This is a genomic window from Streptomyces sp. NPDC004065 (assembly GCF_044903565.1).
Lineage (GTDB): Bacteria > Actinomycetota > Actinomycetes > Streptomycetales > Streptomycetaceae > Streptomyces.
In genome coordinates this window covers 76624-134095 of record NZ_JBJDQT010000004.1, presented here as the reverse complement: position 1 = coordinate 134095, position 57472 = coordinate 76624, and the positions used below count along the sequence as shown (strand labels likewise).

Sequence of the window (57472 nt, the reverse complement as noted above, 5' to 3'; positions counted from 1 at the left end):
TCGTGTACTGGTCCTCCGTGACGCCGAGCGCCGCGTGCTTGTGCGCGATGCGGGACAGCAGCGCGTCCGGGCGGGCGTCGGGATCGGCGAGCAGCGCCTGGGCGAAGGCGGCGATGGAACCGGCCAGTGCCCTGCGCTGTTCGCCGCTGGCCTGGTTGCCGCGGTTGAACAACCCGTCGAGCAACTGCGGCTGTTCGGAGAACATCGTGGCGTAGAAGCGAGTCGTGATCTCGTCGAGGGCGCCGCCCACGGCGGGCAGGGTGGCGCGGACGACGGCGGCGGACTCGGGCGAAAGCATGGGTCTCCTCGGGAGTGCGGGTGGTGGGGGGTCCGCGGTTCGCGCGGCGCTGTGCCACTCGTCTATCAGCCCCGCGGGTCCCGGATGGGCCGAAAGGGCATTTCGGGGACGAACGGCCGCGCGGCCCGGGCCGGTCGGTCCCGCGGGCCCCGCGCGAACGGGGACCGTACGGCCCTACCGTCCCGCTCCCGGGGACGGGAGGGTCAGGCGTCCGGCACCCGCCCGGTGATGTCCAGGACCTCGTGGACGGGGCGGCGGGGCGTGGCCGGGCCGCTCGGTCCGTAGCCGAGGCGCAGCACCATCTGCACATGTCCGTGGCCCCCGACCGGGTCGCGGGTCAGCAGCCGCAGGTCCGGGCTCTCCAGCGAGTGGGAGCTCAGGGAGGTGGCCAGACCCGCGGAGGTGGCCTCCAGCAGGACGCGCTCGAGCGCCTGCCCGGCGACCAGCCAGTCCGCCCGGGTGTCGCCGCGGGTGCTCAGCAGGGCCAGATGGGGCCGCTGTTCGAAGTCGGCGGTGCCGCGGTCGGCCACCGGGCGGCGCCCGGCGAAGTCGCGCAGCGGGGCCCTGCCGCCGCGCGGGCGCGGCCCGAACGCGTACTCGGGTACGCCGTCGACGGCGGCGTCCGCCTCGGCGCCCAGCCGGGTCCAGCGCGTCAGGTCCTCGCTGGCGGCCGGGTCCAGGGCGTCACGGCTCTCCGCGTCGCGCACCAGCTCCAGCACCGCCTCGGAGTGCCAGACGCCCGGGAACTGCAGCTCGGCGCCCTCCCGGGCCGCGGCGGCGCGCAGGGTTTCGCGGACGCCCTCGGGGATGTCCCGCTCGTCGAAGGGGTAGCGGCTGGTGTGCCGCCGGGCGATCGCCGGGTGCAGCCGGCCCAGGCCGGGGTCCTCGTCCCCGCCGGGTGCGCCGGCGGCGGGCCCGGTGAGACGTACCGCGGCGAGCAGCAGCGGGTCGGCGGGGTCGGGCAGCAGCCGCACCTCGGCGCCGAGACCCTCGTGCGCGGCGGCGACCCGCAGATTGAACAGGGCGGCGCCGCAGCCGATGTGCAGGGCCCGGTCGCCGGGGTCGGACCGGCGCATGGACCGCCGTGGATCGGCGCTCAGGAACACGGTGGTGGTGTCGCCGTCGTAGCGGAACCTCCAGGGCTGCGCGTTGTGCATCGACGGGGCGGCCGTGGCCGCCCCGGCCAGCGCGGTCACCGTCCTGACGTCGGGCTGTCGTACGAGCATCGCGACCTCCTCGGAGCCGGCCCCTCCCGGTGCCGGCACTCCGCCTCTTCCGCGTTCCCAGTCAACTCCCGGGCGGCCCGTCCGCGCAGGAGCCGACCGGCCCCCGTCAAGGTCCCGATGGGCCCGGATCCCGCCCGGCCCTTCTCGGCCGCTCCTCTCAGCCGACCCCCTCAGCCGACCCCCTCAGGCGGCCCCGTCCGGCGGCGCTCTCAGCCGGCCCGCTCAGCGGTTCCGGTCCGTCACCGGTGCGTGCCACACGAGGCGGGTTCCCCCGCCCTCGGGCGTGCTCCACTCCAGGTCACCGCCGAGCTTGCGGGCCCGCTCGGCCATGTTCGCCAGCCCGCTGCGCCGCCCCTCGGCCGGGATCCCCACACCGTTGTCCGTCACCGTCAGCCGCACCTGCCGCCCGTCCGTCTCCAGCGCCACCTCGACATGGTCCGCGTGGGCGTGCCGTGCGACGTTGGTCAGCGCTTCGGAGAGCACGGCCACGATGTGCTCGGCGGTCTCCTTGGACACATGCGTGTCCAGCAGCCCCTCCATCCGCACACTCGGCGCGAACCCCAGCACCTGCGTCGCCTCACCCGCCACCCGCACCGCGCGCGCCCGCAGCCCCGGCGCCTCACCGTCGTCCCGCGCACGCAGACCGAAGATCGTCGAACGGATGATCTTGATGGTCTCGTCCAGGTCGTCCACCGCCCGCAGCACCCGCTCCTTGGCCCCCGGATGCTCGATCAGACGACCCGCGCTCTGCAACGTCATCCCCGTCGCGAACAACCGCTGGATCGCCAGGTCGTGCAGGTCCCGCGCGATCCGGTCCCGGTCCTCCAGCAGCACGATCTGCTCCGCGTCCTGCCGCCGCTCCGCCAGCTCCATCGCCACCGCCGCCTGGGCCGCGAAACCCCGCAGCGGACCGGTCTCCTCCTCGGCGAACGGAGCCCGGCCCGCCGCCCGCACCAGCAGGACCACGCCGCGCACACCGCCGCCGGTACCGATCGGCACGGCGACCGCGGGGCCGAGGCCGGCGAACCGCGGCGGGCCGGCCGAGACCCGCTCGTCGCGGGAGATGTCCGTGCTCGTGACGGGCGCGGCGGTGGAGAAGGCATGGCCCACCAGGCTGTCGTCCACGGGCAGGACCAGCCCGCGGTGCGCCGCCGCCTCGCGGCCGATGGCCAGCTCCACCGTGAGCCTGTCGGTGCCGGCCACCGGGACCGCGAGCACGGCGAGGGCCGCGCCGCTGATCTCCTGGGCGCGTTCGGTGATCAGGTGCAGCACCTCGCCCCGCTCACTGCCGGACATCAGGCTGTGGGTGATCTCCGCACTGGCCCGCAGCCAGCGCTCACGCAGCCGGGACCGTTCGTAGAGGCGGGCGTTGTCGATGGCCACGCCCGCCGCGACCGCGAGCGTCGACAGGACGGACTCGTCCTCCTCGTCGAACTGCGCCCCGCCCCGCTTCTCCGTGAGGTAGAGGTTGCCGAACACCTGGTCGCGGACCCGGATCGGCACGCCGAGGAAGGACGTCATCGGCGGGTGGTGGGGCGGAAAGCCGTACGAGGCCGGGTGCTCGGACAGGTTGGTCAGCCGCAGCGGCTCCGGGTGCCGGATCAGCTCCCCGAGGATGCCCTTGCCCTCCGGGTAGGGGCCGATGCGGGCGATCTCCTCCTCGCTGAGCCCGACGGTGAGGAAGTCCGACAGCAGCCTGCCGTCCGGGCCGATCACGCCCAGGGCCGCGTACCGCGCGTCCACCAGGGCCGCGGCGGCCTCGACGATCCGCCGCAGCGCCTGTTCCAGGTCCAGCTCGCGGCCGACGGTGAGCACCGCCTCCAGCAGGCTCTGGACCCGGTCCCGGGTGCCCCGCGCGGCGTCCAGGCGGGCCTGGAGCTCTCCCAGCAGTTCGTCCAGGCGCAGCTGCGGCAGGCGTACCCGGGCGTCCTCCTCCTCGGGGTTTCCCACGGCGGACCCTCCAGCTCTTCGACGCACCTACGGCCAACGCTTCCGCCATTCGCCACGGTAACGGTCCCGGAGCGGACGTCTCACGGCGGGCCGAGGGGTGGTGGGGCGGCGGTGCGGCGGCGGCCCCCGCCGGTCACCGGGGTCGCGCGCCCCGGCGGTCCAGGAGTGCAGGAGTGCCTCCCGTCATCCGGGACCCACGGGCCCGCGGGCGGGGCCGGGTGGCCCTGGGAGCGGGGTGGGGGCGGCGGCAGTCTGAGGGTCCGGCGACGATCCGAGGAGCGGAGCTCATGACTGCAGGAACTGCCAGAACTGCCGGAACTGCCGGGACTGCCGGGACTGCCGGGACCACCGGGACCACCGGGACCACCGGGGACCGCGGCACTCGTGACGTCACCACCCTTCATGTGCGGGCCGAGGGCGGGGTGGACGAGGAAGCGCTCGCCTACCTCCGCGAGAAGGTCGGCGCGGTGCTCGACCGCCCCGGGCTCCCGCCCGTCAGCGGCGAGGTCCGCGTCACGCGGTCGGCGGCCCACCACGTGGAACGCCCCTGGTCGGCGGGCGCCGAGATCCGGGTGGGCGCCGATCTGGTCGTCGTGCGCGCCCGGGAGGCCACCGCCCACGAACTCGCCGACCGGCTGCAGGACCGGCTCCGGGCCCGGACCGAACGGGTCGCGCACCGCTGGGACGCCGCCCGCAGGACGGCCGCGCCGCCGCCGTGGCGCGGCGGGCCGGAGCGTTAGGGGCACGGCACATGGCATCGCACACCGTCGGTGAGGTGATGACGCGGGAGGTCGTCCTGGCCCACCGGACGACCTCGTTCAAGGAGCTGGTCCGGCTGCTGGACCACCACCGGATCAGCGGGCTGCCCGTCGTCGACCACGACGACAAGGTGGTCGGCGTGCTCTCCGGAACCGATCTCGTGCGGGAGCAGGCGGCCCGGGCCCGCGGGGGGCCGGCCCGGGCCGTCACGGCCCAGGACCTGATGTCGTCCCCCGCGGTCACCGTGCACCCGGAGCAGCCCGTCCCGGACGCGGCGCGCCTGATGGAGCGGCACGGCATCGAGCGGCTGCCGGTGGTGGACGAGGAGGACCGCCTCATCGGCATCGCCACGCGCCGTGATCTGCTGCGGGTCTTCCTGCGTACGGACGAGGACATCCGCCGCGAGGTGACCGGCACGGTGGTGACCGGCGAACTGGGTCTGCCGCCCGGGACGGTCACCGTGTCGGTCCAGGACGGCGTGGTGACGCTGCGCGGCCGTGTCGAGCTGCGCAGCGACGTCGCCGTGGCCCTGCACCTCACCTGGCGGGTGGAGGGCGTGATCGGGGTGGTCAACCTGCTGGCCCACCGCACGGACGACTGCCTGCCCCCGGTCACGCCCCTGCCCACCCTGCGCCGCGCCCGGCCGTGAGACCGGCGGCGCGGCGCACGCCACGCCTGGTACACGGCCGGCGCACACCCGGCGGCGTACGCCCCCGCCGCGCACACCCGGCGGCGTACGCCCCCGCCGCGTACGCCCCCTGCCGCGCCCGTCCTCAGGCCGTACGCCCGCTCAGGCGAGGGACAGGAACAGCTTCTCCATGCGGGCCCGCATCCGAACGGCGTCCTCGCCGTCGGTCCGCCCCGACTCGATGTCGGCCACGCACTTCTGCAGTCCGGTGGCGATGATGGCGAAACCGGCCCGGTCCAGGGCGCGGGAGGCGGCGGCGAGCTGGGTGACGACGTCCTCGCAGTCCCGTCCCTCCTCGATCATCCGGATCACTCCGGAGATCTGGCCCTGCGCGCGGCGCAGCCGGTTCAGCACGGCCTTGAGGCCGTCGCCCTCGAGTTCCAGTTCCACGATCACTCCTCGCCCCATACCCCAGGGGGTACTGTACGTCCCGGTCCGGGACGACGTCGACCGCCCCACTCCCCCCAAGGACGAACCGGCCCCGCCCATTCCCCCGCGTGCTCCCGCTCACCGACCGACCGGTCGGCTCCGTCGCCGTGGACCACTCGGCCCTCCTGCCGCGGGTCCCCCCGTCAGCAGAGTGGAGGCATCCACCGAAGGAGGGCATGGAAATGTCGCTCACCCCCGTCCGTCCCGTCGTCGCCGGCCTGGACGGCCGCCGTACGAGCGTCGAGGCCGCCGACTGGGCCGCCCGTGAGGCCGTGCGGCGTGGAGTGCCGCTGCGGCTGGTGCACGCCTGGGAGCAGCCGATCGTCCCGTACGCCTCCCTCGCGCGCATGGCGGCTCCGCCGGACCCGGAGCGGTCGGCCGAGCTGCCGGCCCGGGCGCGTGACTTCCTGGCCGGCCGCCACCCCGGCCTCGACATCACCGTCGAGCGGCCGGGCGGTGATCCGGCGGCCGCGCTCCTGGCCGCGGCGGCGGACGCCGAGATGCTGGTGCTGGGCACCCGCGGGCTCGGCCGGACCGCCGGGTTCCTGCTCGGCTCCGTGGCCCGCAGCGTGGTGGCGCGGGCCGAACGGCCGGTGGTGCTGGTCCGGTTCCACGAGCCGGACGCCGACGGGGCCGACACCGTGCGGCCGGGTCCCGCCGAGGCCGCCGCGACGGAGGCTGCGCCGGCGGCGGAGGGCGCCGGCCGGGACGGCGAGGTGGTCGTCGGCGTGGACCTCGACGGTCCCGACGACGCGGTGCTCGCCTTCGCCTTCGACGCCGCCGTGCGGCGCGGCACCGGCCTCCGGGTCGTCCACGGCCGGTGCCCGGCCGACGAGCCGGCCGTCGCGGCGGGCCTCGCGGAGACCGACGCGCTGCCCGGCCCGCTGGCCGAGGCGCTGCGGCCCTGGCGGGAGAAGTTCCCCGGGGTGGCGGTGACCGCGGAGGCGGCGATCGGCCGGCCCGGCTCCCACCTGGTGGAGGCCTCGGCGAACGCCGCCCTGGTGGTCGTGGGGCGGGCGGCCCGCCACGCCTCCCTCGGCACCCACATCGGCCCGGTGACGGACGCGGTGCTGCGGCAGGCGGCGTCGCCGGTGGCGGTGGTGCCCCACGAGTGAGACGGCCTCCGGCCCGACGGCCGTACGGCGCACGGCGTCCGCGTACGGCATACGGCATACGGCATACGGCATACGGCATACGGCATACGGCGGGGACGGCCCCCGGGGCCGGGCGGACTCCACGGAGTCCGCCCGGCCCCGGTCCTGTCACCGCCGTACGGCCCGCGCCGCGCCGGAGCCGAGCCGCGCGGAGGCCGGGCGCGCGCCATCCGGGCATGACGCGCGCGTCCCGTCACGTCCGCCCTCCCGGCACGCCCGCCGTCCCGGCTTGCGCGCCGTCCGGCCTGGCGCGGGAAGTCAACAGCCCTCGCGGGGAGTTCGCGGCCGCGCAAGACGCCCGCGGCCCTCGCGGGGAGGCGCGGCCCGCGCGGGGAACTCGCGAGCCGCGCGGGGAATTCGCCAGCCGCACGGGGGATTCGCGAGCCGCCGCACGGCGTGCCCGCGCAGCCGGGCGGGCCCGCGGCGGCCCGCCGCCGCACGGCGGCGGAGTGCCGGTGCACGAGCCGTGGTGTCGTCGTCGCAACGACAGCGACGGCCGCGGTAGGCCGCCCCCGCGAACGACACGACGACCCCGCCCTCCGGGGCCCCGCCTGGTCGCGCCGGGTCCCGTAAGTCCGTTCCCCACCGGATCCGTTCCGGACCGACCGCGTGCGGCACCGTTCAGCCGGGGGTCCGGCCCAGCCCCGGGCCGTGCGGTCCAGCCGAGTCCGACCCGGCTCACCGGGTCCGCTCCCGGCCGTCCGCGTGCCGCGCGGAACCGGGTCAGGTCCGGTCCGCTCAGCCGGGCCGTGCGGTCCAGCCGGGTCCGGCCCGGTTCAACGAGTGCGCCCCGGACCGCCCGTGTGCCGCGCGTAACGGGGCGCGGTCCGGTCAGCCGCGTGCCGTGCCGCGGCTCAGCCCGCGCCCCTTGCGGGCCACCGCATGCCGTGCGATCAACCGCCGTCGTGCGGTTCGCGCAGGACCGCTCCTGGACAGCCATGTCCGGGAGCGGTCCAGGCGGGTCCGGTTCGGGCCCGTTCGCCGGCCGCTCCCGGTCGTAGGGACCGCACGGGCCCCGACGGGTGCCGTCCGGCCCTGGTACCGGCGGGCCGGACGCCGGACGCTGGAGGGACGAGCGCCGAGACGGGAGGAGTGACATGCGTCGCGTCACCCGGGCACGCGGAACACCCCGAGCGCACCGGCCGGCCCCCGCGCCGGTGGACGATACGACGGCCGCCGTGATGGCCACGACTGCCGAGGCCCCCGAAGCCGCCGAGGCCCCCGAAGCCGCCGAAGCCGCCGAGGCCCCCGAGGCCGAAACGGGCGCGGCGGCGGGAACCCGCCTCACCCGGCTCGAGCCGGCCCTGCTGGCCGTCACCGCCGCCGCCCTCGTGGCCGGGGGCGTGGCGTGGCTGCTCGGCCACGGCGACGTGGCCGACCTGTGCTGGGCGCTGGGCACCGTCGCCGCCGTCGGGCCCTCCCTGGGCTGGGTGCTCGGCGCGCTGCGGCACGGCCGCGCGGGCGTCGACCTGATCGCGGTCCTCGCGCTCGGCGGCACCCTGGCGGTCGGCGAGTACCTCGCCGGCGCCCTGATCGCCCTCATGCTGGCCACCGGCCGCACCCTGGAGGCGGCGGCCCAGCGGCGGGCCTCACACGACCTGCGCGCCCTGCTGGAGCACGCGCCCCGCACCGCCCGCAAACGCACCGGCGCCGGCACCGGCGGCGCCGTGCGTACGGTGCCGCTCGCCGAGGTGCGCCCCGGCGACCTGCTCGTCGTGGGTCCCGGCGAGGTGGTCCCGGTCGACGGGACGGTGGTGGGCGCCGCGGCCGTGCTGGACGAGTCGGTGCTCACCGGCGAGTCGGCGCCGGTCGAGCGGGCGCCCGGGCAGTCCGTGCGCAGCGGTGTCGTCAACGCGGGCGGCGCCTTCGACCTGCGGGCCACCGCGACCGAACGGGACAGCACCTACGCCGGGATCGTCCGGCTGGCCCGGCAGGCGGGCGCGGAGTCGGCCCCCGTGGTCCGGCTGGCCGACCGCTACGCGGCCTGGTTCCTGCCCCTGTCGCTGGCGGTCGCGGGGGCGGCCTGGCTGGCCGGCGGCTCGGCGGTGCGGGCGGTGGCGGTGCTGGTGGTCGCCACGCCGTGCCCGCTGCTGCTCGCCGCGCCGGTCGCGATCGTCTCGGGACTGTCCCGCGCCTCCCGGCTCGGTGTGGTCGTCCGGGACGGCGGCGGCCTGGAGAACCTCGGCCGGGCCAGGACCCTGCTGCTCGACAAGACCGGCACCCTCACCGGCGGGCGCCCGCGCGTGGAGGACGTGACGGCGGCGCCCGGGCGGCAGCCCGCCGAGGTGCTGCGGCTGGCGGCCGGTGTCGACCAGTACTCGCCGCACGTGCTGGCACACGCCATCGTCGAGGCCGCCCGCGAGCGCGGCCTGGAACCGGTGGCGGCCACGGAGGTCTCCGAGCAGGCCGGCCGGGGCGCCCGCGCCGTCGTCGACGGCCGGGTCACGGCCGTCGGCCGGCTGGAGCCGGGCACCCCGGTCCCGGACTGGGCGCGGGCCGCGGAGAACCGGGCGCTGCTGGACGGCGCGGCCGTCGCCTGGGTGACCGTGGAGGGCGTGCCCGTCGGCGCGGTCCTGCTGCGCGACCCGCTGCGCCCCGACGCGCCCCGCACCCTGCGCCGGCTGCGCGCGGCCGGCATCGAGCGCATCGTGATGCTCACCGGCGACCGGCCCGAGCCGGCCCGCGAGATCGCCGCCGTGCTCGGCCTCGACGAGGTACGGGCCGAGCTCTCGCCCGCCGGCAAGGTGGCCGCCGTCCACGCCGAGCGCGAGCGGGCGGTCACCGTCATGGTCGGCGACGGCGTCAACGACGCCCCCGCGCTGGCCGCCGCCGACGTGGGCGTGGCGATGGGGGCGCGCGGTTCCACCGCCTCCTCGGAGGCCGCGGACGTGGTCCTCACCACCGACCGGGTGGACCGGCTGGCCGACGCCGTCGCGATCGCCGTACGGGCGCGCCGTATCGCCGTGCAGAGCGCGCTGGGCGGGATGCTGCTGTCGCTCGCGGCCATGGGCGTGGCCGCCGTGGGACTGCTGCCCCCGGCCCTGGGCGCGCTGCTGCAGGAGGGGATCGACGTCGCGGTGATCCTCAACGCGCTGCGCGCCCTGCGCGTCGACCGGGCGGCCCGGCCGGCCCTGGAGCCGGCCACCGAGGCCCTGATCCACCGCTTCGCCGCCGAGCACGACGACCTCCAGGACGTGCTGCAGGCCGTGCGGGACGCGGCCGCCCGGCTGACCGAGGACGGCGGCGAGCAGGCCCTGGACTCGGTGCGCGAGGTGCACCGGCTGCTCACCGAGCGGCTGCTGCCGCACGAGTACGCGGAGGAGCACCAGCTGTATCCGGCGCTCGGCCGCACGCTGGGCGGCCCGGAGGCGACCGCCACCATGAGCCGGGCGCACGCCGAGATCGACCGGCTCGCCCGCCGCGTCGCCACCCACCTGGCACTGGCCGAGGACGGCGGAGGCGCCCTGGCGCCGGAGCAGCTGGAGGACCTGCGGGCGTGCCTGTACGGCCTGCACACCGTGCTGCGGCTGCACTTCACCCAGGAGGAGGAGAACTACTTCTCGCTCGCGCCGTGACGTGCCGGGGCAGGCGGCCCCGCCGTGCACGGCCCCCTATGAGTGGGCGGGGCCGGGACGCCGCACCCGGCGCCCCGGCCCCGCCCGTCCCGTCGGCGTCTCATCCCGAGCCGCTGAGCGGACGGTCCCGGGTCTCCTGGTGGTCCCGGGTCTCCTGACGCAGTACGGCCAGCCGGCGCCGGTACTCCTCCTCGTCGACCTCCCCGCGGGCGAACCGCTCGGCGAGCAGCTGCTCGGGAGTGGGGCGCCGGACGGGGTCGTACGGCTGCCCGGCGGCGGGGCCGGAGCCGCGGTTCAGGGCGCGGAAGAGGAGCACGCCGGCGGTGATCAGCACGGCCCAGAACAGGACCGTGCCCAGGGACATGGCGAACCAGCCCCAGCCGTTCATGCCGTGCGGGTACCAGTACATCATCGGGTCAACTCCTCCGGTGGGTCGTCCGGCCCGCCGTCGCCGGGCCCTTCCCCGGCCGGGGCGGGCGGTGCCGGTCGCGGGCCTCCCCGTCCCCAGGGTCGCGCCGTCCGGCGCGCCCGGGCAGGGGCTCCCGGCCCCCTTCGCGGGCCGACCGGCCCGCCCGCCCACCGGGTGCGGACCGCCGCCCGGGCGCGGACCGCCGCCCGGGCGCGGACCGCCGCCCGGGCGCGGACCGCCGCCCGGACGCGGACCGCTGTCCGGGCGTCGGCCCACGCCTGCGGTCGGCACCAGCGTCGGCACCCGCCCCGCCGCCCGCGGTCACTCCAGCAGCACGAGCCGGCAGGTCTCCCCCGGGCGGACGGAGACGGACCGGTCGGGCAGGCGGACGTCGATCGGGGAGCGGTCGGAGGGCGGCACGGCGATCTCCACACGGCCGTGCTCCAGCCGCAGCCGGACGCCCCAGTGGCCGCGGTAGCGCAGGATGAAGCCGTACGAGGACAGCTCCGGCAGCGGCACGGGGTCCAGCCACAGCGCGTCCTCGCGGGTCTCCAGGCCGGTCAGCCCGCGCTGGACCAGGTCGAGGGTGCCGGCCATGGCGCCGAGGTGGATGCCCTCGCCGGTGGTGCCGCCCTGGAGGTCGGCGATGTCGCCGCGCAGCGCCTCCTGGACGAAGGCCCAGGCGCCGGCCCGGCGGGCACGGGCCAGCACCCAGCCGTGCACCAGGCCGCTGAGCGTGGAGCCGTGGCTGGTGCGGGCGAGGTAGTAGTCGACGGTGCGCAGCCAGGTCTCGTCGTCCAGGCGGTAGCCGAGCCGCGCGAAGAGCGCGGCGAGCTCGGAGGGCGCGAAGAGGTAGCCGAGCATGAGCGCGTCGGCCTGTTTGGACGCCTTGTAGCGGTTGACGGTGTCGCCCTCGGCCTCCAGGATCCGGTCCAGGCGGCGGATGTCGCCGTAGCGCTCGCGGTAGCCGGCCCAGTCCAGTTCGGCCAGCTCCGCGTAGCCCTCGAACTGACTGATCACGCCGTCGTGGAAGGGGACGTACAGGGTGCGGGAGACGTCCTGCCACTGTTCGAGCTCGCCGCCGTCCAGGCCGGTGCGCTCGACGAGTTCGCGGCGGCGGGGCTCGGGCAGGGTGTCCAGGAGCTCCAGGGCGCGCAGGAGCACCCAGGCCGCCGTGACGTTGGTGTAGGCGTTGTCGTCCAGGCCCGGCCGGGTGGTGTCCGGGTAGGCGTCGTGGTACTCGTCGGGGCCCATCACGCCGCGGATGCGGTGGCGGCGCAGGTCCTCGTCCCAGGTGGCGGAGTCCGCCCAGAAGCGGGCGATCTCCACCAGCATCTCGGCGCCCCTGGTGTGCAGGAACTCCGCGTCGCCGCTCGCCTGGCAGTACTGCCACACGTTGTAGGCGATGGCCGAGCCGACGTGCCGCTGGAGGTGCGAGTGGTCGGGCAGCCAGCGCCCGGAGCGCGGGTTGAGGTGCAGCCGCTGGGTCTCCTCCCGGCCGTCGCTGCCGCTCTGCCACGGGTACATGGCGCCGCGCCGGCCGGCCGCGCGCGCCGCCGCGCGGGCCCGTTCCAGGCGCCGGTACCGGTAGCACAGCAGGGCGCGGGAGACCTCGGGGAAGTGCAGGTTCAGACCGGGCAGCACGAACAGTTCGTCCCAGAAGACGTGCCCCCGGTACGCCTCGCCGTGCAGGCCGCGCGCGGGCACCCCGACGTCCAGGTCGGCGGTGTGCGGGGAGAGGGTCTGCAGCACATGGAAGAGGTGCAGGCGCAGGATGCGGCCCGGCTCGCCGGGTACGTCGATGTCGGCGCGGCGCCACAGCTGGTCCCAGGCCGTCAGATGGGACTCCAGCAGTTCCTCGAAGCCGGGCGCCCCGGCGACCCGGTCGACGGCGGCGCACAGCGGGTCGCTGATGGCCGGGTCGCGGGAGGTGTGCACGGCGGCCGTCTTGTCGACGGTGACCGTGCGGCCGGGTTCCAGCACCGCCCGCAGCTCCTGCGCGGCGCGCGGGTGCTCGTGCCGGATCTCCACCGGACCGGTCCACTCGTCGCAGGTCAGGCGGGTGGCCATGGCGATCCGTAGGTCGGAGGTGCGGGTACGGCAGCGCAGCCACACGGTGTCCGGGGCGGCGGTGCCGGAGTGCACATGGGCGAGGTGCCGGCCGTCCAGGTCCCGGTAGCGCGCCACCCCGGAGTTGGTGACGCCGCCGTCGATCGCCGCCTCGATGTCCAGCCGGCCGGTGAAGCCCTCGGCGGTGAACTCGGTGCGCAGGGCGGCCAGGTGCGCGTCGGCCATGTGCACGATGCGCTGCTGACGCACGGTCAGTGCCCGCCCCTCGCCGAGGCCGTACCGGGTGCGGCGCTCCAGCAGCCCGGAGTCCAGGTGCAGGACCTGGCGGTGGGCGAGCACCGTCGCGGTGTCCGGGGTCAGCCAGGGGCCGTCCGGGAGGCGGAAGCGCAGCGGCAGCCAGTTGGGGACGTTGACCATCTCCTCGTTCTCGACCTGCCGGCCGGCCACACGCGAGACCAGCCGGTTGTAGCAGCCGGCCACATAGGTGCCGGGGTAGTGCACCTCGTCCGCGGCGCACTCCGGCAGCGCCCCGCGGGTGGCGAAGCAGCCGTTGCCGAGCGTGCACAGCGACTCCCTCAGCCGCTCCCGCGCGGGGTCGTAGCCGTCGTACTCCCAGGTCCCCGCCTTCTCCGCCCCCACCGCGCGCTCACACCCGCTGCGGTACGAGGGCCACCGGGCACTGGGCGTGGTGGAGCAGGGTGTGGGCCGTGCGGCCGAGCTGGAGGCCGAAGCGGCCGGTCCTGCGGTGGGCTCCGATGATCACGAGGTCGGCGGCGGCCGAGCGGTCCACCAGCACCTTGTGCGCCGGGCCCTCCACCGTCGCCCGGCGCACCCGTACCGCCGGATGCCGGGCCGTCTCCTCGCGCAGCAGCTCCTCCAGCAGGTCGGCGGCGCCCTGTTCGTGGGCGCGGGCCGGCTCGCCCTCGAGCGCCGGGTCGCCCTCGGTCTCGTGGGCGGGGCTGCGCCAGGCCCGTACGACATCCAGGACGCAGCCGCGCGCCTCGGCCTCACGGAAGGCGAACCGCACGGCCTCGGCACCGGTGTCGGACCGGCCGGCGCCGAGCAGGATGCGCTCGTGGGTGCCGGCCAGGCCCGCCTTGTCGCCGCGGACCACGACCACCGGGCAGCGCGCGCGGGCGGCCACGGCCAGGCCGGTGGAGCCGAGCAGCAGCCCCTTCAGCCCGCCGCGTCCGCGGCAGCCGGTGACCAGGAGGGAGGCGTCGTCCCCCTCGCGCAGCAGGGCGGACACCGCTTCCTCGGGGACGACGTCGGTGGTGACCTTCAGGTCCGGGTTGCGCCGCCGGACCCGTTCGGCCGCGGAGGCGACCACGTGTTCGGCCATCACCTGCTCGGAGGGGCGCTCCACCCTCCCCGACGGGACCGCGCCCTCGTAGCGCTCCCAGAGGGAGGCGTACACCAGCCGCAGCGGCAGTCCGTGCCGGGCGGCCTCGTCCGCCGCCCAGTCGACCGCCGTGAGGCTCGCGTCGGATCCGTCGACGCCCACGACCAGGGGCAGTTCCATCGCTCCACCGCCTTTCGCCGGGCCGCCACGTTGTGCGGCAACCGCGTTCCCACTGTCACCGTCGCACCGTTCACGGCGGCGCGCGAGGGCGGATCGGCCCCGTCCGGGGACGTTCGGCCCCCGCCGGTGCCCGCTCAGCCCCTGGGGCGGCGGGCGGGGCGGCGCGAGGGTGGTGGGCATGGCTCCGGAGGGAGAGCGCGCGATGTCCGACACCCAGCAGCAGCCGGTGCACGCCCTGCTGACCGACGGGACGACGGTACGCGTCCGGGCGGCGGGGCCCGGCGACCACGACGCCGTACTGCGGCTTTACGAACAGATGTCCGACGACAATCTGAGGCTGCGGTTCTTCTCCGTCAGCCGCACCTCCGCCCGGCAGGGCGCCGACCGGGTGGCCGGTCCGCCGCGGCCGGGTTACCGTGCCCTCGTGGCCGAGCACGCCGGCCGCCTGGTGGGCCTCGCCGAGTACGAGGCGGAGCCGAACGGCAGCACCGCGGACGTCGCCCTGGCGGTCGCCGACGACTGGCACCACCGCGGGGTGGCCACGCTGCTGCTGGAGCATCTCGCGGACGCCGCCCGCGGGGCCGGCGTCACCGCCTTCACCGCCGACGCCCTGGCCGAGAACCACGAGGTGCTGAAGGTCTTCCACGACCTCGGCCTGCGCGTGACCCGCCACTACGACGGGCCCGAGGTGCACTGCGTGGTCGAACTCGCCGAGGACGAGGACTACTTGCGCGCGGTGGACGCCCGCGCCCGGCTCGCCGGCACGGTCAGTCTGCGTCCGCTGCTGCGGCCCCGGGCGGTCGCCGTGATCGGCGCGGGCCGCCGGCCCGGCTCGGTCGGGCGGGCGATCCTGCGCAACATCCGCACCGGGTCCTTCACCGGCCGGGTGTTCGCCGTGCACCCGGAGGCGGCCTCGGTCTGCGGGGTGCGGGCGTTTCCGTCCGTGGCCGCGCTGCCGCGGGTGCCCGACCTCGCGGTCGTCGCCGTCCCGGCGGCCGCCGTGCCGGGTGTCGCCGAGGAGTGCGGGAAGGCCGGCGTGGGCGCTCTGCTGGTCGTCTCGGCGGGTCTGGACCCCCAGCAGGCGGCCGCCCTCATCGGCGCCTGCCGCCGCCACGGGATGCGCCTGGTGGGCCCCAACTGCCTGGGGCTGGCCAACACCGAGGACGCCGTACGGCTGGACGCCACCTTCGCCGCCCGGCACCCGGGGGCCGGCACCGCCGGGGTCGCCGTGCAGTCGGGCGGGGTCGGCATCGCGCTGCTGGACGGGCTGGCCCGCCTCGGCATCGGTGTGTCCACGTTCGTCTCGCTCGGCGACAAGTACGACGTCAGCGGCAACGACATGCTCCAGTGGTGGGAGGGCGACGGCCGCACCGGCCTGGCGCTGCTGCACCTGGAGTCCTTCGGCAACCCGCGCGCCTTCTCCCGCACCGCCCGCCGGGTGGCCCGGACGATGCCGGTGCTCACCGTGGACGCGGGCCGCTCGGAGGCCGGGCGCCGGGCCGCGGCCTCGCACACGGCGGCGGCCGCCACCCGCACCATGACCCGGCAGGCGCTGTTCACCCAGGCCGGTGTCACCGCCACCCGCACCATCGCGGAACTCCTGGACGCCGCCGCCCTGCTGCACACCCAGCCGCTGCCCGCCGGCACCCGGGTCGCGGTGGTCACCAACGCGGGCGGCGCGGGCGTACTGGCCGCCGACGCGTGCGCGGACGCGGAGCTGACCGTGCCGCCACTGCCGGCCGCCCTGGCCGACGAACTCCTCGCGCTGCTGCCCGAGGGCGCCACCGCCGCCAACCCGGTGGACGCCACCGCGGCCGTCGGCGAGGAGCAACTGCGCGCCTGCGTACGGCGGCTGGCCGCGCACGGGGCCGTCGACGCCGTCCTGGTCGTCCTCGTCCCCACGGCGGTCGCCCGGGCCACCGGCGAGGACCTGGTGCGGGCGCTCACCGACACCCCGGTCCCCCAGCCCCGGCCCGTCGTCGCGGTGCTGCCGGCACAGGCCGCCCGGGTGGAGCTGCTCGAGGCGCGCGAGTCGGGCAGGGTGCCCGCCTACTCCGACGCCGAGGACGCCGCGCGCGCCCTCGCCCACGCCGCCGCCCGCGCCCACTGGCTGGGGCAGCCCCCCGGCAGCGTGGCGCAATTGCCGGACGTCGACGCGGAACACGCCAAGGCGCTCGTCACCGCCTTCCTGGAAGAGCACCCGCGGGGCGCCTGGCTGGACCCGCGGACCACCGGCGAACTCCTCGCCTGCTACGGCATTCCGCAGATCGAGTGGGCCTGGGCGCGGGACGAGGACGAGGCCGTCGCGGCGGCCGAGCGGCTGGCCGGCCCGGACGGCCGCGTGGTGATGAAGGCGTACTGGCCGGGGCTGGTGCACAAGAGCGAGCAGCACGCCCTCCACCTCGACCTGCAGAACGCCTCCCAGGTCAGGGCCGCCCACCGGGACCTGGTCACCCGGTTCGGGGACCGGATGACCGGTGTGGTGCTCCAGCCGCTCGCCGAGCGCGGCACCGAGCTGTTCGCCGGGGTGGTGCAGGACGAGGTGTTCGGGCCGCTGGTGGTCTTCGGGCTCGGCGGCACGGCGACCGAGCTGCTCGCCGACCACGCGGGGCGGCTCGCGCCGCTGACCGACCGGGACGTGCGCGAGCTGATCACCTCGCCGCGCAGCTCGCCGCTCCTCTTCGGCTACGGCGGCACCCCGGCCGTCGACCTGGACGGCCTGGAGCAGTTGCTGCACCGGCTGTCGCGGATGGCGTGCGACCTGCCGCAGCTCGCCGAGGCCGACCTCAACCCGGTGCTGGCCGGCGCGCACGGCGTGCGGGCACTGGACGTACGGATCCGGCTCGAGCCCCGGCACCCCCACGACCCGTACCTGCGCCGACTGCGCTGACGGGCGAAGGGCGGTCCGCGAAGGGTCCTTCGATCAGGGGCCCTTCGGTGAAGGGTCCTTCGATCAGGGGCCCTTCGGTGAAGGGTCCTTCGATGAGGGGTCTTCCGGCGACCGGTCCTCGCGTGGCCGGTCCTCGCGTGGGCGGTCCTCGCGTGACCGGTCCTCGCGTGGGCGGCCCTCGCGCGGCCGGTCACCCGCGACGGGGGCCTCCGGTCACGATGACCGGGGCCCCGGTCCGCTGCCGGCGGGGAGCGCTGCCCGACCGGTCCTCCGGTCGCCGGGCCTACGGCGGCCGGTCCTACGGTCGCCGGGCCTACGGCGACGGGTCCTCTGTCTCCGGTGACGGGCGCCGGTCCTTCGCCGACGGGCCGACCGGCCCTTGCCCGGCTGGTGCTTCCGGGCCGGTCCGCTGCCGGTCCGCGGCCGCGCGGTCCTCCCGGCCCTCCGCCGCCGGACGGCCCCCGTCCGGCCTGCGCCGCGCGTCCCGATCCACGCCGCGGCAAGCGGCACCCCGGCCACGCCGGCCGGGGCCGTGCCGGAGCGCGGTGCCGCACCGGCCGGCACGGGTCCGTCCCGGGCCGTCGGGGCGCCCACCGGCCGTACGGCCCCGCGGAGACCCGCATCAGGTCGGCCGGGCCGGTCGGGCCGGCAGGTTCCCCGCCAACCCGCCGCGGGGCGCGGGGCGTTGCGGTCCGTGCGGCCCCGCTTCCGGGGCCGTTCGGGCTGCGGGCGGGACCTTCGGCGCCTGTCCGGGGCCCGGCGCGCACACGAGAGTGGAAGTCAGGGAGCGGCATCCCATCCCCCGTGGTGCCGCTCCCGCCCTCGCGCCGCCGTACGCGCACGGCGGCCCCGACCGTGGAGGCCCACCCCATGACCCGCAAGGCAGCCGGCACGAAGAACGCGGCCACCGCCGCATCGGCTCAGGCCGCACCCACCGAGTCCCCCGCGGTCGCCCGGCCCGCGAGCACCGGGTCCACCGCACCCACCACCGCCGGGCGCACCGTTCCTCCGCGGCCCGCCGCCGCCGGCGAGCCCGCGGCCACCGCTCCCGCGCACCCCGCCACCACCGCCGAGCCCGCCACCACCGCCGAGCCCGCCACCACCGCGGCCGGGGCGGCCGCGCAGGGCCGGGCGGTGGCGCCCACGGTGACCGCGATCGCCGTGGACCTGCTGGTCCGGGCGGGTCTCAAGGCGCTCGCCGACTACGAGGCCCTGACCCAGGAGCAGGTCGACCACATCGTCAAGAAGGCCTCGGTCGCCGCCCTGGACCAGCACACCGCGCTGGCCCGGCTGGCGGTGGAGGAGACCGGCCGCGGCGTGTTCGAGGACAAGGCCGCCAAGAACCTCTTCGCCTGCGAGCACGTCACGCACAGCATGGGCCCGATGAAGACCGTCGGGGTCATCGCCCGCGACGACATCGAGGACATGGTGGAGGTCGCCGAGCCGGTGGGCGTGATCTGCGCGGTGACGCCGGTGACCAACCCGACCTCGACCACCGTCTTCAAGGCGCTGATGGCGCTGAAGACCCGCAACCCGGTCGTGTTCGCCTTCCACCCCTCCGCTCAGCGCTGCAGCGCCGAGGCGGCCCGGATCGTGCGCGACGCCGCCGTGGCCGCGGGGGCGCCGGAGAACTGCGTGCAGTGGATCGAGTCCCCCTCGGTCGAGGCCACGCACACCCTGATGGAGCACCCCGGCGTCTCGCTGATCCTGGCCACCGGCGGCAACGCCATGGTCAAGGCCGCCTACTCGGCGGGCAAGCCCGCGCTGGGCGTGGGCGCCGGCAACGTGCCGGCCTACGTCCACCGCAGCGCGAAGCTGCGCCGGGCGGTCAACGACCTGGTGCTGTCGAAGTCGTTCGACAACGGCATGATCTGCGCCTCCGAACAGGCCGTCATCCTCGACGCGGAGATCTACGACGCGGCGCTGGAGGAGTTCCGCGCCCTGCACGCGTATGTGGCCACCGCCGAGGAGAAGGCGCTGCTGGAGTCCTTCCTCTTCCCCGCCACCGGCGGTTCGGGCGGGGGCTGCGAGCCCCGCGTCAACTCCGCGGCCGTCGGGCAGAGCCCGGCGTGGATCGCCGAGCGGGCCGGGTTCAGCGTGCCGGAGGAGACCTCGGTCATCCTGGTGGAGGCCGGGCGGGTCGGCCCGGACGAGCCGCTGACCCGGGAGAAGCTGTGCCCGGTGCTGGCCGTGCTGCGCGCCGGGGACGAGCGGCAGGGCTTCGACCTGGCCGCCGACATGGTGGCCTTCCACGGGCAGGGCCACAGCGCGGTCATCCACACCGGCGACCCGGAGCTGGCCGAGGCGTACGGGCGCCGGATGAAGACCGTCCGGATCATCGTCAACGCGCCCTCCTCGCAGGGCGCCATCGGCGGCATCTACAACAGCCTGCTCCCCTCGCTGACCCTGGGCTGCGGCTCGTGGGGCAGCACCTCGGTGTCCAACAACGTCTCCGCCGCCCAGCTGCTGAACGTCAAGCGGGTGGGTGTGCGGCGCAACAACCTCCAGTGGTTCAAGGTGCCGCCCAAGATCTACTTCGAGCCCCAGTCGATCCGCTACCTGCGGTCCATGCCGGACGTCCACCGGGTCACGCTGGTCACCGACGCGACCATGACCCGGCTCGGCTTCGTCGACCGGATCACCCGGGTGCTGCAGCGCCGGGCGGAGCCGGTGACGGTCCAGGTCATCGACAACGTCGAGCCGGAGCCCAGCATCGACTCGGTGCGGCGCGGGGCGCGGCTGATGGGCGACTTCCGCCCGGACACGATCATCGCGCTGGGCGGCGGCTCGCCCATGGACGCGGCGAAGGTGATGTGGCTGCTGTACGAGCAGCAGGTCGCGGGCCGGGACGTCGACTTCGCCGACATGCGGCAGAAGTTCTCCGACATCCGCAAGCGGGCCTTCCGCTTCCCGACGCTCGGGAAGGTCGCGCGCCTGGTGTGCGTCCCGACCACCTCGGGCACCGGCGCGGAGGTCACCCCGTTCGCGGTCATCTCGGACCCGGCCTCCGGCAAGAAGTACCCGCTGGCGGACTACGCGCTCACCCCGAGCGTGGCCATCGTCGACCCGCTGCTGACCGCGGCGCTGCCGCCCGCGCTGGCCGCCGACAGCGGCTTCGACGCGCTCACCCACGCCATCGAGGCGTACGTGTCCGTGTACGCCAACGACTTCACCGACGGCCTGGCCCTGCACGCGATCCGGCTGATCTTCCAGAACATCGAGGCGGCGGTGACCGACCGCGCCGGCCAGGAGGAGGCCCGGGAGAAGATGCACAACGCGGGCACCATCGCGGGCATGGCCTTCGGCAACGCGTTCCTCGGCATCGTGCACGCCATGTCGCACACGCTGGGGGCCACGTTCCACGTGGCGCACGGCCGCACCAACGCGATCCTGCTGCCGCACGTGATCCGCTACAACGGCACCGTGCCGGCGAAGCTCACCGGGTGGCCCAAGTACGAGCACTACCGTGCCCCCGAGCGCTTCCAGGACATCGCCCGCACGCTCGGACTGCCCGCGGACACCCCGCGGGAGGGCGTGGAGTCCCTCGCCCGGGCCGTGGAGCGGCTGCGCGACGCGGTGGGCATCGAGCCGTCGTTCCAGGCCGTGGGCGTCGACGAGCGGGCCTTCCTGGACGCGCTGCCCCAGCAGGCGCTCAACGCCTACGAGGACCAGTGCGCGCCGGCGAACCCGCGGATGCCGATGCTCGCCGACATGGAGGGCCTGATGCGGGCGGCGTACTACGGCTGAGGGACTGATGCGGGCGGCGTATTACGGCTGATGGCGTACCACGGCTGATCCACGGCTGATCGGCACCGCCCGTCGGCACCCCCGGCCGGGGGACGTCCACCGGCACCGCCCGGCCGGGGCCGAACGGCCCTGGCGCCCCGGCAGCGCGTGTGGTGTCCTTGAGGTGACGGGAAGGACTCCCGGAAAGACGCGGGGAAGCGGTTCCCCCGGCCGCGCACCGCGCAATCAGGATCCGCGAGAAGCGGATGGTCCTTCCCGTCCATTCGTGCTGTCCATTCATGCCCTGCCGCCCCCGGTCATGCCCTGCCGCCCCCGGTCATGCCCTGCCGCCCCCGGTCATGCCCTGCCGCCCCCGGCCGTGCCCGGTGGCTCCGCCCCGCCGACTCGCCGCGGCGGCCTCGCCGACCCTGCCCCGCGGGCCGCGCCCGGCCGCGCCCGACCGGCCCGCCCGCCCGGCGGACCCGCCCTGCCCCTCCTCGCCCCGCCGGCGCCGTACCGCCGGCGGGGCTCGCCGCGTCCGCGCGGGCCCGTCGCCCGGGTGCACCGCCTGAAGCGGGCCCGAGGCGGGCCCGTCGGGGCGGGCGGACGGTGCCGGGGCCGAAAGGCCCGCGCGTGGGACCGGGCGGCCCGTGGTGGCGAAGCCGGACGCGGAGGAGGCTGGAAGCAGAAGGGCACACGCCCGGACGCGCTCGCCGGCGGTTGCGGCGACAGGCACGAGAGGAGACCGTGCGATGACCTCCACCACCACCCTGGCCGCGGCCCTGCCCGCCGAACACCGCGAGCGGCTGATGGGGCTCGCCCGAGAGGTCTCCTTCGACATCGGCACCCGGCTGTTCGAGGAGGGCCGGCACGCCGACCGGTTCTGGATCATCCGGACCGGCACCGTCGCCCTCGACCTGCGCGTCCCCGGCCGCCGCTCCCCCGTCATCGAGACCCTCGGCCACGGCGAACTGGTCGGCTGGTCCTGGCACTTCCCGCCGTACGTCTGGCAGCTGGGCGCCGAGGCCATGAGCCCGGTGCGGGCCTGGGAGTTCGACGCGGACACCGTGCGCACGCTGTGCGACCAGGACCCCGAGTTCGGGCGGGCGGTCGCCGTCTGGGTCGGCCGGGTCGTCGCCCACCGGCTGCACTCGGCCCGCGTCCGGCTCCTCGACCTGTACGCCCCGTACGGCAGCGGGACCAGGTGACGGGCCCGCCCCGGCGGCGCACCGCACCATCCGGACACCGAGGAGGACCACCATGCACGGCAGTCCGCACATCGTCAGCGACGTCATGACGCACACCGTCGTGGCGGTGGGGCGGGACGCCCCGTTCAAGGACATCGTCACCCTCATGGGGCAGTGGAAGGTCAGCGCGCTGCCCGTGCTGGAGGGCGAGGGCCGGGTGGTCGGTGTCGTCTCCGAGGCCGACCTGCTGCCCAAGGAGGAGTTCCGCGACAGCGACCCCGACCGCTTCACCCAGCTGCGCCGGCTGCCCGACCTCGCCAAGGCCGGCGCGCTGATCGCCGGGGAGCTGATGAGCAGCCCGGCCGTGACCGTCCACCCCGACGCCACGCTCGCCGAGGCGGCCCGCATCATGGCGCTGCGCAAGGTCAAGCGACTGCCCGTCGTCGACGACGAGGGCATGCTCCAGGGGCTGGTCAGCCGCGGCGACCTGCTGAAGGTGTTCCTTCGGCCGGACGACGACATCGCCGAGGAGGTCCGGCGGGAGGTCGTCGCCCACCTCTTCCCCTCCCCGGTCTCGCCGATCCACGTCCAGGTCAAGGACGGGGTCGTCACGCTGACCGGCCGCATCCGGGACACCTCGCTGGTGCCCGTGGCCGCCCGCATGGTGCGGGCCGTGGAGGGCGTCGTCGACGTCGACTGCCGGCTCACGAGCGCGACGGCCCCGGCGGAGCCCCGTTAGCCGCCGGCCGGCGGCCGGCGTACACGAGTGCGGTCGGCGCACATGAATGCCGGTGCGTCGAACGCACCGGCCGCGCCTGTGCGGCGCCCTCGCCGCCCTCGTGCTCAGGCGTACCGCACCGGGACGGTCCGGGCGTCCGTCCACTCCTCCGGGACCGGGACCGTTCGCGGAACGGCTCCTCATCGGGACGACGCGGGACAACCCCTTGCCCGCGGGCCCGCGGCCCGGGCCGTCGTGCCTCATGACCCGGGTTCCGCCGCCTGTGCCGTCCCCGTTCCCGGCGTCGCCCGGGTACCCGCCCCGGCGGTTCCCTCCGGCGACGGCGGTGCCTCTTCGGTCAGGTCTTCGGTCAGATCGGGCTCCTGCAGCGGGCGGCGGCGCGGTCCGCTGAGCGCGCAGCGCACGTCCACCACGCCCTCGACGGAGCGCGCCAGGCGTACGGCCAGCGGCACCAGGGTGGTGTCCGGGACCTGGCCGGTGAGCGTGACCACCCCTTCCCGCACCGTCACCCGCATTGAGTCCAGCGGGACCGGGAACCGGCCGGCCACGACCTCCCGCCGGATCTCCTCGGCGATGTCCTCGTCGTCGCGCAGGAACACCTTCAGCAGGTCCGAGCGGCTGACGATGCCCGTGAGCACGCCGTCGTCGTCCACCACGGGCAGCCGTTTGACGCCGTGCCGGGCCATCAGGCGGGCGGCCCGGGCCAGCGTGGCGTCGGCGCGGACGGTGACCGCGGGGGTGTTCATGAGCTCCTCGGCGGTCACCGCGAGCGCCTTGGCCGAGCCGGCCGGGCCCGGGTGGTCCGGCCCGCGGCCCGGCGGGCCGGCGTCGGTACCGGTGCCGGCGTCGCTGTCGGTGTCGCGGAACTCCTCCTTGCGCAGCAGGTCGGCCTCGGAGACCACCCCGGTGACCCGGCCCCCCGGGTCCAGCACGGGCATCGCGCTGACGCCCCACTCCTCCATGGTGCGCACGATCTCCTTGAACATCGCCCCACCGGCCAGGGCGACGACCGTACGGGTCATCACGTCGCCGACGGTGAACCGGGAATCCTGCATGGCGTCCTCCTCCAGCGGGCCGGATCGGATGACGGGGCGGACCGGATGACGGGACGGACCCTCACGAGCCGGACCCTCACGAGCGGTACGGCCACGAGCCGGAAGCCCATGGGCCGGAAGCCGGCGGACCGGAGGGGCACGGGCCGGACGGCCCGAAGAAGGCCTCCAGGCCGTACACGCTGCGCCCGCCGACGAGTTCGCGGCCGGTGACCAGTTCGGGTTCGATGCGGACGAAGACCTCCCGCGGCGAGGGCACCCAGGAGCGCGGGCCGCCGGCCGCCAGCCGCCGGTGTTCCTCCGGATCGCTCACCACCGCGGCGGAACCGGTGACGACGACGCTCCAGCCGGAGTGGGCCACCGGATCCACCTCGTCGGCCTCGAAGGCGACGACGGTGCCGTCGATCGCCCGCACCAGTTCGGACCGGGCCGAGGTGCGCAACAGCACGGCGCCGTCGCCGTCCAGGCAGAAGTTGACCGGCAGCACCGCCGGCAGGGCCTGCCGCGTGTGCACGATCCGGCCCACGGCCGCCTTCTGAAGCAGCCGGAGGCACTCCTGCCGTCCGAGCTCGCGGAATCCGTCGTTGTCATACATCAACCGGTCCGTCTTTCCACCTCGTGAAGCGCGTACGGCCGTTCTCCGCGGCCTTCCTTCCCCGCCCGTCCATGGTCGGGCGCGCCCGGGGCCGGACGGCAGGGCCGTCCGTCCCGGCCCGGGCGGAGAACGGCCCCGCCCCTCAGGCCTCGGGCACGGGCACGGGCACGGGCACGACCTCGCGGCGCGGGCCGCCGAGCACGACCTTGAGCGCCCCGGTCTCGGCGGCGTGACCGAAGACCTCGTACGCCTCCTGCATGCGCTCCAGCGGGAAGGTGTGGGTGACCAGCTGCGAGGTGGGCAGCCGCCCGGCGGCGGCCATCCGCAGCAGGGTGGGCGTGGAGTGGGTGTCGACCAGGCCGGTGGTGATGGTCACGTTCTTGATCCACAGCTCTTCCAGGTGCAGCGTGGCCGGCCTGCCGTGCACGCCGACGTTGGCGACGCGCCCGCCGGGGCGGACCATGCGCGTGCACAGCTCGAAGGTCTCCGGCTCGCCCACGGCCTCGACGACCACGTCCGCGCCCAGACCCCCGGTGAGGTCGGCGACCAGTTGCTCGGGGGCCTCGCGGGCGTCGGCGACGGCCTCGGCGCCGAGCTTGCGGGCGGCCTCGAGCCGGGTGGGGGCCAGGTCGACGGCGACGATCCGCTCGGGGGCGAACAGCCGGGCGGTGGCGATGGCCGCGAGGCCGATGGGGCCGGCCCCGACCACGGCCACGGTGTCTCCGGGGCGCACCCGGCCGTTGAGCACGCCCACCTCGTAGGCGGTGGGGAAGATGTCGGCCAGGAGCACGGCGTCCTCGTTGGTCACCCCGGCGGGCAGCGGATGGACGGAGAGGTCGGCGTAGGGCACGCGGACGTACTCCGCCTGGGTGCCGTCGACGAGGTGGCCGAGGATCCAGCCCCCGCCGCCGAGGCACTGGCCGTACATGGCCTCGCGGCAGTAGCGGCAGCGGCCGCAGGCGGTGATGCAGGAGATCAGGACGCGGTCCCCGGGCCGTACGGTGCGTACGTCGGTGCCGACCTCGACGACCTCGCCGACCGCCTCGTGGCCCAGCACGGTGCCCGGCCGGACCTCGGGCACGTCTCCCTTGAGGATGTGCAGGTCGGTGCCGCAGATGGTGACGGTGTCGACGCGGACGACGGCGTCGGTGGGTTCCTTGACGTCCGGGTCGGGGACTTCCTCCCAGGTGGACTGCCCGGGCCCGTGGAAGACGTAACCCTTCATGGGGATCCTCACCCTCCTGTTCTCGGGCGGGCGTCCGGGACCCGGCGGTCCGTGGTGGGCGGAGGCGGCCCGGACTCCGGCGCGATGCCGGGATTGCCCCGCAGTTCCAGCTTGTCCCGGGACCGCACGTCGCGCACGGGGCCGGACGGCCCCAAGGGGGCACCGAGAGGACCGTCCGGGAGCACGGCGGCGCACGGCTCCCGGACGTCGCGGGAACCGGACCGGCACCCGGACCCCGCGAGCCGCCGCGAGCCGCCGTGACGAGCAACGGTCCCAGCGGCCCCCGCGGGGGCCGACCGCCCGTGCCCGGCCCACGCGGACCCCGACCGCCCGTGCCCGGCCCACGCGGACCCCGACCGCCCGTGCCCGGCCCACGCGGACCCCGACCGCCCGTGGGCGTTCCCGTCCCGCCCGGGCGGGACGGTCCCAGCCACCAGGGCGGACCGTCCCCACCACCCGGGTGGACGGTCCCAATCACCCGGGCGGGGCTCTTCGGGCCCGCCGGGCGGGGGCCCAACGGCCCTTCCGCGCGCGGTGGCACACGGGCTTTGCTCGCTGTATGCCCGTAAGCCACTCCCGGCCCGGAGGCGATGACGCCGGGCGCACCGGTCACGAGGAACACGACGCCGCCGGTACGGTCGTGTTCGCCCTGTACGGCGAGGTGGACCTCGCCACGACGCTGTCCCTCGGGACGCGGCTGGACGCGCTCACCGCCGGGCCCAGGCCCGACGTCGTGATCGACCTGCGCCGGGTGACCTTCATGGACTGCGCCGGGCTGGGCCTGCTGTGCCGGGCGCGCAACCGGGCCGCGGCCCGCGGCGGCAGGCTGCGCCTGGCCGGCGCCGACGCGTCCCTTCTGCGGCTGTTCGGCCGTACCGGACTGGCCGGCCGCTTCGAGTGGGCGCCGTCGGCCGGACGGGTGGCCGTGGTCCCCTCCCCGGTGGTCCCCGCGGGGCAGGGCTGACCGGCCCGTATTCGCGGACGAGGAGGGTCCGGTCGGCCCCCGGACGCCGCCTGGAAGGCCCATGTCCCGGCGCGCCCGCTCCTGCCACCTTCGAAGACATGGGAACGAGGAGGTGTGGCGAGCGATGAGCACCAACGGCGCAAACGGCAGGAACACGCGGGGCGGGGACAGTGCCCGGAAGGCCACGCGGCACGCGCGCAGGCGGCTGTGGCGGTGGCGCCACAACCCGCTGCGGCGGCGCGAGGACGTCGTCGAGGCATGGATCGTGCTCGTGACGTGGCTGGTCGTCGTGGTCGGCGGCGCGATCGCCGGAACGCTCACCGCGCTGGCCGCCGACCGGGAGTTCGCCTGGCAGCGCGCCGACCGGCAGCCCGTCCGGGCGGTCCTGGCCGACGACTCCCCGCGCAGCTCCTCCAACGACGGCAACGGATACCGCGAGCCGGTGAAGGTCCGCTGGACCGCACCCGACGGAACCACCCGCACCGGACGCACCCTGGTGGCCACCGGCCTGGACGCCGGCGCCTCGGTCACCGTCTGGCAGAACGGCCGCGGCGCCCTGACCACCGAGCCTCCCGGCCCGACCGAGGCACGCGTCGAGGCCGCGCTCTTCGGCGTGTCGGCCGCGCTGGCGCTGGCCGGCCTCGCCTGCGGCACCTCGGCGCTCGCCCGTTGGCGGCTCGACCGGCGGCGCTACGACCAGTGGGGCGCCGAGTGGGACCTCATCGGCCCGCGCTGGGACCAGAAGACCGGCTGACGGCGACCGCCGGGTCCCCCGTCCGGCATCCGGTCCGCATCGGGCCGGCATCCAGTCGGCGTCCGGCCCGCACCTCCGCTCCCCCCGGCTCCGGGAAAGGCCGAACGGCCCCTTTCCCGGGGTCGGTCGTCTCTGCCTCCGCCGCGCCCGGCGCGTTCCCATGGAAGTGAGGCCCGGAAGCAGGACGGTCCGGGCGACAAGCGGCGGCCCCGCCGCCGGCGCGCGGCCGCGGAGCGTACGAGGAGGTGGCGGCGCATGCGTTACGAGAACCGAGCGGACGCGGGACGGCGCCTGGTCCCACGCCTGGAGCGGCTGCGCGACACGGACGCCGTGGTGCTGGGCGTGCCCCGGGGCGGCGTCCCGGTGGCCTTCGAAGTGGCCCGGCACCTCGGTGCGCCCCTCGACCTGGCCATGGTGCGCCGGCTGCGCGTGCCGTGGCAGCCGGAGCTGGGCTTCGGCGCCGTCGGCGAGCACGGGGTGCGCGTGAGCGACCCGGACGTCGTACGGGAGAGCGGGCTGACCGCCGCCGAGCGGCAGACCGTGGAGCGCGCCGAGCTGGCCGAGCTGGAGCGGCAGGGACAGCGCTGGCGGGCCGGCCGCGCGCCGGTTCCGCTGAGCGGGCGCACCGCCGTGGTCCTGGACGACGGCATGGCGACCGGCGCGGTCGCGGAGGCCGCCTGCCGGGTGGCCCGGGCCCGCGGGGCCGCCCGCGTGGTCCTCGCGGTCCCGGTCGCGCCGGCGGCCGCGCTGCCGCGGCTGCGCACAGTGGCGGACGAGGTGGTCTGCCTCCAGCCGCTGCGGCACGTCGGCTCCGTCGGCGCCTGGTACGAGGACTTCACGCGGACCACCGACGCACAGGTGGCCGCGCTGCTGGCCGAGGCCGACCGGTCCACGGCCGCCTGCGGCCCCGGCGGCCGGCTCGCGCCGCCGGCGTCCTCGCCCGGGGCGGCCGCCCCGGACTTCCCCGTCACGGACCGGGAGGTGGAGGTGCCGACGGGTGCGGTGCCGCTGGCCGCCCGGCTCGCCCTGCCGGCCACGGCCCGGGCGGTGGTGGCGTACGCCCACGGCAGCGGCACGTGCCGGCACGTCCCCTGCCACCAGTACGTCGCCGCCGTCCTCCACCGCGCGGGCCTCGGCACCCTGCTGCTGGATCTGCTCACCGAGGAGGAGGAGCACGATCCGCACAACGTCTTCGACATCGTGCTGCTGGCCCGGCGGCTGCGGGCCGCGGCCGGCTGGCTGCGGCGGGAGACGGGCCTGCCCGTGAGCCACTGCGGGGCGGGCACGGCGGCCGCGGCGGCGGTGGAGGCCGCCGCGGAGGACGAGGACGTGCACGCCCTGGTCTGCCTCGCCGGCCGTCCCGACCTGGCCGGCCCGGCCGCGCTGGCCCGGGAGCACGCTCCGGCCCTGTTCGTCGTCGGCGCCCTGGACACACGGCTGCTCGGTCTCAACCGGCTCGCGGCGGACTGGATGCGCTGCGAGCACCGGGTCGCCGTGGTGCCCGGCGCCACCGGCCTGTTCACCGACCCGGGCACGCTGGAGACGGTGGCGGGGCTGGCCCGGGACTGGTTCGTCACCCACCCGGCCGCAACGGCCCCACGCCTGACACCGGCCTGAGCGACGGCCGCCGGGACCCCGGCGGGCCCCCGCGGCTCTCCCGGCGGGCCCGGCGGGCCGGGTCCTCGCGCCCCGCTGGGGGAGCCGCCTGTCCCCCAACTGGTGACGCGAAGCCGTCTGTCCCCCCACCGGGTGACGCGCCGGGCCGCGCGGGCCGTGATCCGCCTGCCGGTACGGACCCCGTGAACCGCCCGCCGGGAGAGACCGACCGGCTCGCGGCGGCCCGGACGCCGGACCGCCTACGGCGCCACCGGCCACGGCGGGTGGGGGGCGGCACTACCAGCCACGGCGGGCCGGCCGGCCCGCGGTGGACGGCGTCGCGGCGAGGACGTGGTGATGTCCCGGTGCCGGCAGTCCCGGCACCGGGACATCACCTTCCCCCCTCCCCCCGGTCCCCGGTCCCCCGGCGCGATCAGCCCTTCGTCGATCCGGCCCGTGCGGCCCTCACGACCCGGCCGGACCGGCCCACCCGGCCGAACCACCGAACCGGCCGAACCGGCCGATCAGGCCCACCCGACCGGTCAGCCCGGCCCCTTCGGTCAGCCCGGCCCGTTCGGTCAGCCCGGCCCGCTCGGTCCAGCGGTGGTTCCGGCCGGTCCCGGCCGCCCCTCGCCGTGGCCCAGTTCGCGGGCGATGTGGTCCGCCCAGGCCTCGATCGCCGGGAAGTCGCGGAAGTCGCCGCCCTTCCCGGAGCGGACGATCATGCGGGCGACGCGGCCCTTGGCGCCCTCCTCCAGGCGGCCGCCGAAGGTGGCGTGCTCGTTGACGTCGAGCCGTGTCATCGCGCGCCGCACCCCCGACACGGGCGGGATGTCCCGTTCGGACGCGGAGGCGTCCAGCGGACCGCTGCTGAAGAACCACAGCGGGCGTCCGGCCAGCGCCCTGCGGTGGCGCCGCACGAAGCGGCGGGCGTCCTTGTGCCAGCGCCCGCCGTACAGCCCGCCGCCGACCACCACGGCGTCGTAGGAGGACACCGCGGGCACGGACGCCGCGGGCAGCGCCTCGGCCTCGAACCCGTCCCCGCGCAGCACCTCGGCCACCCGCTCCGCCATCTGCGCGGTCGACCCGTTGGTCGTCCCGTAGGCGACCAGCACCCTGTCCGGCATGGTGGTCCGCCTCCTCTCACAGTCCGCGCAGCCAGTCCTCGGCCACGCCGTGCAGGGCCTGCTCCTCGGGCTGGAGGCGGGAGTCGTCCAGCCGGTAGGTGAGCTTGTCGACCACGTCGACCACCCCGTCGACCTGCCGGGTCATGGACACCGCGATCTCGGTGTCGCTGCGCCGTTCCAACCGGCCCTCCAGCGTGACGACGCCCTCGGTCACCGAGACGGAGACGGTGCGCGGGGCCTGCCACAGGGTCCGCAGCAGCACCTCGCGGACGACCTCGTCGCGGATCTCCGCGTCCGGCCGCAGGAAGACGCTGAGCAGGTCACGCCGGGTGACGATGCCGACCAGCCGGTCCTCCTCGTCCACCACCGGCAGCCGTTCCACGTGCCGCCGGGCCATCGTGCGGGCGGCCTCCACGATGCTGTCGTCGGCGTGCACGGTGACGGCCGGCGCGGTCATCAGCTGGCCCGCGGTGCGCGCCTTCTGCTTCGCCGCCCTGCGCCGGGCCGCCGCCGTCAGCCCGGTGAACCGCGGGCGCCGGGCGGGCTCGTAGGGGCCGGGCGTCCCGGCCTGGCGCATCATCAGGTCGGTCTCCGAGATGACGCCGATGACCTGGTCGTCCTCGTCGACCACCGGCAGTCCGCTGATCCGGTGGCCGGCGAGCAGCCGCGCGACCTCCTTGAACGGAGTGCCGTACCCGGCCCGGACGACCTCGGCGGTCATCACGGAGCCGATCTTGTTGTGCTTCATGTCCGTTCCCTCCTCGGCGGTGCCGGCCGGGCGACGGCCCTCCGGTGCCCGGCGCGCCCGCGGCGCGGCGGCGCGTGATGTCCCGACACTTCGAGCATGGGCCGCGGGCGGCCCGCGGCCCATGGGCTGTTGGGGGGCGAACACGGGGCCGGTAGGCCCCAAGCGGCCCGGTACCCTGTGCGCATGGCCGGCAAGAAGGCGGCGGGGCCGTCGCGCAGCAGCTACGAGAAGGAACTGCTGCGCCTGCAGATGGAGTTGGTCAAGCTCCAGGAGTGGGTGCGGGCGACCGGCGCCCGGCTGGTCGTCGTCTTCGAGGGCCGGGACGCGGCCGGCAAGGGCGGCACCATCAAGCGGGTGACCGAGCACCTCAATCCGCGGATCGCGCGGATCGCGGCGCTGCCGAAGCCGACGGAGCGCGAGCGCACCCAGTGGTACTTCCAGCGGTACGTCGAGCAGCTGCCGGCCGCCGGGGAGATCGTGCTGTTCGACCGGTCCTGGTACAACCGGGCCGGGGTGGAGCACGTGATGGGCTTCTGCACCAAGGACGAGTACCAGCGGTTCCTGCGCCAGTGCCCGATCTTCGAGCGGATGCTCGTCGAGGACGGCATCCTGCTGCGCAAGTACTGGTTCTCGGTGAGCGACGCGGTGCAGCAGGAGCGGTTCCGGCGCCGTCTGGAGGACCCGCTGCGGCGCTGGAAGCTGTCGCCGATGGACCTGGAGTCCATCACCCGCTGGGAGGCGTACTCCCGGGCCAAGGACGAGATGATGGTGCACACCGACATCTCCGAGTCGCCGTGGTACGTCGTGGAGAGCGACGACAAGCGGCGCGCCCGGCTGAACATGATCGCCCACCTGCTGGACAGCGTGCCGTACCACGAGGTGTCGCCGCCGGTGCTGGAACTGCCCGAGCGCCCGCCGTCGACGGGCTACGAGCGTCCGCCGCGCGATCTGCAGACCTACGTGCCCGATCACGCGGCGGATCTGTGACCCCGGCGGCCGGGGCCGCCCGCACCTGAGGCCGGCCCCGGCCCGCCTTCGCACGGCGGACATCGCTCGGGACCGCGGAGGACATCGCCCGGGACCGCGTGGGACTCGCGGGACCGCGCGGGATCTCCCGTGGGCCGGGCCTCACCCCGGTCCGGGCACGACGGCGACCGGGCAGGCCGCGTGGTGCAGGACGGTGTGGGCGGTGCGGCCGAGCTGGAGTCCGATGTAGCCCGGACGGCGCCGGGCGCCGACGACCAGCAGGTCGGCCTCGTGCGCGGCGGCCAGCAGCACCCTGCGGGCCGGTCCCTCCACGGTCCGGCGCTGCACCTTCACCTCCTGCGGTACGTCCCTGAGCGCCGCGTCCAGGGCCTCGCAGGCCCGCTCCTCGTGAAAACGCTCGGGCTCCCCGGCGATCAGCGGGTGGTCCACGCTCTCGTGCGGGGGGCACCGCCAGGCCCGTACGGCCTCCAGCAGGACCCCGCGCCGGGCGGCCTCCCGGGCCGCGAACCGCACCGCCGCGGCCGGCTCGTCCCCGACGCCGACGACGATCCGGCCGTGCACCGGTGTGCGGACCTGGTTGTCGTTGTTGCCGCGGACGACGACGACCGGGCAGTCGGCGTGCGCGGCCACGAACAGGCTGACCGAGCCGAGCAGCAGGTTCGCCACCCCGCTGCGGCCGCGGGTGCCCACGACCAGGGCCGAGGCGTTGCGGCCCTCGCGCACCAGGGCGTACTCGGGCTCCTCCGGCAGCGCGGCCTTGCTGATCGGCAGCCCGGGCTGCCGGGCGCGGGCGCGCCGGGCGGCGGCCTCGACGACGTCCTCCGCCCGCACCCGCTCGTCCGGCTTGCCGAGGTCCCGGGCGAGCGCGCCGCCCTCGTAGCGCTCCCAGAGGGAGGCGTACACGATCCGCAGCGGCACCTGCCGCAGGGCTGCCTCGTCCGCCGCCCAGTCGGCCGCCCGCAGGCTGGGCTCCGAGCCGTCGACCCCGGCCACCAGCGGCAGTTCCATGGCGGTCACCCGCCCTGGCCGAGGTCGAACACGATGCGCGCCTTGACCGCGCCGCGCAGCACCTCGTCGATGGCCTCGTTGACGGCCTCCAGCGGGCGGGTCTCGTGGATGACCCGGGTCCGGCCGGCCGCGTGCAGTTCGAAGACCTCCGCGAGGTCCTGCCGGGTGCCGACGATGGAGCCGATCACCGAGGTGCCGTTGAGCACGGTGTCGAAGATCGGGAGGCGGACCGTGCCGTGCGCGGGCAGGGCGACCATGACGAGCTTCCCGCCGCGCCGCAGCCCGGAGTTGACCGCCTCGAAGGCGGCGTCGTTCACCGCGAGGGCGATCGCGGCGTGGGCGCCGCCGTGCCGTTGGAGCTCCTCGCCGACGTCCTGGGTGCGGGCGTCGACGACGATGTCCGCGCCGAGTTCGGTGGCGAGGCGGAGCTTGTCGTCGGTGACGTCGATGGCCGCGACCCGGGCGCCGGCGATCTTCGCGTACTGCACCGCCAGGTGCCCGAGTCCGCCCACCCCGGAGACCGCGACGAGCTGGGCCGGCCGGACGCCGGCGACCTTGAGCGCCTTGTACGTGGTGACGCCCGCGCAGGTCAGCGGGGCGGCGTCGAAGGGGGTGACGCCGTCGGGCACCGGCTGGGCGAAGTCGGCCCAGGCCAGCATCTTCTCGGCGTAGCCGCCGTCGCAGCCGTACCCGGTGTTGACCTGCTGCTCGCACAGCGTCTCCCAGCCGGACAGGCAGTGCTCGCACCGCCCGCAGGCCCGGCCCAGCCACGGCACCGCCACCCGCTGCCCGACCGCCAGGTGGGTGACGCCCTCGCCGAGCTTCTCGACCAGGCCGACGCCCTCGTGGCCGGGTACGAACGGCGGGTTCGGCCTGACGGGCCAGTCGCCGTGGGCGGCGTGGATGTCGGTGTGGCACAGCCCGGAGGCCTCGACGCGGATCCGGACCTGGCCGGGGCCGGGCTCCGGGTCGGGGCGTTCCTCGACGACGAGGGGCTCGCCGAAGCTCCGTACGACCGCTGCCTTCATGATGTCTGCTCCTAGGACGGGTGTGGGGGGCTGCGGGAGGGTCAGCCGTGGGCGACGACGGCGACGGGGACGGCGCCGTGGTGCAGGACGGCGTGGGTGACGTGACCGATGTGGGCGCCGAACGGGTTGCGGCGCACCCGGCGGCCCACGACGACCAGGGACGCCTCGCGCGAGGCGCGGACCAGCAGGTCGGCGGGGCTGCCGCAGCGGGACTCCTCGACGACCTCCACGTCCGGGTACTTCTGCCGCCACGGGCGCAGCGCGTCGGTCAGGGCGGCGGCCTCGGTGGTCGCCGGCGACACGTGGAGTTCCGCGTCGGCGGGCATCGCGTAGCCGTAGTAGGGCGGCGGGTACCAGGCGTGCAGGACGCGCAGCGAGGTGCCGCGGCGCTCGGCCGCCTCGAAGGCGAACTCGGTCAGGTCGTCGTCGGGGGCGGCGGTGTCCAGGCCGAGCAGGACGGGACGGTAGGGGGCCGCGGTCGACGGGATACCCGAGAGGTCCATCTCGTGTTCGTCCGCGGCCTGTTCGCCGGCGTGGACGAGGACGACGGGACGCTCGGCGTGCGCGACGACGTGCATGGCGACGGAGCCGACCATGAAGCCGCCCAGCCCGCTCAGCGGGCGCGAGCCCAGCACCAGCAGTTCCGCCTCGGCGGCGACCTTGCGGAGCACCTCGGCGGCGTGGCCGGGCAGTTGCTCGGTGACGACCTCGACGCCCGGGTGGCGCAGCCGCAGCCCCTCGGCGGCCTCCCGCGGCACCCGCTCCACCCAGTGCTGGTGCGTCTCCCCGCCGATCAGCGGCGCCTGCGCGACGGGCTCCGGCACCGGCTCCCACACATGGACGAGCTTGACCGGCAGGCCCATCAGCTTGGCCTCCCGCGCGGCCCACTCCGCGGCGGCCCGGCTTTCGGGCGATCCGTCGAGACCCACGGTGACGGTGCGGGACATGGTCTCCTCCTCCTGCGACGGGTGCTTCCATTACGAGCATCCCGGCGCAGGGCCGCCACGGGCATGGGCCGCAGGTCCCCTCCGGGGCCCGACCGACCCCATGGACACCGGGCCGGCGCCGGGGCAGCGCGTCAGGGGCGCGAGCCGGGCGGGCCGTTGGCGGCCGGCGGACTCGCCGCGGGGGCGGCGGAGGGGCGGATCCGGTCCGCGAACCGGGGTGCGCCGTACGGGGGACGGGGGCGGGCCCGGGGCGGGAGCCCCGCCGGGCTCGCGGGACAGCGCGCCGGGCCGTGCGGTGCCGCTCGCCCAGCCCACCGCCCGCCCGGCGGGGCGGTGTCGGCGCGGGGGCGGCCCGGACCCAGCGGAAGGGCGGCCGGGACCGGCGGGGCCGGGCGGGGCGGGTGAGCCCATCAGGGGGCCGTACGGGGGCCGGTCGGGGCCGTCCGGCCCCTGGGGTGGGCTGTGGGGGCGGGTCAGACTGGGGTGGTCGCCCGCTGGTCGTGCGGGTCGTCGGACCGCGGTGGGAGGGTTCCCATGAGCACCGTCATGAGCCTGGACGTGTCGACGCTGGAGAGGCTGGTCGCCTCCGCCGCGGCCGCGCCCTCCATCCACAACACCCAGCCCTGGCGCTTCCGACCGCGACCGGAGAGCGAGACGCTGGAGATCCACGCCGCCGCCGAGCGCGGCCTGCGCCACGCCGACCCGACCGGCCGCGCGCTGCACGTCTCCGTGGGCTGTGCGCTGCTCAATCTGCGCGTGGCCGCCGCCCGCTTCGGCCGGGAGCCGGTCACCCGGCTGCTCCCGCGCCCCGACCGGCCCACCCTGCTCGCCACCGTGCGGCTGGCCGGCCCGGTCCACGGCGACCCCGCGCCCGGCCTCTACGACGCCCTGTGGCGCCGGCACAGCAGCCGGTCCCCGTTCTCGTCCCGGCCGCTGCCCGCGCAGCTGCTCACCGAACTCACCGAGTCCGCCCGGACCGAGGGCGCCGTCCTGACGCTGCCCGCACCGGAGGAGGCCGCCCGGGTACTGCGGGTGACCCGGGAGGCGGAGCGGCGCAACACCGCCGACGCCGACCGAGCCGCCGAGAGCCGCCACTGGCTGCGCGGCCCGGGGGCGGGACCGGTGCCGCCGGGCCTCGGCGTGCCGGCGGCGGCCGTGGGCCCGCAGGACTTCCGCGACCGGATCCCGATGCGGGACTTCGGCGCCCACCGGCACCCCGCCGTACTGCCCGCCCGCCCCTACGAGCCGCGCCCGGTGATCGCGGTGCTGTCCACCGCGCACGACCGCCGCACGGACTGGCTGCGCGCGGGCCAGGCGCTGGAGCGGGTGCTGCTGGTCGCCACGGCGCACGGCGTACGGGCCTCGCTGCTGCACCAGGCCATGGAGTGGCCCGACCTGCGCGCCCGCGTCGGACCGCCGTCCGACGGCCTGCGCGGCCACGCCCAGATGGTCCTCCGCCTCGGCTACGGCCCCGAGGGCGCCGCCTCGCCCCGCCGCACGGTCCCGGAGGTCCTGACCGGACCCCGCTGACCGGCACCCGGCACCCGGAACAAGGCGGGCCGCCCCCGTCCCGGCCAGTCCGCCCCGCCTGCCCCCCGTTCGTCCCGCTTGCCTGGTTCATTCCGGCCCGTCTGCCCCGTTCGTCCGGGCCCCTCCACCCCGTCCGGCCGGGGACACCGCCCCGCCGGCGCACGGTCGGTCGCGTCCGGGCAGTCGGGGACGGTCAGTTGTCGTGGTGAAGGGGCCAGGGTCGGGCAGCCCGCGGACAGTAGGCGACATGTGCACGTGGACTGTGCCCGGATGCGCTGAGATGCCGCATCGGCTTCCTAGGCGGACGGCACGGACATGAGCGCACACGTTGACGAACCGACGCGGCCGGATGCGCCCCGGGCGGTCCAGGAGTGCCGCTGCGGCGCCCCGCCGGGCGAGCCCGGACCGGCGGCCGCCGAGGAGCGGTTCCGCGGTCTGCTGGAGGCGGCCCCGGACGCCATGGTGATCGTCGACGACACCGGCACCATCCGGCTGGTCAACGCCCAGACGGAGGCCCTGTTCGGCTACCGGCGCGAGGAACTCCTCGGCCGCCCGGTGGAGATCCTCGTACCGCACCGCTTCCGCGGCAACCACACCCGCCACCGCGACGGGTACGCCGCCAACCGGCAGGTGCGCCCCATGGGAGCCGGTCTCGAACTGCACGGACGCCGCCGCAACGGGACCGAGTTCCCCGTCGAGATCAGCCTCAGCCCGCTGGAGACCACCGACGGCCTGCTGGTGTCCGCGGCCGTCCGCGACGTCAGCGACCGCAAGGCCGCCGAGGCCCGTATCAACGAACTCGCCGCGCTCGTGGAGTCCTCCCAGGACGCGATCCTGGCCAAGACGCTCGACGGGTACATCACCTACTGGAACGCCGCCGCGGGCCGCCTGTACGGCTACACCGCCGAGGAGGCCATCGGCCGGCACGTGTCCCTGATCGCGCCCGCCGACCTGGGCGAGGAGATCAGCATCCTGCTCCAGCGGCTGCGGCACGGCCAGAAGGTCGAGCACTTCGAGACGCTGCGGGTGCGCAAGGACGGCGGGCTCCTCGACGTCGACGTCACCCTGTGGCCGACCCGGGACACCCGCGGCCGGGTGGTCGGCGCGTGCGCCATCGTGCGGGACATCAGCGACCGCAAGCGCGCCGAGGCCGAGCTCACCGCGCTGCTGGAGCAGCAGCGCCACATCGCCCTCACGCTGCAGCGCAGTCTGATGGGAACCCCGCCCGCACTGCCCGGGCTGGCCACCGCCAGCCGCTACCGGCCCGCCACCCAGGGCGCCGGCGTCGGCGGCGACTGGTTCGACCTCATCCCGCTGGGCGCCGGGCGGGTCGGGGTGCTCATCGGGGACGTGATGGGCCGCGGGCTGGAGGCCGCCGCCGTCATGGGGCAGCTGCGCTCGGCCGCGCACGCGCTGGCGAAGACCGGCATGCAGCCGCGCCAGCTGATGCAGGCCCTGGACACGGTGGTCGCCGACCTGGACGTGCCCGACCAGCTGGTCACCTGCTGCTATCTGGTGGTCGCCCCGGACGCCGGGACCGTCACCGTGTGCTCGGCCGGCCATCTGCCCACCCTGGTGGCCACCCCGCGGGACGGCGTACGGCCGCTGCCCGCGCCGGTCAACGCCCCGCTCGGGGTGGGGAACATCCTGTACGAGCAGTCGTGCGCGGACATCCCGCCCGGCGCCACCCTCGTGCTCTACACCGACGGCCTGATCGAGACGCCCGGCAGCGACATCGAGTACCGGCTCGACCAGCTCACCGGCGCGCTCGACGTGCTGTTCACCGGCGCGATGGGCCTGGAGGCGGCGGCCGACCACGTGCTCGGCTCGCTGCTGCCGGACGCCGAGAGCCACAACGACGACGTCACCCTGCTGCTGGCCCAGCTCCCCGCGCCGCCGCTCGCGGCGCTCACCACCCAGTTGCCCGCCGCGCCGTGCGCGGTCCCCCAGGGCCGGGCCTTCCTCGGCCGGGCGCTCGCCTCCTGGGACTGCGCCGCCCCGGCCGACGACGCGCTGCTGCTGCTCTCCGAGACCCTCACCAACGCGGTCCAGCACGCCGAGGGCCCGATCGCGCTGCGGCTGTGCCGCACCGCCACCGACCTCACCGTCGAGGTCGGCGACCGCAGCCCGCACCTGCCCCAGCCCCGCAACGCGGCCGAGGACGAGGAGTCGGGACGCGGCCTGTTCCTGGTCCGGGCGCTCGCCGACAGCTGGGGGGTGCGGCCGACCGACGAGGGCAAGACCACCTGGTTCACCCTGAAGCTGTGAGGGCGCGCCCGCTCCGGTCGGTGCGCTCCGGCTGGCGCGGTGCCGCCGGGCCGGGCAGCGTGGACGTAGGACAGCGACTGCTGAGTGAGGTGGCCATGCAACCCTCGGAACCGCGACGCCGGGTGGTCGTGGGTGTGGACGGTTCGCCGTCGTCGTACGCGGCGCTGCGCTGGGCCGCGGACTACGCCCGGCTGATCGGCGGGGTCGTGGAGGCGATCCACGCCTGGGACACGCCGTCGGACGTCGGCTGGACCGGTCCGGCGATCGACCCCGAGTTCGACCTGGAGCAGGCCCGGGAGCGCTTCGCCGAGGAGCTGCGCGCGGTGTTCGGCGAGGAGCACCCGGCCGAGCTGGTGGAACACCTCGTCGAGGGCGACCCCTCGGAAGTGCTGATCCGTGCCTCCGAGGGCGCCGAGGTCGTCGTGGTGGGCAGCCGGGGCCGCGGCGGGTTCGCCCGCGCGATGCTGGGCTCGGTCAGCCAGCGCTGCGCCCAGCACGCGGCCTGCCCGGTGGTGGTGGTCCGTCAGGAGCACGACCGGCGCCGCTGAACCCGCCCCGCCGGGCCCGCGCGCACCGACCCGGTTCGCACCGGCCCGGTGCACGTTGTGAGCCGGCGCGCACCGGGCCCCGCGCGGCCCGTCGGACCCGCGCCCACCGTCGGATCCGCGTGCACCGTCGAACCCGCGCCCACCGTCGGGCCCACGCGCAACGGGCCGGCGTGCACCGTCGGATCCGCGCGCACTGGGCCGACGCGCACGTACGGCCCGAGCGCACCGGGCCGGCGCGCACCGGGCCCCGCGCGGCCGTCGGACCCGCGCCCACCGTCGGATCCGCGTGCACCGTCGAACCCGCGCCCACCGACGGGCCCACGCGCAACGGGCCGGCGTGCACCGTCGAACCCGCGCCCACCGTCGGGCCCACGCGCAACGGGCCGGCGTGCACCGTCGGATCCGCGCGCACTGGGCCGACGCGCACGTACGGCCCGAGCGCACCGGGCCGGCGCGCACCCGTCCGGTGCCCACCGGCGTCGGCGGGCTCCGGCGGGCAGCGGTCCGACGGTGTCCCTCACCCCTTGCCGGGGGACCAGGCGGCCCCGGCGGGCCCACCGAGCCCACCGGTCTCATCCGTCCCCGGCGGGCGGGCGGCCGCGACGGTCGCGTACGCGCTCATGACGCGCTCCCCTCCGGGGCCGGCACCGCCGGCTCCGCCTCCCGGGCGCCGCACACGGCCTCGAGCCGGATCCCGGGGGGCTGCGCGAGGGTGTTGCTCACCGTGCAGTGGGAGACCACGGCCCGCAGGGCGGGCAGCCGGTCCGGCGGCAGGGCCGGCGCCTGGACCGTCAGGGACAGCTCGGCCACGCGCGCCGGGCGGTCGCCGGCCATCCGGAAGCCCGCGCCGACGCGCAGCCCGTCGCGGCGGACGCCGTGCCGGTCGAGGAACCGTCCCGCGTAGTGGGCGGCGCAGGCGGCCACCGAGGCGACGAACAGCTCCACGGGGGTGGGCGCGGTGTCCTTGCCGCCCTCGGCGCACGGCTGGTCGGCCGTCAGGACGTGGCCGCGGACCCGGATCTCGTAGGCGTCGCCCGCCACGGGCACCACCTCGACGCGGCCGGGCGGGCGGTCCGGCGCGGGCTCCACCGCCGCCGCCTGGTACAGCAGCAGGGCGGCGAGGCTCCTGGCCTCCTCCGGGGTCATGGACGCCCACAGCTCGCCCTTGTCCCGGGGTGTGCAGGAGGCCTCCAGGACGACGCGTCGCATGGAGGCGGGCAGCCCGTGCGGCGCGAACCGGGTGACGTTGATGCTGCGACCGCAGCGGGTCTCGATGTTCATCGCCGGTGGCTCCCTCCCGGGCCGGACCGCTTCGGGCACCTTCCAGTCCACTCCGCCGGCCCGCCGCCGTCCCGGGCCGAACAGTCCACGGCGGCGCGCCCAAGGTCCCTTCCCGCGCACGCCCGGACGTGACGGGACGCCAAGGTCCCGTCGGCCACGATCCGTCTCGCACCCGCCCGGACACGGCGGGGCACCCAAGACGCCATCCCCGCACCCGGACACGGCGGGGCAGCCAAAAGACCCCATCCCCCGCACCCGGACACGGCGGGCAGCCAAAAGACCCCATCCCCCGCACCCGGACACGGCGAGGCACCCAGCGCCCCTCCCCCCGCGCCCGCCCGTAGCGGCACCCCGCGGCCGGCCCGGCGCGGGCGCGGCTCAGCGGTCGGCCGGGGTGATGCGGCGGCCGGTCAGGCGGTCCGGGCGGATGCGCAGCCACAGGGTGCGGGCGCCGCCGGCCCAGGGCTCGGAGCGCACGCGCCCGGCGAGCCGGTCCACCTCGCCGGGGTCCGTGACGGCCTCGGCGCGGCCGACCGCGAGCACGCTCCAGCCCTGGCTCATGGTCTCGTCGAGGTGGTCGACCTCGAAGGCGACCTCCGTGCCCACCGCGGAGGCGGGGACCGTGCCGGGCGCGGTGCGCAGGACCAGCGCGTCGTCCACGACGTCGTAGTTGAGCGGGAGGACGGCCGGGCCGTCGGGGGTGGTGAGCGCGATGCGCCCCACGCCGTGCGTGGACAGCAGGGCCCGGCACTCCCGCGGTGACAGGTCGTCGAGCCGGGGGTGGAGCAGCGCGTGGCCCTGGCCGGGCGGCGCGTCCTGGTCGCCGCCGCGCAGCGCGACGACCGTGGTGCCGAGTGCGTCGGCCAGCCGCAGGACGGCCCCCATGCTCGGCTCCGACGGGCGCTGCTCGAGATAGGTGAGGTACTGCGGTGACATCCGGGCCCGCGCGGCCGTCTCCCGCACGCTGAGCCCCCGCCGTCGGCGGGCCGCCGCCAGGCGCCGCCCGAAGTCCCCGGGACGGGCCTCGCGTGCGGCGCCGTCGCCCGTGTCCGGCCGCGCCCCGCCACCGCCGGCGGGGGGCTCGTCGTGCGCCAGGTGGCGCACATGGGCGTCGGGGCCGGGGAAGACCAGGGTGACCTCCCCGGAGTCCGACCAGCGCACGTCGTACGGCGGTGTGCCGTCGTCGTGGTGGAGGCCGACGATCTCGCCGTCGCGCCGGGTGGTGCCGGTGACCGGGGATTCGACGACCAGCCGGTCGCCTAGCTGAGCGCGCATGGCGTGCCCTCCCTTCGGACTCCGCCCTCGGGGTCCGCACTCCAGCATCGCCCGGGGCGCGCCGCACCACCAACGGGCGAGTGGTCCCGGCCCGCGGGACGTACGGCACCCGTCCGGGGCGGGGCTCGGGACCGCTCCCGGGGCGGGGCCCGGGCCGGTGCCGGGTCAGTCCCGCGAGTCGCCCACCGGTGCGTGCCACACGAGGCGGGTTCCCCCGCCCTCGGGCGTGCTCCACTCCAGGTCACCGCCGAGCTTGCGGGCCCGCTCGGCCATGTTCGCCAGCCCGCTGCGCCGCCCCTCGGCCGGGATCCCCACACCGTTGTCCGTCACCGTCAGCCGCACCTGCCGCCCGTCCGTCTCCAGCGCCACCTCCACATGATCCGCCTGCGCGTGCCGGGCCACATTCGTCAGCGACTCCGACAGCACTGCCACCACGTGCTCGGCGGTCTCCTTGGACACATGCGTGTCCAGCAGCCCCTCCATCCGCACACTCGGCGCGAACCCCAGCACCTGCGTCGCCTCACCCGCCACCCGCACCGCACGCGCCCGCAGCCCCGGCGCCTCACCGTCGTCCCGCGCACGCAGACCGAAGATCGTCGAACGGATGATCTTGATGGTCTCGTCCAGGTCGTCCACCGCCCGCAGCACCCGCTCCTTGGCCCCCGGATGCTCGATCAGACGACCCGCGCTCTGCAACGTCATCCCCGTCGCGAACAACCGCTGGATCGCCAGATCGTGCAGGTCCCGCGCGATCCGGTCCCGGTCCTCCAGCAGCACGATCTGCTCCGCGTCCTGCCGCCGCTCCGCCAGCTCCATCGCCACCGCCGCCTGAGCCGCGAAACCCCGCAGCGGTTCGAGTTCCTTGTCGGTGAAGTCGGCGTCGCCCGTCTCCCGGGCCAGCAGCACCACGCCGCGGATGTGCTCGCCCGTGCCGATCGGCACGGCGACCGCGGGGCCGAGGCCGGCGAACCGCGGCGGGCCGGCCGTGACCCGCTCGTCGCGGGAGACGTCCGTGCTGCACACGGTCGTCCCGCCGGCGAACGCCTCCCCGGTGAGCGTGCCCCGCACGGGCAGGACCAGCCCGCGGTGGGCGTCGGCCTGGGTGCCGATGGCCAGTTCCACGGTGAGCGTGTCGGTGTTCCGCACCGGCGTGGACATCGCCGCGAGGGCGGCGCCGGTGATCTCGCGGGCGCGTTCGGCGATCAGCTTGAGGACCTCGGCCTGGTCGGAGCCGGACATCAGGCTGTGGGTGATCTCCGCGTTGGCCCGCAGCCAGCGCTCACGCAGCCGGGACTCCTCGTAGAGGCGGGCGTTGTCGATGGCCACGCCCGCCGCGACCGCGAGCGTCGACAGGACGGACTCGTCCTCCTCGTCGAACTGCGCCCCGCCCCGCTTCTCCGTGAGGTAGAGGTTGCCGAACACCTGGTCGCGGACCCGGATGGGCACGCCGAGGAAGGAGTTCATCGGCGGGTGGTTGGGCGGGAAGCCGTACGACGCGGGGTGCTCCGACAGCTTCGACAGGCGCAGCGGCTCCGGGTGCCGGATCAGCTCCCCGAGGATGCCGTGGCCCTCGGGGTAGTGGCCGATGCGGGTGATCTCGTCCTCGTCGATACCGACGGTGTGGAACGCCGACAGGCGCTTGCCGTCCGGGCCGATGACGCCGAGCGCGGCGTACTCGGCGTCGACGAGGGTGGCCGCGGTGTCCACGATGCTGTGCAGGACCTGCTCGAGGTCCAGTTCGCGGCCGACGGTGAGCACCGCCTCCAGCAGGCTGTGCACCCGGTCCCGGGTGCCCCGCGCGGCGTCCAGGCGGGCCTGGAGCTGCTCCAGCAGCTCGTCCAGGCGCAGCTGCGGCAGCCGCACCCGTGCGTTGTCCCCCGACTCCTCGAAGCTTCCCACCTGTGACCCTCCAAGCCCCCCGACGTGGCGAAAGCCGTCCCGCTCGTCCGCAACAGTAGCCGTTGCGGACGCGGGACGGCACGGCAGTGCCCCCTCGGGCCTGGTCGAGAGGGGTGCGGGGGGCGGGCCGGGGGACTCCGGCGGGTCAGTGGGTGTCGTTGCGCAGGCGGTCCCTGGCCTGGGTGGCGATGACGGCGGCCTGGATGCGCCGCTCGACCCCGAGCTTGGCGAGCAGGCGGGAGATGTGGTTCTTGACCGTCTTCTCGGCCAGGTAGAGCCGCTGGCCGATCTGCCGGTTGGTCAGGCCCTCGCCGATCAGGGCGAGGATCTCCCGCTCCCGGTCGGTCAGGCCGGGCAGCCCGTCCGGCTCCTCCTCCTGCTGCTGGCCGCCGCGCAGCCGGGCCATGAGCTTGGTGGTGGCGCTGGGGTCGAGCAGGGACTGGCCGCGGGCCACGGTGCGCACGGCGGAGACGAGGTCGGAGCCCTGGATCTGCTTGAGCACGTAGCCCGAGGCGCCGGCCATGATCGAGTCCAGCAGCGCCTCCTCGTCGTCGAACGAGGTCAGCATCAGGCAGGCCAGGTCCGGGATGCGGGAGCGCAGTTCGCGGCAGACGCTGACGCCGTCGCCGTCCGGCAGCCGCACGTCGAGCACGGCGACGTCCGGGCGCAGGGCGGGAACGCGCACCAGCGCCTGCTCGGCGGTGGCGGCCTCGCCGACCACCTCGATGTCCGGTTCGTCGTTCAGCAGGTCGTGCACCCCGCGCCGGACCACCTCGTGGTCGTCGAGAAGGAAGACCCGGATGGGGGTGTCGGGGCCGGCCTGCTCACGGTCCGCCATCGATGACTCCTCGTGAAGTGTTTCGTGTCCGGGTGAAGTGTTCCCTGAAACCGGGGTCCGAGGCCAGGGCCGGTCGGCCCTGTTCCTCGGCCGGCGCGCCCGGGACGGACCGGCGCGCCCGGGACGGAACCGGACGGCGCACTCAGCGTACCGCCGTCCTGCATACCTTCGGAATTGCAAAGTTCTGCAACTGAATACATGCTAGGACGGTTCGTGCCGGCGGAAAGAGGAAGCCGAGGTCGCCGCCCGATGACGTCCCTACTCAGCCGGGGTCGATCCCGGATCGTTTCCCTGCTGCCCTCACGGGCCGACCTGGCCGAGATGCGCCGTGCCCCGCGCCGGGATCTGCTCGCCGGTCTGACCGTGGCGATCGTCGCGCTGCCGCTCGCCCTGGGCTTCGGCGTGTCCTCCGGGCTCGGCGCGGAGGCGGGCCTGGCGACCGCGGTGGTCGCGGGCGCGCTCGCCGCCCTGTTCGGCGGCTCCGAGCTCCAGGTGTCCGGGCCCACGGGCGCCATGACGGTGGTGCTGGTCCCGATCGTCGCCCGCTACGGGCCGGGCGGGGTGCTCACCGTCGGGCTGATGGCGGGGGTGATGCTGGTCGCCCTGGCCGTGCTGCGGGCCGGGAAGTACATGCGGTACGTCCCCGCTCCCGTGGTGGAGGGCTTCACCCTCGGCATCGCCTGCGTGATCGCGCTGCAGCAGGTCCCGAACGCGCTCGGGGTGGCGAAGCCGGACGGCGACCGGGTGCTCGTGGTCGCCTGGCGGGCGGTGGAGGCCTTCGTGCGGCACCCGAACTGGCCGGCGGCGGCCTGCGCCCTCGCGGTCGCGGCGGTCATGCTGGCCGGGGCGCGGTGGCGGCCGGCCGTCCCGTTCTCCATCGTGGCCGTGATCGCGGCCACCGTGGTGGTCCAGCTGGCGGGCGTGGACGGCGTACGGCCCATCGGCGACCTGCCCTCCGGGCTGCCCGCGCCCTCGCTCGGCTTCCTCCACCCCGGCGCGCTGGGCTCGCTGCTCGCCCCCGCGGTGGCCGTGGCCGCGCTCGCCGCGCTGGAGTCCCTGCTGTCGGCCTCGGTCGCCGACGGCATGACGGTGGGCCGGCGGCACGACCCGGACCGGGAGCTGTTCGGGCAGGGGCTGGCCAACGTCGCCGCCCCGCTGTTCGGCGGGGTTCCCGCCACCGGCGCCATCGCCCGGACCGCCGTCAACGTGCGCACCGGCGCCGGCTCACGGCTCGCCTCCCTCACGCACGCCGCCGTCCTCGCGGTGATCGTCTTCGCCGCCGCGCCGCTGGTGTCCCGGATCCCGCTGGCCGCGCTGGCCGGGGTGCTGCTGGCCACGGCGGTGCGCATGGTCGAGGTGGGCTCGCTGCGGGCCATGGCGCGGGCCACCCGCTCCGACGCGGCCACCCTCGCGCTGACCGCCCTGGCCACCCTCGCCCTGGACCTGGTCCAGGCCGTGGTCATCGGGCTGGTCGTGGCCGGCGCCCTCGCCCTGCGCGCGGTGGCCCGGCAGGCCCGCCTCGACCAGGTGCCGCTGGACCGGGGCGACCACAGCGATGAGGAGCACGCCCTGCTCGCCGAGCACATCGTCGCCTACCGCATCGACGGGCCGCTCTTCTTCGCCGCCGCGCACCGCTTCCTGCTGGAGCTGAGCGAGGTGGCCGACGTGCGGGTGGTGATCCTGCGCATGTCCCGGGTCTCCACCATGGACGCCACGGGCGCCCTGGTGTTCAAGGACGCCGTGGAGAAGCTCAACCGGCGCGGCATCGTCGTGCTGGCCTCCGGCATCCGCGACGGGCAGCGCCAGGTCCTCGACTCCGTGGGCGCCCTGGACGTCCTGCGCCGCCGGGGCCGGGAGTACGCGGACACGCCCGAGGCGATACGCGCCGCCCACCGGCTCCTGGAGACGGCCGGCGTGCTCGACCCGGCCGGCGTGCTCGACCCGGCCGAACCCACGGGGCCCGCTCCCGCGGAGCGGCCGGTGCTGCCCGCGCTGCCCGCATCGCCCCCCGCCCAGTGAATTGCACATCCGCGCAATTCTTGATGTTGTTACTGACTGCCGCGACGCACAGCAGAGCCGGAAGAGCCGGCGGACCCGGGACGAACGATGGTGACCACGCCGCTGTACCAACTGAAGGCCGAGTTCTTCAAGACGCTCGGCCATCCGGCGCGCATCCGCGTCCTGGAGCTGCTGAGCGAGCGCGAGCACGCGGTCGCCGAGATGCTGCCCGAGGTGGGCATCGAACCGGCGGCGCTGTCCCAGCAGCTGGCCGTGTTGCGCCGGGCCAGCCTGGTCGTCACCCGCAAGGAGGGCTCGACCGTCTACTACTCGCTCACCGACCCGCACGTGGCGGAGCTGCTGCGGGTGGCGCGGGAGATCCTGTCCGGGGTGCTGGCCGGCCAGGCGGAGCTGCTGGCCGATCTGCGGGCGGCCCAGGGCGAGGCCCGGCCCGCGCGGTGACGACGGCGGCGCCGGCGGCCGTGTCCCCGCGCGCACGACGGCCCGTGTCCCCGCGCGCACGACGGCCCGTGTCCCCGCGCGCACGACGGCCCGGGGCCCCACCGCGGTGGCGGTGGGGCCCCGGTACCGGGCCGTGGTGCCGTCAGCGGAGCCAGCGGTTCCGGGCGACGAAGGGGAGGCGGGCCCACAGCCGGCCCAGTCCCCAGGTGGCGCCGGCGCCGGCTGCCGCGAGGGCGATCAGGGCGACGGCGTAGAGCAGGTGGTAGTCGGCGAACGGGTTCGTCGACATGCTCGGCGAGCCGTCGGACAGGTGCCGGGCCGGTGGCCATTCGGCCATCCACATCAGGGCCATCATCACGGTGCCGGCCACCGCCGCGAGCCGCAGGCCGATGCCCGCGATCAGCGCGACGCCGATGCCGAGCAGACCGAGCATGAACAGCCAGTCGGCCCAGGCGTCGCCGGCCCACGCGTGGAAGGTGGACTCCAGGGGCCCGGCGGAGACCGAGCTGAGGAAGCCCTTGGTCGGCGAGCCGCCCTCGGTCCAGGCCTTGGCGGAGGGGGTCGCGTAGCCGAGGCCGAACGTCTTGTCGAGGAAGGCCCACAGGAAGACGAAGCCCAGCAGGACCCGGAGCGCGGCCAGGGCGCGGGCGGCGAACGCGGTGGTCACGGTCGTCTCCGAGGCCGCGGTGGCCGAGCCGGATGCCGATCCGGTCCGGCGCGGGAACGCCAGGTGGAAGCCGACGTGCCGGTGGGAGTGGTCGTGCACGGCCATGATGTCCATCCCTTCCAGGGATCTCGGGGTGTTGGCTCGTTCTCGGTGCGCTACCAATGTCCCGCCGGGGCGGCCGGGTGCGCAGGGGCTGCGCGGCCCGGCCGCCGGGGCCGAACGTCCCTGTTTCAAGTACCCGTTCAGCCGTGTGGCCGCCGATCTCCGTGTGAAGGCGTCTGCTTGACGGCGCGTCAGCCGTCCCAGGTCCAGTCGGCGACCTCGGGCAGGTCCACGCCGTGCTCGCGGATCCAGGTGTGATGGCGCAGCCGCGTGTCCTCCATGCGCTGCCGTACGGCCGCGGCGCGCACCGCCAGGCCCGGCACCCGGTCGATGACGTCCATGACCAGGCGGTAGCGGTCGAGGTCGTTGCTGAGCACCATGTCGAAGGGCGTGGTGGTGGTGCCGATCTCCTTGTAGCCGCGCACATGCGTGTTCGGGTGCCCGTGGCGGCGGTAGGCCAGGCGGTGGATCAGCCACGGGTAGCCGTGGTAGGCGAAGACGACCGGCTTGTCGGCGGTGAACAGGCCGTCGTACTCGAAGTCGGTCATGCCGTGCGGGTGTTCCCCGCTGGGCATCAGCCGGGCGATGTCGACCACGTTCACCACCCGCACCGTCAGTTCGGGCAGGTGACGGCGCAGCAGCTGCGCCGCGGCCAGCACCTCCTGGGTGGGCACGTCGCCCGCGCAGGCGAGCACCACGTCCGGTTCGCGGGAGCCGTCCTCGGTGCCGGCCCACTCCCAGATGCCGGCGCCGCGCGCGCAGTGCACCCGCGCCTGCTCCATGGACAGCCAGTCGAAGCAGGGCTGCTTGCCGGCCACGACGACGTTGACGTAGTCCCGGCTGCGCAGCGCGTGGTCGGCCACGGACAGCAGGGTGTTGGCGTCCGGCGGGAAGTACACCCGGACCGCCTCCGGGCTCTTGTTGAGGATGTGGTCGACGAAGCCGGGGTCCTGGTGCGAGAAGCCGTTGTGGTCCTGGCGCCACACGTGCGAGGTGAGCAGGTAGTTGAGGGAGGCGATGGGGGCGCGCCAGGGGAGCCTGCGGGTGGTGCGCAGCCACTTGATGTGCTGGTTGACCATCGAGTCGACGATGTGCACGAACGCCTCGTAGCAGGAGAACAGCCCGTGCCGGCCGGTGAGGAGGTAGCCCTCCAGCCAGCCCTGGCAGGTGTGTTCGGACAGGATCTCCATCACCCGGCCGTGCCGGTCGAGGTCCTCGTCCACGTCGAGCGTTTCCGCCTGCCAGGCCTTGCCGCTGGCGCCGTAGACGGCCTGGAGGCGGTTGGAGGCGGTCTCGTCCGGGCCGACCAGGCGGAAGTCGCGGCGTTCGGCGGTGGCCGCCATCACGTCCCGCAGCAACTCGCCCAGCACCCGGGTGGGTTCGTGCAGGGTGGCGCCGGGCTTGTCGACCTCGACGGCGTACTTCTCCAGCGGGGGCAGGGGCAGTGCGCGCAGCAGCAGCCCGCCGTTGGCGCGGGGGGTGGCGCCCAGCCGGCGGTCGCCGTCGGGGACACAGGCCAGGACATCGGGGCGGGGGGCGCCGTGCTCGTCGAACAGTTCCTCGGGGCGGTACGAGCGCAGCCACCGCTCCAGCTGCCGCAGGTGCTCGGGGTTGTCCCGGACGGCGGCGAGCGGGACCTGGTGGGCGCGCCAGGTGCCCTCCACGGGCAGGCCGTCGACCTCGGCCGGGCCGGTCCAGCCCTTCGGGGTGCGCAGCACGATCACCGGCCAGCGCGGCCGGTCGGTGACGCCCTTCTCGCGGGCGGCGCGCTGGAGGGCGGCGATGCGGTCGAGCGCGGTGTCCATGGCGGCGGCCATGGCCCGGTGCACGGCGGCCGGCTCGTCGCCGGTGACGTGGACCGGGTCGTGCCCGTAGCCCCTGAGGAGGTCGTCGAGTTCCGCCTCGGGGAGCCGGGCCAGCACGGTCGGGTTGGCGATCTTGTAGCCGTTGAGGTGGAGGATGGGCAGGACGGCCCCGTCGTCGACCGGGTCGAGGAACTTGTTGGAGTGCCAGGACGCGGCCAGCGGGCCGGTCTCCGCCTCGCCGTCGCCGATCACGCAGGCCACGACCAGCCCGGGGTTGTCGAGCGCGGCGCCGTAGGCGTGCGAGAGGGCGTAGCCGAGTTCGCCGCCCTCGTGGATGGAGCCCGGCGTCTCGGGGGCCACATGGCTCGGCACCCCGCCGGGGAAGGAGAACTGCTTGAACAGCCGGCCCATGCCGTGGGCGTCGCGGGTGATGTCCGGGTAGGTCTCGGTGTAGGAGCCCTCCAGCCAGGAGTTGGCGAGGACCGCCGGCCCGCCGTGACCGGGGCCCCAGATGCACAGGGCGTCGAGGTCGCGGGCCTTGATGACGCGGTTGAGGTGGGTGTGGACCAGGTTCAGACCGGGTGAGGTGCCCCAGTGGCCGAGCAGGCGCGGCTTGACGTGTTCCGGCCGCAGCGGCTCGGTCAGCAGGGGGTTGGCCATCAGGTAGATCTGGCCGACGGAGAGGTAGTTCGCGGCGCGCCAGTGGGCGTCCAGCGTCGCGACCTCCTCGTCCGTGAGCCCGGCGGGCGCCTGCGGGGATTCGGCGGGCATCGGGGGTCCTTCCGGGGTCGACGGGCGGTTGGCGGGCGGGTGCGTGCGCGTGCCGGCGGCACACCACCCACCCTCCAGTGGCCGCCCGGGTACCCGACAGAGCCGTTCGGGTCACGCCGGTGACCGGCCACCCCGCCGGGCGCCCGCCGACGGCCGCGGACCCGCCGGTCCGCGGGCGTCACCGGCCCGCCGGGACGGCACGGGACCGCCCGGGGCACCCCCTGGACGCCCCCGGACCGCCCGGGACTACCCCCGGACCGCCCGGGACGCTTCCGGCGGACCCCGGACCCCGGACCGCGGGGCCGGTACCCGGAGGCGTCACCGCCCGCGGGCCCGCCGCCCGCCGGCGTCACCGGACCGCCGCCGTCACTGGGCCGCGAGGCCCCGCGCCCGGAACTGGCCGCGCACCCGTTCGACGAGGGCGGCGTCCGGGACCGGGTTGTCCTTCAGCGGGAAGGGGATGCCCAGGGCCTCGTACTTGGCGGCGCCGAGCTTGTGGAACGGCAGGACGTCCACCCGTTCGACGCCGTCCAGCCCGGCCACGAAGCGGGCCAGCCCGTCCACCGCCCGCTCGTCGTCGGTCCAGCCGGGGACCAGCACGTAGCGGATCCACACGCGCTTGCCCAGCCGCGCCAGGCGGGTGGCGAAGTTGAGGGTGGGCGTCAGCTCGCCGCCGGTCAGCCTCCGGTAGGTGGCGACGTCGAAGGACTTGATGTCCAGCAGCACCAGGTCGGTGTCGGCCAGCAGCCCGTCCGTCGCGCGGGCGCCGAGGAACCCGGAGGTGTCCAGCGCGGTGTGCAGGCCGGCCTCCTTGCACCGGCGCAGCACCGCGCCGGTGAAGGCCGGCTGGAGCAGGGGCTCGCCGCCGGTGACGGTGACCCCTCCCCCGGCCGTGGTGACGAACGGGCGGTACTTGCCGATCTCGTCCATCACCTCGTCGACGGTGGCCCGCCGCCCGTCCCGCATGTGCCAGGTGTCGGGGTTGGCGCAGTACAGGCAGCGCAGCGGGCACCCGCTGACGAAGAGCACGAACCGGGTCCCCGGGCCGTCCACGCCGGTGGACAGGTCCCAGGAGTGGATCCGGCCGGTGACCGGGCCGTGCGGGGTCTCGTCGCTCACGGTCTCGTCCTCACGCACGGGGTTCCCGCGCACGGCGGCGGTCAGGGCGCGGGGCACGGCGCTCACAGCGCTCCGTGGAAGGTGCGGCTGATGACGTCGAGCTGCTGCTCACGGGTCAGCCGCACGAAGTTGACGGCGTAGCCGGAGACCCGGATGGTCAGCTCCGGGTACTTCTCCGGGTGCTCCATGGCGTCCTGAAGCACCTCCCGGTTCAGCACGTTGACGTTCATGTGGAAGCCGCCGGCCGCCATGTAGGCGTCGAGGATGCCGACCAGGTTGCCCGCCCGGTCCGCGGGGACGTGCCCCAGGCCCTCGGGGGTGATCGTGGTGGTCAGCGAGATCCCGTCGCGGGCCTGCTCGTACGGCAGCTTCGCCACCGACAGCGCCGAGGCGGCCACCCCGTGCCGGTCGCGCCCGTTCATCGGGTTGGCCCCGGGGGCGAAGGGCGTTCCGGCGCGGCGGCCGTCGGGGGTGTTGCCGGTGTGCTTGCCGTACACCACGTTGGACGTGATGGTCAGCACCGACTGGGTGTGCTCGGCGTCCCGGTAGGTGGGGTGCCGGCGCACCTTCGCCATGAACGACTCGACCAGGCCGGCGGCCAGCCGGTCGGCGCGGTCGTCGTTGTTGCCGTAGGCCGGGTAGTCGCCCTCGACGACGTAGTCCACGGCCAGGCCCGTGTCGTCGCGGATCACCTTCACCCGGGCGTGCCTGACGGCGGACAGGCTGTCGGCGGCCACCGACAGGCCGGCGATGCCGCAGGCCATGAAGCGGTGCACGGGGTGGTCGTGCAGGGCCATCTCCAGGCGCTCGTAGGCGTACTTGTCGTGCATGTAGTGAATGACGTTGAGGGCGTCGACGTACGTCCCGGCGAGCCAGTCGAGCACCCGGTCGTAGGCCGCCGACAGCTCCTCGAAGTCCAGGTACTCCCCGGTCAGCGGGGGCGTGGGCGGGGCGACCTGCTCGCCGGTCAGCTCGTCGCGGCCGCCGTTGATCGCGTACAGCAGCGCCTTGGCCAGGTTGACGCGGGCGCCGAAGAACTGCATCTGCCGGCCGACCGCCATGGCCGACACGCAGCAGGCGATCGCGGTGTCGTCGCCGGTGCGCGGGCGCATCAGGTCGTCGGACTCGTACTGGACGGCGCTGGTGTCGATGGAGACCTGGGCGCAGAACTCCTTGAACCCGGCGGGCAGGTCCGGCGACCAGAGGACGGTCAGGTTGGGCTCGGGCGCGGGGCCGAGGTTGTAGAGCGTCTGCAGGAAGCGGAAGGAGGTGCGGGTGACCAGCGTGCGGCCGTCGCGGCCGATGCCGCCGATGGACTCCGTCACCCAGGTCGGGTCGCCGGAGAACAGCGCGTCGTACTCGGGCGTGCGCAGGAACCGCACGATCCGCAGCTTGATCACGAAGTCGTCGATCAGCTCCTGGGCGCGGCTCTCGTCCAGGGTGCCCTCGTCCAGGTCGCGCTGGAGGTAGACGTCCAGGAAGGTCGAGGTGCGGCCCAGGGACATCGCGGCGCCGTTCTGCTCCTTCACGGCGGCGAGGTAGCCGAGGTAGAGCCACTGCACCGCCTCGTGCGCGGTGGCGGCGGGGCGGGTGACGTCGCAGCCGTAGGAGGCCGCCATACGGGCCAGCTCGCCCAGGGCGCGGATCTGCTCGGCCAGCTCCTCGCGGTCGCGGATCACGTGCTCGGTGGAGGGGCGGGCGTCCAGCAGCGCCTTCTCGGCCAGCTTCCCCTCGATCAGCCGGTCGGTGCCGTAGAGGGCCACCCGCCGGTAGTCGCCGATGATCCGGCCGCGGCCGTAGGCGTCGGGCAGGCCGGTGATGATGCCGGCCTTGCGGGCGGCGCGCATCTCGGGGGTGTAGGCGTCGAAGACGCCGTCGTTGTGGGTCTTGCGGTAGGTGCCGAAGACCTTGGTGACGAACGGGTCGGGCTCGTAGCCGTACGCCTTCAGGCCGTTCTCGACCATGCGCAGCCCGCCGTTGGGCATGATCGCGCGCTTGAGGGGGGCGTCGGTCTGCAGGCCGACGATCAGCTCGCGCTCGCGGTCGATGTAGCCCGGGGCGTGCGAGGTGATCGTCGAGGGCGTGGCCGTGTCGACGTCGAGGACGCCCTTGCGGCGCTCCTCGGGGAACAGCGCGCTGACCTTCCTCCACACGGCCGTGGTGCGGTCCGTGGGACCTGCCAGGAAGCTCGCGTCGCCCTCGTAGGGGGTGTAGTTGGCCTGCACGAAGTCGCGGACGTCGATGCGCTCGCGCCACCCGGTCCCGGCGAAGTCCCGCCAGGCGCCGTGGGTCTCGGTGCCGTTGCTGCTGCCGGCTGTCACCGTCGCGGTCATCACGGGTCCTCTCCTGGATGCGTCTCACCGTCGATGCTCGCCGTGCGCGGCGCGCGCGGGCAGTGCCGGACAGTGCAGGCCGCGAGCCCGTCCGGCCCCCGGGCGATGGGGACCTTCGGACCCGGCGGGCGGACCGCCGGATGGTCCCCCAGCCGGCCCATGGGTCCCCGGGTTCACGGCGCCGTACGGCCGTCGCCGGTCAGGCGGTCGCGCAGGCGTGGCCGTTGAGCGTGAAGCCGTACGGCGTGGAGTTGCGGCTCTCCAGGGACCCGATGAAGCCGAAGGAGACGGTGCCGCCGGCCGGTACGGACCTGTTGTAGTCGGCGGCCGTCGCGGTGACCCGGGAGCCGCTCTGGGCGGCGGTGGCGTCCCACATCTGGACGACCCGCTGGCCGTCGCGGAAGGACCAGGCCAGCCGCCAGGCGTCCAGCGAGCGGGTGGTGGTGACGGTGACGGCGGCCTGGAAGCCGTCGGACCACTGGTCGTTGACGGTGTAGCGGACCCGGCAGGTGGCCGGCGCGCTGGTGCGCGGGCCGGGCGTCACGGCCGGGGCGGCGGTGGACGAGGAGGTGCCCTGGGGCTCGGGCTCGGGGTTCTCGCGGGAGCCGCCGGAGGTGGCGCCCGCGGACGGCCCGGCGGAGCGGGAGGCGCGGGGCGAGGAGGCCGCCGGGGCCGGGCGTGAGCCCCGTTCGGACGTCGTGGGGTCGAGGGAGGGCAGGGCGATGCCGGGGTCGGCGACCGGCCGGCGGCCGGCGTCGTCGCGCGCCGCCTCGCTCGCCGAGCCGCCGAACGGCATCATCGACACCGCCAGCGCCAGGCCGGACAGCGCCACCGCGGTGGCGAGCAGGCCGCCGCGCACCATCCGGGCCCGGCCCGCGCCCTGCTCGGGCTCCCCGCCCGCGTCCGCCCGCGGGGCGCCGGCGCCGAGCCGTGCCTCGGCGGCCCGGCGGCGGCCCTCCAGGTAGGCGAGCCCGCCCCAGCCGATCACCCCGCCGGCGAGGGCCGCGGGCAGGCCGCCGTCGTACGGCCGCAGGCAGGCGGCGGCCTCCGAGCACGGCACACAGGTGGCCAGGTGCCGGGAGAGGTCCCCCAGGGTGCCGGCGGCGGCCGCGGAGCGGCTCAGGGCGTCCAGCAGCCGGGCGTAGCTGCGGCACTCCGGGTCCATGGGGGTGTCCAGGTGGTCGCGCCGGCAGCGGTCCCGGAACAGCGCCCGCACCTGGTCCAGTTCCTCGGAGACGGCCGCCGGGTCCAGGCCGAGGCGGCGGGCCACGACGACCGGCGGCAGCGCCTCCACCTCGGCCAGCCACAGCAGCGCCGCGTCCGCCTCGGGCAGGTCGCGCAGCGCGCGCAGCGCCAGCGGGCGGCGCAGCGGCGGGCCGGTGTAGCGGCCGGCCTGGTCGGAGTTGAGCCACAGTCTCAGGCCGGGGTCGAGCCGGTGCCCGAGGCCGTCGGTCTCCCAGGACGCGGCGGTGGTGCGGACGGCGGTCAGCATCTGCGGGATCGCCGGGAGCCGGGGGCTGCGGCGGCCGCGGGCCGCGCCCGCGTCGGCGGCGCGGATCTCGCGCTCGCCGAGCGCGAACGCCTCCGCGGCCAGCTCCTGGGCGGCGCCGGACCCGGCGGTGCACAGCCCGGCGAAGGCGAGCACCGCCTCCTGGCATTCCGTCAGCAGCGCGGCCTCGGCGGCGTCCTTGGGGCTCGGCAGCTCGGGCATCGGACTCCTGCATCCACGGGCGAGATCAACTCACCATGTTCGAGATGGAGTTGTGGGGAGCCTCGCGGCAGGGCACGAGCCTTTCACGCCACGGAACAACTGACAAGCCGCGTATTCAGATGTCATGACGGGCACCGCGGCGCACGACCCCGCTCCGTAGTACGGACGGGGCCCGCCTTCTTCTCACGGTGCCCGCGTCCCTCTCACGGTGCCCGGCGTCCCACTGGAAGGGACGAGGAGGCGGTGGCGAGGAGGCGGTGGTGTGCGGCGGGGGTGCGCCGGGGCCGCCCCGGTCGCGCCTCGCGCCGCGCGCCTCGTGCCGCGCGCCTCGCGCCCCTGCCCCTACACCGCGGCCGTCTCCCCGGTGTTCTCCTCGGCGTCCTCCCGGGCGGGGAGGCTGTCCATGAAGGAGCTGACCGAGAAGACCGCGCGGCCGGGGCCGGGCGGGCCGTAGCCGGGGGGCGAGGAGAGGCCGAAGTCGTCCATGGTGGCGCGGTAGGCCTCCAGGAGCCGGATGTGGTACTCCAGCGGGGCCCCCTGCGGGTTGGCCTTGCCGAGCGGGGTGGTGGGCTCCGGGCACCAGGTGGTGAAGCGGGGCGTGATGCCGTGCGACATGAAGAAGCGCAGGCCCTCGGTGGTGGAGGCGATCGCCTCGTCGACGGTGGTGAAGCCGAACGGCTCGGCCATCTCCACACCGGCGACGAAGTTGGGGATCACGTTGCGCGCGCCGAAGACGTCGGCGGAGTCCAGGATCCGGCGGTGCCACTCGTCGCGGCCGACGTAGCGCTCCTTGCCCGGGCAGTACAGCTCGAACAGCCGGCGGTCCCACACCTCGTAGTTGGGGTGGTAGATCTGGACGCCGTAGTCCTTGAACCGCTGCACGTCCGCCTTCGGCAGCGCCTGGGCGACGACCTTGCCGATCCAGCGGCCCGGGAAGCGCTCCTCGATGGCCTTGGCGTAGTGGCCGTAGAAGTCGGCCTCGTCGCGCCCGGCGACGGTCTTGGTGATGGCGCCGCCGGTGAGGGTGTAGGCGGTGGACGCCTTCTGGGTGTCGTACCGGTCGATGATCTCCAGGGCCTCCAGCACCTCCTCGACGTCCTTCACACCGGTGTAGGGCCGGCCGGCCGCCTTGTGCTGGCGCCAGTTGTGGTTGATGTCGCAGTACTGGCACTCCTCCTTGGCGCCGAAGTACTGGCAGACCCGGAAGACGGTGAGGTAGATCAGATAGCCCCACTGGATGGTGGGGGCCACCTCCATGACGGACTTCCCGTTGGACAGGGTGTGCCGGTAGTACTCCGGCATGGGCGGCACGCCCACGTCCGCGATCCGCTTCCCGTCGAGGTACAGCCCGAGCAGCCCCTCCGCGTCGGCGGCGACCCGGTAGGGCGAGGCGGGGTTCACCCGTACGGAGACGACGGTGCGCCTGAGGTCGTACGGCCCGCCGGTGAGGATGATCTCCTCCGGCGGCCGGCGCAGCGCGGCCTCGCCCAGCTCGGGGAGCGTGCCGTGGTCGAAGGAGAAGATGAAGTAGGACTTCGGCTTGACCTCGCCCTGCTCGTTGTCGCTGAGCGCGGAGGCGTCGAAGGCGACTCCGCCCCGGAGCAGGTCCTCCTTGAAGACCGCTTCCCGCGGCACGTGCGGGAAGCGCCCCATCAGATCCTCGACCAGCGCGGTACGGCTGCCCATCCCGTGTCTCCTCCCGGCTTCGTGCGTACGACTCCTCACGGTATGCCCCCGCTTCCCGGCGGGCCGTACCGGGTCCCCCCGGCGCGGGAGGCCGCCCCGGCCGCCCGGGGCACGGCGCCCGCCGCGGCCGGGTGATCGTCGGGTAGGTTCCCCACGTGCGCGGATGCGCCGTGGGACGGCCGCGGAAGCGCCGTGGGACGGCTTGGAGGGACGACGGCATGACCGGGACCGTGACCAACTGGGCGGGCAACGTCGCCTACGCCGGGCCGGTGCGGCGGCCGGACTCGCCCGGCGCGCTGCGGGCGCTGGTGGCGGACAGCGCACGGGTGCGCGTCCTGGGCAGCGGCCACTCCTTCAACCGGATCGCCGATCCGGGCGCGGACGGCGTGCTGCTGTCGCTGGACGCGCTGCCGGCCGAGGTGGACGTCGACACGGCGGCCCGCACCGTGCGGGTCGGCGGCGGGGTCCGGTACGCGGAGCTGGCCCGGCGGGTGCACGCGCACGGGCTGGCCCTCGCCAACATGGC

43 protein-coding genes (2 of these 43 running past the window's edge) are annotated in these 57472 nt (G+C 75.6%); 18 read left to right on the top strand and 25 right to left on the bottom strand.

All coding sequences use genetic code 11. From position 1 onward, the window contains the following. From ACI2LW_RS07935 to ACI2LW_RS07925, 3 genes are all read right to left on the bottom strand, one after another. Nucleotides 1–298, bottom strand: partial view of a globin domain-containing protein gene (locus tag ACI2LW_RS07935; protein WP_404730296.1) — the beginning only. The gene continues 908 nt to the left of window position 1, outside the view; 298 of the gene's 1206 nt are visible here — the first part of the coding sequence; its start codon is at nt 296–298; the stop codon falls past the left edge of the window. Nucleotides 299–501: 203 nt separating this feature from the next. Then, on the bottom strand, nt 502–1524 hold the full coding sequence (locus ACI2LW_RS07930; protein ID WP_404730295.1) for an Acg family FMN-binding oxidoreductase: 1023 nt from the start codon (nt 1522–1524) through the stop codon (nt 502–504). A 222-nt stretch (nt 1525–1746) separates the two neighbouring features. Then, the gene (locus ACI2LW_RS07925) at nt 1747–3474 is read right to left on the bottom strand and encodes a GAF domain-containing protein (RefSeq protein WP_404730294.1); all 1728 of its coding nucleotides are present in this window, start codon (nt 3472–3474) and stop codon (nt 1747–1749) included. A gap of 287 nt (nt 3475–3761) precedes the next feature. On the opposite strand from ACI2LW_RS07925, the gene ACI2LW_RS07920 reads away from it, so the two are divergent. Next, a complete protein-coding gene (locus ACI2LW_RS07920) occupies nt 3762–4214 on the top strand; it encodes a hypothetical protein (protein ID WP_404730293.1) in 453 nt (150 codons plus the stop codon). 11 nt (nt 4215–4225) lie between these two features. After that, the gene (locus ACI2LW_RS07915) at nt 4226–4882 is read left to right on the top strand and encodes a CBS domain-containing protein (RefSeq protein WP_404730292.1); all 657 of its coding nucleotides are present in this window, start codon (nt 4226–4228) and stop codon (nt 4880–4882) included. A gap of 141 nt (nt 4883–5023) precedes the next feature. Here ACI2LW_RS07915 and ACI2LW_RS07910 read toward each other — a convergent pair whose 3' ends face one another. Next, nucleotides 5024–5311, bottom strand: a complete 288-nt coding sequence (locus ACI2LW_RS07910) for a metal-sensitive transcriptional regulator (protein ID WP_404730291.1) — start codon at nt 5309–5311, stop codon at nt 5024–5026. Between the two features lie 221 nt (nt 5312–5532). Here ACI2LW_RS07910 and ACI2LW_RS07905 point away from each other — a divergent pair, with 221 nt between their 5' ends. Continuing rightward, nucleotides 5533–6465 carry a universal stress protein gene (locus ACI2LW_RS07905; protein WP_404730290.1) on the top strand — a complete coding sequence of 311 codons (933 nt, stop codon included), beginning with the start codon at nt 5533–5535 and terminating at the stop codon, nt 6463–6465. Between the two features lie 1220 nt (nt 6466–7685). Then, on the top strand, nt 7686–10079 hold the full coding sequence (locus ACI2LW_RS07900; RefSeq protein ID WP_404730408.1) for a heavy metal translocating P-type ATPase: 2394 nt from the start codon (nt 7686–7688) through the stop codon (nt 10077–10079). Nucleotides 10080–10179: 100 nt separating this feature from the next. Here ACI2LW_RS07900 and ACI2LW_RS07895 read toward each other — a convergent pair whose 3' ends face one another. From ACI2LW_RS07895 to ACI2LW_RS07885, 3 genes are all read right to left on the bottom strand, one after another. After that, the gene (locus ACI2LW_RS07895) at nt 10180–10491 is read right to left on the bottom strand and encodes an SHOCT domain-containing protein (RefSeq protein WP_404730289.1); all 312 of its coding nucleotides are present in this window, start codon (nt 10489–10491) and stop codon (nt 10180–10182) included. Nucleotides 10492–10809: 318 nt separating this feature from the next. Next, nucleotides 10810–13197 carry a glycoside hydrolase family 65 protein gene (locus tag ACI2LW_RS07890; protein ID WP_404730288.1) on the bottom strand — a complete coding sequence of 796 codons (2388 nt, stop codon included), beginning with the start codon at nt 13195–13197 and terminating at the stop codon, nt 10810–10812. A 7-nt stretch (nt 13198–13204) separates the two neighbouring features. Next, nucleotides 13205–14080, bottom strand: coding sequence for a universal stress protein (locus tag ACI2LW_RS07885; RefSeq protein WP_404730287.1), 876 nt, complete (start codon nt 14078–14080; stop codon nt 13205–13207). Nucleotides 14081–14258: 178 nt separating this feature from the next. On the opposite strand from ACI2LW_RS07885, the gene ACI2LW_RS07880 reads away from it, so the two are divergent. The 4 genes from ACI2LW_RS07880 (at nt 14259) to ACI2LW_RS07865 (ending at nt 22622) form a co-directional block, all read left to right on the top strand. Beyond that, nucleotides 14259–16970, top strand: coding sequence for a GNAT family N-acetyltransferase (locus tag ACI2LW_RS07880; protein WP_404730286.1), 2712 nt, complete (start codon nt 14259–14261; stop codon nt 16968–16970). Nucleotides 16971–17840: 870 nt separating this feature from the next. Further along, a complete protein-coding gene (gene adhE, locus ACI2LW_RS07875) occupies nt 17841–20717 on the top strand; it encodes a bifunctional acetaldehyde-CoA/alcohol dehydrogenase (RefSeq protein ID WP_404730285.1) in 2877 nt (958 codons plus the stop codon). Between the two features lie 731 nt (nt 20718–21448). Continuing rightward, on the top strand, nt 21449–21904 hold the full coding sequence (locus ACI2LW_RS07870; RefSeq protein WP_404730284.1) for a cyclic nucleotide-binding domain-containing protein: 456 nt from the start codon (nt 21449–21451) through the stop codon (nt 21902–21904). Between the two features lie 52 nt (nt 21905–21956). Then, the gene (locus tag ACI2LW_RS07865) at nt 21957–22622 is read left to right on the top strand and encodes a CBS domain-containing protein (protein WP_404730283.1); all 666 of its coding nucleotides are present in this window, start codon (nt 21957–21959) and stop codon (nt 22620–22622) included. A gap of 239 nt (nt 22623–22861) precedes the next feature. Here the strand turns inward: ACI2LW_RS07865 and ACI2LW_RS07860 are convergent, their stop codons facing one another. The 3 genes from ACI2LW_RS07860 to ACI2LW_RS07850 all read right to left on the bottom strand — a co-directional run bounded on the left by ACI2LW_RS07860 (nt 22862) and on the right by ACI2LW_RS07850 (nt 25494). Further along, nucleotides 22862–23677 carry a CBS domain-containing protein gene (locus ACI2LW_RS07860; protein WP_404730282.1) on the bottom strand — a complete coding sequence of 272 codons (816 nt, stop codon included), beginning with the start codon at nt 23675–23677 and terminating at the stop codon, nt 22862–22864. A gap of 76 nt (nt 23678–23753) precedes the next feature. Next, complete coding sequence (locus ACI2LW_RS07855; protein WP_404730281.1) at nt 23754–24269, bottom strand: pyridoxamine 5'-phosphate oxidase family protein; 516 nt, start codon at nt 24267–24269, stop codon at nt 23754–23756. 142 nt (nt 24270–24411) lie between these two features. Beyond that, nucleotides 24412–25494, bottom strand: a complete 1083-nt coding sequence (locus tag ACI2LW_RS07850) for a zinc-dependent alcohol dehydrogenase family protein (RefSeq protein WP_404730280.1) — start codon at nt 25492–25494, stop codon at nt 24412–24414. 559 nt (nt 25495–26053) lie between these two features. On the opposite strand from ACI2LW_RS07850, the gene ACI2LW_RS07845 reads away from it, so the two are divergent. The 3 genes from ACI2LW_RS07845 (at nt 26054) to ACI2LW_RS07835 (ending at nt 28829) form a co-directional block, all read left to right on the top strand. Beyond that, complete coding sequence (locus ACI2LW_RS07845) at nt 26054–26458, top strand: STAS domain-containing protein (protein WP_404730279.1); 405 nt, start codon at nt 26054–26056, stop codon at nt 26456–26458. A gap of 124 nt (nt 26459–26582) precedes the next feature. After that, the gene (locus ACI2LW_RS07840; protein ID WP_404730278.1) at nt 26583–27212 is read left to right on the top strand and encodes a hypothetical protein; all 630 of its coding nucleotides are present in this window, start codon (nt 26583–26585) and stop codon (nt 27210–27212) included. Between the two features lie 255 nt (nt 27213–27467). Beyond that, nucleotides 27468–28829, top strand: a complete 1362-nt coding sequence (locus ACI2LW_RS07835) for a phosphoribosyltransferase (RefSeq protein WP_404730277.1) — start codon at nt 27468–27470, stop codon at nt 28827–28829. A gap of 557 nt (nt 28830–29386) precedes the next feature. Here the strand turns inward: ACI2LW_RS07835 and ACI2LW_RS07830 are convergent. Further along, nucleotides 29387–29935 (bottom strand): flavodoxin domain-containing protein, encoded by a 549-nt coding sequence (locus ACI2LW_RS07830; protein WP_404730276.1) that lies wholly within the window; start codon nt 29933–29935, stop codon nt 29387–29389. A gap of 16 nt (nt 29936–29951) precedes the next feature. Continuing rightward, nucleotides 29952–30683: a CBS domain-containing protein gene (locus tag ACI2LW_RS07825; RefSeq protein WP_404730275.1), complete on the bottom strand. Its 732-nt coding sequence runs from the start codon at nt 30681–30683 to the stop codon at nt 29952–29954. A 183-nt stretch (nt 30684–30866) separates the two neighbouring features. On the opposite strand from ACI2LW_RS07825, the gene ppk2 reads away from it, so the two are divergent. Next, nucleotides 30867–31670: a polyphosphate kinase 2 gene (gene ppk2, locus ACI2LW_RS07820; RefSeq protein WP_404730274.1), complete on the top strand. Its 804-nt coding sequence runs from the start codon at nt 30867–30869 to the stop codon at nt 31668–31670. A gap of 141 nt (nt 31671–31811) precedes the next feature. Here ppk2 and ACI2LW_RS07815 read toward each other — a convergent pair whose 3' ends face one another. From ACI2LW_RS07815 to ACI2LW_RS07805, 3 genes are read right to left on the bottom strand one after another with little or no spacing between them, the layout of a single operon-like run. Beyond that, the gene (locus ACI2LW_RS07815; RefSeq protein ID WP_404730273.1) at nt 31812–32678 is read right to left on the bottom strand and encodes a universal stress protein; all 867 of its coding nucleotides are present in this window, start codon (nt 32676–32678) and stop codon (nt 31812–31814) included. A 5-nt stretch (nt 32679–32683) separates the two neighbouring features. After that, on the bottom strand, nt 32684–33706 hold the full coding sequence (gene adhP, locus ACI2LW_RS07810) for an alcohol dehydrogenase AdhP (protein ID WP_404730272.1): 1023 nt from the start codon (nt 33704–33706) through the stop codon (nt 32684–32686). Nucleotides 33707–33747: 41 nt separating this feature from the next. Continuing rightward, entirely contained in the window at nt 33748–34653 is a 906-nt protein-coding gene (locus ACI2LW_RS07805; protein WP_404730271.1) for a universal stress protein, read from the bottom strand. A 534-nt stretch (nt 34654–35187) separates the two neighbouring features. Between ACI2LW_RS07805 and ACI2LW_RS07800 the strand changes: the two genes are divergently transcribed. From ACI2LW_RS07800 to ACI2LW_RS07790, 3 genes are all read left to right on the top strand, one after another. Then, nucleotides 35188–36183, top strand: a complete 996-nt coding sequence (locus ACI2LW_RS07800) for an Acg family FMN-binding oxidoreductase (protein WP_404730270.1) — start codon at nt 35188–35190, stop codon at nt 36181–36183. Between the two features lie 315 nt (nt 36184–36498). Further along, the gene (locus ACI2LW_RS07795) at nt 36499–38451 is read left to right on the top strand and encodes a PAS domain S-box protein (RefSeq protein ID WP_404730269.1); all 1953 of its coding nucleotides are present in this window, start codon (nt 36499–36501) and stop codon (nt 38449–38451) included. 95 nt (nt 38452–38546) lie between these two features. Continuing rightward, entirely contained in the window at nt 38547–38999 is a 453-nt protein-coding gene (locus tag ACI2LW_RS07790) for a universal stress protein (RefSeq protein ID WP_404730268.1), read from the top strand. Between the two features lie 618 nt (nt 39000–39617). On the opposite strand, the gene ACI2LW_RS07785 is transcribed toward ACI2LW_RS07790, so the two are convergent. The 4 genes from ACI2LW_RS07785 to ACI2LW_RS07770 form a co-directional block, all read right to left on the bottom strand. Further along, on the bottom strand, nt 39618–40280 hold the full coding sequence (locus ACI2LW_RS07785; RefSeq protein ID WP_404730267.1) for an OsmC family protein: 663 nt from the start codon (nt 40278–40280) through the stop codon (nt 39618–39620). A 378-nt stretch (nt 40281–40658) separates the two neighbouring features. After that, on the bottom strand, nt 40659–41555 hold the full coding sequence (locus ACI2LW_RS07780; RefSeq protein ID WP_404730266.1) for a pyridoxamine 5'-phosphate oxidase family protein: 897 nt from the start codon (nt 41553–41555) through the stop codon (nt 40659–40661). 165 nt (nt 41556–41720) lie between these two features. Continuing rightward, nucleotides 41721–43454 carry a GAF domain-containing protein gene (locus ACI2LW_RS07775; RefSeq protein ID WP_404730265.1) on the bottom strand — a complete coding sequence of 578 codons (1734 nt, stop codon included), beginning with the start codon at nt 43452–43454 and terminating at the stop codon, nt 41721–41723. A gap of 145 nt (nt 43455–43599) precedes the next feature. Next, on the bottom strand, nt 43600–44292 hold the full coding sequence (locus tag ACI2LW_RS07770; protein WP_404730264.1) for a response regulator: 693 nt from the start codon (nt 44290–44292) through the stop codon (nt 43600–43602). Nucleotides 44293–44541: 249 nt separating this feature from the next. Here ACI2LW_RS07770 and ACI2LW_RS07765 point away from each other — a divergent pair, with 249 nt between their 5' ends. Beyond that, nucleotides 44542–46311 (top strand): SulP family inorganic anion transporter, encoded by a 1770-nt coding sequence (locus ACI2LW_RS07765; protein ID WP_404730263.1) that lies wholly within the window; start codon nt 44542–44544, stop codon nt 46309–46311. 90 nt (nt 46312–46401) lie between these two features. Then, nucleotides 46402–46752, top strand: coding sequence for an ArsR/SmtB family transcription factor (locus tag ACI2LW_RS07760; RefSeq protein WP_404730407.1), 351 nt, complete (start codon nt 46402–46404; stop codon nt 46750–46752). A 142-nt stretch (nt 46753–46894) separates the two neighbouring features. Here the strand turns inward: ACI2LW_RS07760 and ACI2LW_RS07755 are convergent, their stop codons facing one another. The 6 genes from ACI2LW_RS07755 to ACI2LW_RS07730 form a co-directional block, all read right to left on the bottom strand. Then, nucleotides 46895–47524 (bottom strand): hypothetical protein, encoded by a 630-nt coding sequence (locus ACI2LW_RS07755; protein ID WP_404730262.1) that lies wholly within the window; start codon nt 47522–47524, stop codon nt 46895–46897. A 188-nt stretch (nt 47525–47712) separates the two neighbouring features. Then, a complete protein-coding gene (locus tag ACI2LW_RS07750; RefSeq protein WP_404730261.1) occupies nt 47713–50097 on the bottom strand; it encodes a phosphoketolase in 2385 nt (794 codons plus the stop codon). Nucleotides 50098–50463: 366 nt separating this feature from the next. Next, nucleotides 50464–51234, bottom strand: a complete 771-nt coding sequence (pflA, locus tag ACI2LW_RS07745) for a pyruvate formate-lyase-activating protein (RefSeq protein WP_404730406.1) — start codon at nt 51232–51234, stop codon at nt 50464–50466. A gap of 44 nt (nt 51235–51278) precedes the next feature. After that, on the bottom strand, nt 51279–53549 hold the full coding sequence (gene pflB, locus ACI2LW_RS07740; RefSeq protein WP_404730260.1) for a formate C-acetyltransferase: 2271 nt from the start codon (nt 53547–53549) through the stop codon (nt 51279–51281). 199 nt (nt 53550–53748) lie between these two features. Continuing rightward, complete coding sequence (locus ACI2LW_RS07735) at nt 53749–55260, bottom strand: cellulose binding domain-containing protein (protein ID WP_404730259.1); 1512 nt, start codon at nt 55258–55260, stop codon at nt 53749–53751. Between the two features lie 342 nt (nt 55261–55602). After that, a complete protein-coding gene (locus ACI2LW_RS07730) occupies nt 55603–56946 on the bottom strand; it encodes a radical SAM protein (protein WP_404730258.1) in 1344 nt (447 codons plus the stop codon). A 218-nt stretch (nt 56947–57164) separates the two neighbouring features. Between ACI2LW_RS07730 and ACI2LW_RS07725 the strand changes: the two genes are divergently transcribed. Continuing rightward, nucleotides 57165–57472 carry the beginning of an FAD-binding protein gene (locus ACI2LW_RS07725; RefSeq protein ID WP_404730257.1) on the top strand. 934 nt of this gene lie beyond the right edge of the window, so only the first 308 of its 1242 coding nucleotides appear in the window; its start codon is at nt 57165–57167; its stop codon lies beyond the right edge, outside the window.

Excerpts from the sequence above, each read along its gene's own strand:
- ACI2LW_RS07735 (WP_404730259.1), bottom strand. The coding sequence starts at position 55,260 with ATGCCCGAGCTGCCGAGCCCCAAGGACGCCGCCGAGGCCGCGCTGCTG.
- ACI2LW_RS07730 (WP_404730258.1), bottom strand. The coding sequence starts at position 56,946 with ATGGGCAGCCGTACCGCGCTGGTCGAGGATCTGATGGGGCGCTTCCCG.
- ACI2LW_RS07790 (WP_404730268.1), top strand. The coding sequence starts at position 38,547 with ATGCAACCCTCGGAACCGCGACGCCGGGTGGTCGTGGGTGTGGACGGT.
- ACI2LW_RS07865 (WP_404730283.1), top strand. The coding sequence starts at position 21,957 with ATGCACGGCAGTCCGCACATCGTCAGCGACGTCATGACGCACACCGTC.
- ACI2LW_RS07815 (WP_404730273.1), bottom strand. The coding sequence starts at position 32,678 with ATGGAACTGCCGCTGGTGGCCGGGGTCGACGGCTCGGAGCCCAGCCTG.
- ACI2LW_RS07930 (WP_404730295.1), bottom strand. The coding sequence starts at position 1,524 with ATGCTCGTACGACAGCCCGACGTCAGGACGGTGACCGCGCTGGCCGGG.
- ACI2LW_RS07835 (WP_404730277.1), top strand. The coding sequence starts at position 27,468 with ATGCGTTACGAGAACCGAGCGGACGCGGGACGGCGCCTGGTCCCACGC.
- ACI2LW_RS07750 (WP_404730261.1), bottom strand. The coding sequence starts at position 50,097 with ATGCCCGCCGAATCCCCGCAGGCGCCCGCCGGGCTCACGGACGAGGAG.
- ACI2LW_RS07795 (WP_404730269.1), top strand. The coding sequence starts at position 36,499 with ATGAGCGCACACGTTGACGAACCGACGCGGCCGGATGCGCCCCGGGCG.
- ACI2LW_RS07905 (WP_404730290.1), top strand. The coding sequence starts at position 5,533 with ATGTCGCTCACCCCCGTCCGTCCCGTCGTCGCCGGCCTGGACGGCCGC.
- ACI2LW_RS07895 (WP_404730289.1), bottom strand. The coding sequence starts at position 10,491 with ATGATGTACTGGTACCCGCACGGCATGAACGGCTGGGGCTGGTTCGCC.
- ACI2LW_RS07800 (WP_404730270.1), top strand. The coding sequence starts at position 35,188 with ATGAGCACCGTCATGAGCCTGGACGTGTCGACGCTGGAGAGGCTGGTC.
- ACI2LW_RS07830 (WP_404730276.1), bottom strand. The coding sequence starts at position 29,935 with ATGCCGGACAGGGTGCTGGTCGCCTACGGGACGACCAACGGGTCGACC.
- ACI2LW_RS07805 (WP_404730271.1), bottom strand. The coding sequence starts at position 34,653 with ATGTCCCGCACCGTCACCGTGGGTCTCGACGGATCGCCCGAAAGCCGG.
- pflB (WP_404730260.1), bottom strand. The coding sequence starts at position 53,549 with ATGACCGCGACGGTGACAGCCGGCAGCAGCAACGGCACCGAGACCCAC.
- ACI2LW_RS07900 (WP_404730408.1), top strand. The coding sequence starts at position 7,686 with ATGGCCACGACTGCCGAGGCCCCCGAAGCCGCCGAGGCCCCCGAAGCC.
- ACI2LW_RS07780 (WP_404730266.1), bottom strand. The coding sequence starts at position 41,555 with ATGCGCGCTCAGCTAGGCGACCGGCTGGTCGTCGAATCCCCGGTCACC.
- adhP (WP_404730272.1), bottom strand. The coding sequence starts at position 33,706 with ATGAAGGCAGCGGTCGTACGGAGCTTCGGCGAGCCCCTCGTCGTCGAG.
- ACI2LW_RS07770 (WP_404730264.1), bottom strand. The coding sequence starts at position 44,292 with ATGGCGGACCGTGAGCAGGCCGGCCCCGACACCCCCATCCGGGTCTTC.
- ACI2LW_RS07785 (WP_404730267.1), bottom strand. The coding sequence starts at position 40,280 with ATGAACATCGAGACCCGCTGCGGTCGCAGCATCAACGTCACCCGGTTC.
- ACI2LW_RS07845 (WP_404730279.1), top strand. The coding sequence starts at position 26,054 with ATGCCCGTAAGCCACTCCCGGCCCGGAGGCGATGACGCCGGGCGCACC.
- ACI2LW_RS07765 (WP_404730263.1), top strand. The coding sequence starts at position 44,542 with ATGACGTCCCTACTCAGCCGGGGTCGATCCCGGATCGTTTCCCTGCTG.
- ACI2LW_RS07885 (WP_404730287.1), bottom strand. The coding sequence starts at position 14,080 with ATGGAACTGCCCCTGGTCGTGGGCGTCGACGGATCCGACGCGAGCCTC.
- ACI2LW_RS07880 (WP_404730286.1), top strand. The coding sequence starts at position 14,259 with ATGGCTCCGGAGGGAGAGCGCGCGATGTCCGACACCCAGCAGCAGCCG.
- ACI2LW_RS07870 (WP_404730284.1), top strand. The coding sequence starts at position 21,449 with ATGACCTCCACCACCACCCTGGCCGCGGCCCTGCCCGCCGAACACCGC.
- ACI2LW_RS07920 (WP_404730293.1), top strand. The coding sequence starts at position 3,762 with ATGACTGCAGGAACTGCCAGAACTGCCGGAACTGCCGGGACTGCCGGG.
- ACI2LW_RS07840 (WP_404730278.1), top strand. The coding sequence starts at position 26,583 with ATGAGCACCAACGGCGCAAACGGCAGGAACACGCGGGGCGGGGACAGT.
- ACI2LW_RS07915 (WP_404730292.1), top strand. The coding sequence starts at position 4,226 with ATGGCATCGCACACCGTCGGTGAGGTGATGACGCGGGAGGTCGTCCTG.
- adhE (WP_404730285.1), top strand. The coding sequence starts at position 17,841 with ATGACCCGCAAGGCAGCCGGCACGAAGAACGCGGCCACCGCCGCATCG.
- ACI2LW_RS07825 (WP_404730275.1), bottom strand. The coding sequence starts at position 30,683 with ATGAAGCACAACAAGATCGGCTCCGTGATGACCGCCGAGGTCGTCCGG.
- ppk2 (WP_404730274.1), top strand. The coding sequence starts at position 30,867 with ATGGCCGGCAAGAAGGCGGCGGGGCCGTCGCGCAGCAGCTACGAGAAG.
- ACI2LW_RS07860 (WP_404730282.1), bottom strand. The coding sequence starts at position 23,677 with ATGCAGGATTCCCGGTTCACCGTCGGCGACGTGATGACCCGTACGGTC.
- ACI2LW_RS07755 (WP_404730262.1), bottom strand. The coding sequence starts at position 47,524 with ATGGCCGTGCACGACCACTCCCACCGGCACGTCGGCTTCCACCTGGCG.
- ACI2LW_RS07850 (WP_404730280.1), bottom strand. The coding sequence starts at position 25,494 with ATGAAGGGTTACGTCTTCCACGGGCCCGGGCAGTCCACCTGGGAGGAA.
- ACI2LW_RS07855 (WP_404730281.1), bottom strand. The coding sequence starts at position 24,269 with ATGTATGACAACGACGGATTCCGCGAGCTCGGACGGCAGGAGTGCCTC.